Origin of the sequence: Streptomyces canus (assembly GCF_041435015.1) — a bacterium.
GTDB lineage: Bacteria > Actinomycetota > Actinomycetes > Streptomycetales > Streptomycetaceae > Streptomyces > Streptomyces canus_G.
On the sequence record NZ_CP107989.1, the window covers coordinates 10330568 to 10388238 of the forward strand.

Consider the following 57671-nt stretch of genomic DNA (forward strand, 5'->3'; position numbering starts at 1 on the left):
GCACGCCCGCGGCGAACACGGCCAGGCCACCCATGGTGAAGATCTTCCGAGCCGCCAACAAGGTCGTACGGCCGCTCCTCGCCTCCCGCTTCCACAAACCGCTGAGCGGACGCCTGATGCTGCTCACGTACAAGGGGCACAGGACGGGTCGCCAATTCACGGTCCCCATCGGCTACTTCGACTGGGATCCCGGCACGGTGCTCGCCATGTCCTCCCAGCTCAGCTGGATCCCCAGCATGCGCCAAGGGTCCGCCGTCCGCCTGCGCATCCGGGGCCAGGACCACGCCGCCGTCCCGACGGTCGTCGAGGACCCTGAGGAAGTCGCCGCCCTGCTGGGTGAGTTCGGCCGGCGCAAAGGACCCAAGGCCGCCAAGGGGCTGATGCTCGGCCTCCCGGGCGACCGGCAGCCCACCGACGACGAGCTGCGCACGGCCGCCGCGAAGACCCGCTTGGTCTGCTTCCGGATGGAGCCCGAGCGGCCGGGCCGGTAGCACTTGTGAAGCGCCGGTTGCACATCGCCCGGCCCGGCCCGGGGAAACGGCGGGAGACGCGCCCGCGCATCGCGAATGCCGGCATGCGTGTGTTTCTTGCCAACGGCTTCGAGGCAACGATGCTGGACATGATCGCGGCGGCCGCCGACGTGTCGCGGCACACCTTCTTCTCCTCTTTCGACTCCAAGGACGCCGTTCTCGAGTCCTGGGAAGGCGGCCTGGCGGACGCCCTCCGCACCGCCATTGCCGAACCCGCCGCCGCTCGATTCGGGGGTTGATACATCGGAACGAAAAACCGGCGCTAAGCCTCCCGCGTACCTGAGAGCGCTTTGACCTGGACTTCTTCGAGGGCGGAGCCTTCAGCAGTCGTGTTGATCATTGACTGTGTGGAGGTCCGGGGTGCCGGTCAAGTTTCTGACGGATGCACAAGCCGCCGTGTACGCGGCGTACGACGGGGCGCCGTCCCGTACTGAGTTGGAGCGGTTCTTCTTCCTGGACGACGCGGACCGGGAGCTGATCGAGAGCAAGCGGCGGTCCCACAATCGGCTGGGCTTCGCGGCCCAGCTCACGACCGCGCGCTATCTCGGGGTGTTCCTGGACGACCCGACCGACGTTCCGCCGGAGGTCGTCGACTACCTCGCCGAGCAGCTCGGCATCGCGGACGCGTCGGCACTGAAGGCGTACGGGGAACGGGAGAACACCCGGCTGACCCACGTCCGTGAGCTGCGGAAGGTCCTGGAGTACACGGAGTTCGCCGAGGCGGAAGCCGAGTTGCGGGTGTGGGTGGATGCGCGGGCCTGGACGACCGGGGAGGGCCCGAAGGCGTTGTTCGACGCGTCGGTGGGGTGGCTGCGTGAGCGGCGGGTGCTGCTGCCCGGTGTGACAACGCTGGCCCGGCTGGTCGCGTCGGTGCGGGAGGCGGCGAACCAGCGGCTGTGGGACAGCCTCTACGGGCTGCTGAACACCGGTCAGCGGGCGGTGCTCGACTCGCTGCTGACTGTGCCGCTCGGTGCGCGGGTGTCGGAGCTGGACCGGCTGCGGCGCGGTCCGGTTCGGATCTCGGGGCCGCAGATGAAGTGGGCGCTTGAGCGGGCGGCGGAGATCGACGCGTTCGGGATGGGCGAGCTGGACGTGTCGGGGATACCGCCGCGGCGGTAGGCGGAGCTGTCGCGGTACGACGTGGAGGGCAAGGCGTCCCTGCTGCGGCGCCACGGCGACTCCCGGCGCCTGGCCACCCTGCTGGCCACCGCGGTCTACCTGACGTCCCGGGCGGTCGATGACGCGCTGGATCTGCTGGAGGTGCTGCTCGCGCGGGCGGAGCGGGAGACTGCGAAGCAGAAGCTGAAGACGCTGCCGAGGATGGAGCGGGCCGGGATCAGGCTGGCGACCGCGTTCCGGGTCGTGTTCGACACCACGAGCGAGCAGGTCGACACCGAGTCCGGGGAGATCAGTCCGCCGGAGGTGGCGACGCTGACGGCGATGTGGGAGCGGATCGAGGAGGTGGTGCCGCGCGAGGAGCTGGCCGCCGCGATCGCCGCGCTGTTCGAGCTGGCGCCGCCGATCGACTCGGACGCGGGCGAGGCATGGCGGACGATGCTGGTCACCCGGTTCCCCACCGTACGGCCGTTCCTGGCTCTCCTCGTCCAGGTCGTCGACTTCGGCGCCACCCCGGAGGGCCTGCCGGTCCTCAAGGCGCTGCAGTCGTTGCCAGACCTGATGGGGCGCAAGAAGGTGAGCCCAGATGAGATCGACACGTCGCTGCTGACCGGCTCGTGGCGGCGGCTGGTCCTGTCCGCGCCGCACATGGAGCCGGGGACGGTCGACTGGAAGGCGTACGTGTTCTGCGTGCTGGAGTCCTTCCACCGGCTGCTGCGTCGGCGGGAGGTGTTCGCGAAGAACTCCTCGAAGTGGGGCGACCCGCGGGCGAAGCTGCTGGACGGCGAGGCATGAGAGCAGGTCCGCCCGACCGTGCTGGCCTCCCTGAACCTGCCCGGCGAGGCGGGTGAGTACCTGGCGGCGCGGGCCGCGCTGCTGGACGGCACATACCGGGAGGTCGCCGGGCGGATGCCGGCGAACTCCCAGATCGTGTTCGACGACGGCGGCCGCCTGCACTTCGCCGCCCTGGAACCGGAGCCCGAACCTGCCTCTCTCCTGGACTTGCGGAAGACGGTGGAGGCAATGATGCCCCGCGTCGACCTGCCGGAGGTCCTGCTGGAGGTGTTCTCGTGGACCGGCGCCGACCAGGCTTTCACCTCGATCACCGGCGGCGAGGCCCGGCTCAAGGACCTGCACGTGACGGTCGCCGCGCTGCTGGTCGCGCATGGCTGCAACGTCGGCTACACGCCGGTCATCGGCGGGATCGACGAGCTGAAGTACGGCAGGCTGTCGCACGTCGACCAGACGTATCTGCGGCTGGCCACCTACCGGGCCGCGAACGCCACCCTCATCACACACCAGGCGTCCATCGGCCTCGCGCAGGTATGGGGCGGCGGGCTGGTCGCCTCCGCGGACGGCATGCGGTTCGTCGTCCCCGTCCCCTCGGTCTACGCCCGGCCGAACCCCAAGTACTTCGGGCGCCGGGGCGGCGCCACCTGGCTCAACATGATCAACGGCCAGGCGGCGGGGCTCGGCGGGAAGGTGGTGGCCGGCACCCCGCGCGACTCCCTGTACGTGCTCGATGTCCTCTACGACCGCGACGGCGGCAAGCGCCCGGAGACGATCGTCACAGACACCGCCTCGTACAGCGACATCGTCTTCGGACTCCTCACCTTGGCCGGGTTCGCGTACGCGCCGCAGCTCGCTGACCTGCCGGACCAGAAGATGTGGCGCATCGACCGCACCGCCGACTACGGCGCCTTCCAGGAAGTGGCCCGCGGCCGGGTCGACCTCGCCCGGATCGAGCGGCAGTGAGGAGGACATTCTGCGGATCATCGGCTCCCTCCACACCGGCGCGGTGCGCGCGTATGACGTGATCCGGATGCTGTCGAGGGACGGGCGGCCGGCCCCGCTGGGGGACGCGATCGCGCACTACGGGCGGATCGCCAAGTCCCTGCACATCCTGCGGCTGGCCGACGAGCCCGGCTACCGCCGCCAGATCAAGGCGCAGGCCAACCTCCAGGAGGGCCGCCACGCACTCGCCCGGAAGATCTTCCACGGCCGCTCGGGGCAGCTCTACCAGCGCTACCAGGACGGCATGGAGGACCAGCTCGGCGCGCTCGGCCTGGTCCTCAACGCCGTCTTCCTCTTCAACACGAGGTACATGGACGCCGCGGTGAACCAGCTGCGGGCGGACGGGTTCGACGTCCGCGACGAGGATGTCGCCCGCCTCTCGCCGTTCGTGCGACAGCACATCAACATGCTGGGCCGGTACTCGTTCAAGCTGCCCGAGCTGCCCGGCGGTATGCGCCCGCTGCGCGACAAGGACGCTGCCGACGACGAGTGATGTCGTACGGCGGCGCGTCGTGGTCGCCACCATCTTGACCTAGGCGTCCGTGCCGGCCAGAGCCCCGGAGCTGGTTCCGCGAGTCGTCACACCGGCCGGGGCCGTTACGGCTTCGCGGACCCGCTCGGCGGCCCGTCGGCGGGCCCGGTACGCCTTCTGTCGGCAGGCGGGGCGGTCGTAGAGGGCGTCCCGGCGATGGCCGCGACGGCGGCGTACCCCCGCGGTCGGTCAGTGGGCGGTGAGCCCGGTGAGCAGGAGGGCGAGCCATCGGGCGCGGGCGGTGGGTGGCTGGTCGGCGGGGAGGGTGGAGAGCATCAGGTACAGGTCGTCGAGGGTGAAGTCGGCGCGCAGACCGCCCTGGGCTTGTGCGGTGCGGATGAGTGGACCGAGAGCCTGGGTGACGCGGGTCTCCACCTCCTGCTTGGCGGGGTGGGCTGCGTGGTCGGCGCCGAGCGCGTACGCGGCTGCTTTGACGGCGCGGTTGTGGGCGACGGTGTCCATCACGCGGCTGAGGAAGCCGGTGAGCTCCGCCATGGCGGGTGAACCCTGGCTCTCGCGTTGCAGGCACTCTTCGGCGTCGTCGGCGAGTGTTTCGAACGAGGTGGCGACCACGGCTGTGACCAGGTCGCTCTTGTTCGGGAAGTGCTTGTACAGGGTTCCGACCGCGACGCCCGCAGCAGCGGCTATCTGCTCCATCGACACCTCGGGCCCGTGCTCGGTGATCTGCTCATGCGCCGCGGTCATGATCCGGGCGCGGTTGCGGGCCGCGTCGGCACGCAGCGGTCGGGGTGAGGTCATGGAGCCCTCCGGGACCATTTGACAAAAGATGAATGATGCTTCACTTGCGGCATGGCGATCACGACACGTGCCCTCGGGCACACCGACACGGACGTGACCATCCTCGGCTACGGCGCTATGGAACTGGGCGGGCTGCGCAGAGGGCCAGAGCTGACCGACGAGGACGTCGGCCGGCTGCTCAACGCGGTCCTCGACGGCGGCATCAACCTGATCGACACCTCGCCCGACTACGGCCGCAGCGAAGAGCTCATCGGCACGCACCTCGCCCACCGCAGGGACGAGTTCTTTCTCGCCTCCAAGTGCGGCTGCCCGATCGAGCCGCCCGTCGACACGCCGCCGCCCTACCCGCACGACTACAGCCAGGCGAACGTCCGCGCCGACGTCGAGCAGTCGCTGCGCCGGCTCCGGACCGATCGCCTCGACCTGGTCCAGGTGCACATGTCACCGAGCCGGGCCACGCTCGAAGAGAACCGCACCGTCGAGATGCTCAAGGAACTACAGGCCGAGGGCAAGGTCCGCTTCATCGGCATGTCGGGCATCCTGCCCAACCTGCCCGACCACCTCGCGATGAACGTCTTCGACGCTTTCCAGATCCCTTACTCGGCCGTGCAACGCGATCACGAGAACCTCATTACCGAGGCGGCGGACAAGGGCACCGGCACACTCATCCGCGGCGGGGCCGCACGCGGCGCGGCGTCGCAGGAGAAGAACTGGACCGTCGGTCCGCTCGCCCAGCAGCCGGGTGTCGGCCAGCGCAACTGGGAGACGTCGGGCATCGAGGACCTCATCGACCAGGCAGGCATCGACAAGCAGGAGTTCATCCTCCGCTTCACGCTCAGCCACCCCGGCCTGTCTACCACGATCGTCGGCACCGCGAACCCGGCCCACCTGGCGGGCAACATCGCCATCGCGGAAAAGGGCCCGCTACCGTCCGACCTCTACGAGGAAGCCAAGAAGCGCCTCCCGATGGGGTAATCCTTGCCGGTGTGAGCGAGTGGGTGCTGCACGTGGACATGGACCAGTTCCTCGCCGCCGTCGAGCAACTGCATCACCCGGAGCTACGCGGGAAGCCAGTCGTGGTCGGTGGGGACGGCGACCCGACCAAGCGCGGCGTGGTGTCGACCACAGGACCCGCTTGGTCAGCTGCTGCAGCAGCCCGCCCTGCCCGGTCAGCTGCAGCCCCTCCGACCGAGCCCGCTCCACCAGCATCGCGACCAGTTGCTCGTCAGACACGGGCGCAGGCTGCCCCAACGGGGCACTCTCGACAGGTTCCTCGGTCTTCAACTCCACGGCGGTGTCAGTCACTTGACGTCTCGCCCATGATCGTCGTATCCGCCGTTAGATTTACACTCCCGTTGTTCTGGGCCGGGCAAGCTCTCTCCACTTGGGAGTGACCTTGTCCGGATGCGGATGCAGCCGCCGGTGTACCTGCACTGTGACCGCCGGCCCCGGCACGGAAGTCGAGGGCAACGGCAGCACGTCCAACCCCTATGTCGTCAGTGCCAAGCCGCCCGTCACCGGCTGCGGTCTGACCGGTGACGGCACCGCAGCAGCTCCCCTCGCCGCGCACGTCGGCACTTGGCCGTACGCGTGCGATCTCGACACGGTCGCCGGAAGCGTGTACTGCGATCCGGCAACAGACGAGCTGCGCGCCGACCCTCCGTACTGGGCGGACTTCCAGGGAAACCAGGCGACCACGCTTCTGAGCACCCCGCTTCGGGTGCCGGCTGCGGAGCAGGCGGTGATTGACACGGTCTCCGTCGATATCACGAACCCCGATCTCTGCCGCAGGGCGATCGGGCTGCTGTTCCGTGAAGTCGACCTGGACTTCGTGCTGCCGCCGAACTCGGGCGCCATGGCCGGTATCGACGGCGACGACATGAACTATTTCGGCAACCAGGGCAACGGGACGATCTTCAACACGCACTCCCAGGACAACAAGCTCAGCGTCTTCACGCTCAACCCTGGGGAGACGCGCACGATCACGATGAACGTCGAGGCCGGTCGCGGCAGCGGCGGCGCGACGATCACCAAAATTCAGAAGTCGATTCGCGCCTGGGTCTGGTCGAACCAGTTCAACTGACAGGAGCCGCAGTCATGGCAGACCAGACCTTTTACTACGAGTACCCGGACGGCTCGATCGCCGAGCGGGTCACGACGGCAGCCGACCCGGAGCATCCGGAAGGCGTGACGCTGCTGACGGCGGCCGAGTACGCCACGAAGAAGGCGGCGATCGAGGCGGCTCACGCGCAGCAGCAAGCCGACGTCGAGGCGGCGCAGACAGATCAGAAGAAGAACGCGTACGACGCGCTGATCACGGCCAACTTCGCCCCCGCTGTAGCGCAGACCCTGTCGGGCTACACGCCGCCGACAGGTGGTGACGCCTGATGTCCTGGTGCCCGTTCGCGAAGAAACTGGAGCTCCAGCCCGAGAGCGACGATCAGCCGGCCATACGGCCGACGCAATTCATCGTGCACACCATCGTCGCACCCTGGACGCCTGAGCGCACATACGAGTACTGGCGGGGTTACTCGGCGCGGCTTCGCTCCAGGTACACGGATGCGGCGCGCAGGAGCGCAGGGTCGTCCCGGAACTTCCCGAGGCCGTGGTTGCATGCGGTGCACAACAAGCCGCGGACGCATCCACCGCAGGACGTAGCGGGGCCCGGGCAACAGGTGTGGTCATGATCAATGGACAGGGTGAGCCCGTTGTCGTCCAGCAGACCGCAGATGGCGCATACGCCGTTCTGACGGGCCAGTGGGTGCCCTACCCGTGCCTTCCGGCAGATCAACCTGGTCGACGACCAGGACGGCCAAGTGTCTATACGCCCAGCGCCGTGCAGCGTTCAGTATTGCTCGGTCTCCACGAAATGCGCGTCCGTGTCGCTGTTCGGGCCGAAGGCGTCGGCGGCGGCGGTCGGGTCGAATGCGGGCGGGCTGTCCTTGAGACCGAGGCCCATGCCGGCGAGCTTTTCCTTGACTTCGTCGATGGACTTCGCACCGAAGTTGCGGATGTCCATCAGGTCGGCCTCGGAGCGCGCCATGAGCTCGCCCACGGAGTGGATGCCCTCACGCTTGAGGCAGTTGTACGACCGAACGGTGAGCTCGAGCTCCTCGATCGGCAGGGCGAGATCAGCGGCAAGGGCGGCGTCCGTGGGGGACGGGCCCATGTCGATGCCCTCGGCGTCGATGTTGAGCTCGCGGGCGAGACCGAACAGCTCGACCAGGGTCTTACCGGCCGACGCCATGGCGTCACGCGGACGCATGGCCTGCTTGGTCTCGACGTCGACGATCAGCTTGTCGAAGTCGGTGCGCTGCTCGACACGGGTCGCCTCGACCTTGTACGTGACCTTGAGCACGGGGCTGTAGATGGAGTCGACCGGGATACGGCCGATCTCCTGGCCCACCTGCTTGTTCTGCACGGCGGAGACGTAACCGCGGCCACGCTCGACCGTGAGCTCCATCTCCAGCTTGCCCTTGCCCTTGCCGTTGAGCGTGGCGAGGACGAGGTCGGGGTTGTGCACCTCGACACCGGCCGGGGGCGCGATGTCGGCGGCGGTGACCAGACCCGGGCCCTGCTTGCGCAGGTACATCACGACCGGCTCGTCCTGCTCGCTGCTGACGACCAGCTGCTTGATGTTGAGGATCAGGTCGGTGACGTCCTCCTTGACGCCCGGCACGGTGGTGAACTCGTGCAGGACGCCGTCGATGCGGATGCCGGTGACAGCAGCGCCGGGGATCGACGACAGGAGGGTGCGGCGGAGGGAGTTGCCGAGGGTGTAGCCGAAGCCCGGCTCCAGCGGCTCGATCACGAACCGGGAGCGGAAATCCTCGACGACCTCTTCGGTCAGGGACGGACGCTGAGCAATCAGCACGTGGTGTTGCCTCCAGTGGTTTGGCGCCCGCCATGGGGCGCCGTGGACACCATGAAGGGTACGGGGGACAGGGACGATACGGCTTCGCAGAGGCCGAACGGCCCTTCTGCCCAACCCGGAGAGGAGGTTTCGGGCCAACCGTTCCTGTTTGGCCCGCGCCCAGCTCTCGGGCGCGGAGGACGGCAAGCGGCAGGGTGTCGCGCTCTACCAGCTCGGCCCAGGCGGCTGGTTCCAGGCCGGTGAGGCTAGGGTGAGCGAGCCAGGCGGGGGTCTTGTCGCCAGCCGGGAAGCGCCCGAACTTCGGTGGCTTCTTGGCTTCTTGGCTTCTTGGCGGCTTGTGGGGCGAGTCCGGCGGGGCGGAGCGTGTAGTTCCAGGTGCCGTGCCACTCGTGGCGGGCTGAGCGGCAGACGCTCCATGACGCCGTCGGAGGCGACGACGTCGGTGGGGTAAGCGCCGGGGTCGAGCTCGGCGTGGACGGCCGGCCCGGTGCGAGTTCGGGGCGCACCGATAGTGCTGACCACGACTTCATGGCAGGTCAGGGGCCTGGCGCACCAGTTGATGCTGATCTGGGAGAACAGTCGGTGCTCTATTTTATTCCACTTTGAAGTACTCAGCGGGAAGTGACAAACGGTCATCTCCAGACCGCTCTCGTGGGCGAAAGCGGCGAGCTCGCTCTTCCAGGCGCGGACCCGGTAGCCGTTGGATCCGCCGGCGTCCGCGGTAATCAACAGGCGGGCGGCACGTGGGTAGCGGTGCCTTCCCTCCCCGTCCCACCAGCGGCGCAGGGTGGCCACGGCGAAGGACCTCGACGGCGAGCAGGCTGCCCGGCTGCTGGCGGCGCTCCTGACGCTTCGTGACCGGATCCTTGACCCACTTGTAGAACCACGACTCGCTCACCCCCAGCACTCGGCAGGCCACGCGGTGCGGGAGGCCAACTCCGTGAGCCTCGAAATTTCGTGACGGTCCGCCGAGGGAGTCGGTGGACCGTTTTCGTGCCATGGGCTGGGGCTGCGCAGGCTGAAGACCCGAGTGTCGCCTCGGGATGGCGCCGGATTCCACTGCTTTGGGTGTTGAGGTGCTGTCGAAGGGGCGGGGCATCCATTGGTCAGACTGGGTCCGGGGAGTTGGTTGAGCCGGTCGAGGGCGGCGGTGATGTGGTTGCTCCAGGGCCGGTGCCGGGCCAGGCGGAGGATACGCCGATGGCCGGTGGTCACGCGTTGCCCGGCCGTGGTGAACGGGCGGAGCCGCAGGCGGCGGGGCGAGTCTGGTCTTGCTGGTCAGTGCGAGCATCGGCATCCAGGCCGGCGGGTCCAGCGCGATCTGCACGATCTCCAGCCAGATCCGGTTCTGGGTCGTGCGGTGCAGGGGGAGATTCCGCAGGCCGGTGGCCCGGGCGGCGCGGATGCGGTCTTCGGCACGGGTGCGCTGGCGGTCTGGCCACGGCGGATGCCTCGGCCAGGGCCTGTCAGGCCTGCGGGGTCTTTGCATCTCGGGTGAAAGGCTCCGCGACCACCCGGCCCCGGGATATCCCTTGTGACGAGCGCGTGCTGGAGTTGTTGTGGCACAAGCGGCGCTGGTGGTGCCGCGAACCGGCATGCCTTCGGCCCCCACCCCCTTGTCAGGGGCATGGCCCTCTTCTACAGTCCCCGGATACGGAGATTGTGGGAGCGCTCCCATGGGTGAGGTGTTCCAGCGCTCACTCCCCTCCCTCCGAGAGGACTCCCATACGAACGTCACGGCGCCCCGTCACGAAGAAGGCGGATCCCCCCATGCAGCTTCTTTCGACCCTCCGCTCGCCCGCCCGAAAGCGCACCGCCACGTTGCTGGCAGCGCTCTGCTGCGCCGCGTTGCCCGTCGTGGCCGCGGCGGCCCAGCCGCCCGTGGCGAGTACCGCCGCCACTGAGGTCCTGGGCAACGCGACCCACTTCGCCGCGCTCGGCAGCCCCTACGGCGGCTGCGGTCTGCCGCAGCGCGAACTGGACAGCCAGGACTTCGTGGCGCTCAACGTGTTCAACACACCCGGCGACTACGCGAGCACCTACCCCCGCCCGGTGCCGGACTCGAACGCCTCGGTCAAAGGCGTCTTCGACAACGGCCGCAACTGCGGCCGCTGGGTCAAGGTCACCATCGGGGACTACTGCACCGGCTCCAATGACGGCGCCCCGGGCCAGCCCTTCTGCCGCAACGGCTCCTGGGTGGCCGACAAGTACAACGGGGCCACCCTGAACATGCTCGTCGCGGACAGCTGCGCCGATTCCAACGCCTGGTGCCGGGACGACCCCAACCACCTCGACCTGGCAACCGACTCCCTCAACCGCTTCCGGATCGGCGGCACCCCAGCGGGGACGATGTACCCGGACCACTGGAACAACCGTCACGTCTCCTGGAGCTTCGTCCCGGCCCCGGACTACAGCGGTGACATCCGTATCGGCTTCCTCAGGGGAGCCCAGCGGTACTGGCCCGCCATCGCCGTCTCCCATCTGCCGGACGGCATCCACGGCGTCCAGTACCTGGCGAACGGCACCTGGACCGATGCCACGATGAACAGCGACATGGGGCAGTCCTACGTCATCGGCGCGACGGCCTCCGGTCAGAGCAGCTTCACGATACGGATCCGCGACGCGGCCGACGCCTGGCTGGGCGGCAGCCGAACGTACTCCTTCTCGCTGCCGTCAGGCTGCGCGGGAGGCTGCCCGCAGGACTACACCGCCGTCCCCTACACCACCGACAGCTCTGGAGGGACGCCATCTCCCACTCCCGCGCCGAGCCCCTCGGGCGACACCGCCTGCACGGCCCAGTGGAAGCTGACCGGCTCATGGCAGGGCGGATACCAGGCCGACGTCACGGTCACCAACACCGGGTCCCGGCCGGTCACCGGCTGGTCGGTGCACCACACCCTGCCGGGCGGTGTGACCGTGGCGAACCGCTGGAACGCGGTGGTGGATCCGTCCCTCCCCGCCACCACGGTTCACAACGCCACGTACAACGGCTCGCTGGCACCGGGCGCGTCGACGACCTGGGGGATGACGCTCAGCGGCGACGACCGAGACCTCGGCACACTCTCCTGCACCGCGTCCTGACTCCCGGAGATTGATCATGGCCATGACTTCATTGGGCGTGCGCCGCCACCGCCACCGCCTGCCGCTCTGGGCATTGGTGCTGACCGTGGTGGCGGTGACCCTTCCCGCCATCGCGACATCGCGCGCACAGGGCGCGGCGACGGGCTGCACGGTCACGTACACCACCAACGAATGGTCCGGCGGCTTCACCGCCCAGATCCGCGTCACGAATCTCGGCGCCGCCCTGAACGGCTGGCGGCTGGAGTGGACCTACGGCGGCGACCAGCAGGTCACGTCCGCCTGGAACGCGCAGGTCACCCAGTCGGGCAGCGGGGTGACCGCCGTGAACGTCGCGCACAATGCCGTGCTCACCGCCGGGGGGTCCGTGGACTTCGGGCTCCAGGGCACCTGGCGCACCGTCGACCCGGCTCCCACCGCCTTTGCCCTCAACGGCACGCCGTGCGGCGGAACCGCGAGTCCCACCCCGACGGCGACCGCCTCACCGACAGCGACCGCGACAGCCACGGCGTCGGCCGAATGCGCCGGGGCTACGATCTGCTCCGACTTCGAGGACCAGACCGGCACCGTGCCCTCGGGCCCCTGGCAGACCACGGCACCCGACTGCCAGGGCACGGGGAAGGTCAGCGTCGACACGTCCGTCGCCTACAGCGGCACCAGGTCGCTGCGCGTCGACGGCGGCGTCGGCTACTGCAACCACGTCTTCGCGGCCTCCACCCGCGATCTGTCCTCCGTCGGGCCTGTGGTGTACGCACGCATGCGGGTCCGGCACACCACCGCCCTGCCCACCAGCCACGTCACCTTCGTATCCATGCCGGACGCCTCACAGGGCGGCAGGGCACTGCGCGTCGGCGGGCAGAACGGCGCGCTGCAGTGGAACCGCGAGAGTGACGATGCGACCCTGCCGGAACAGAGCCCGGCGGGGGTCGCGCTCAGCACGCCGCTGCCGACCGGCCGGTGGCTGTGCCTGCGGTTCCAGATCGACACCACCGCCCAGTCCATGCGCACATGGGTCGACGACCAGGAGGTCGCCGGACTGCACGTGGACGGGGTGCCGACCCAGGACGTCGACGGGCAGTGGCTCGCCCGTAGGACCCCGCCTCGCCCCACGGGCCTGCGCCTGGGGTGGGAGAGCTACGGCACCGGGGACGACACTCTCTGGTTCGACGACGTGGCCCTGGGCTCCTCACCGATCGGCTGCTGACTCCGCGTGGGATCCGTCGGGAGGACGGGACTTGAACGCGCGACAGTTGTTGATTTCTTGATCCGTACGGCGCGCAGCGCCCGCCTGGTGGACCGGTCAGGTGCAGCCCTCGGCCTGGGCCCGGCTCACCAGCCTGTCGATCAGCTGGGTATAGAGCCCATCGATCCCTTACAGCAACGAGGAGATCAGGTGAAACGTCGTCACGCCTTAATGGCCACCGGCGCCGCCGGTGCACTGATCATGACTGGCCTTGCAGCCGCCACCCTGCCCGCATCGGCAGCCGCCACCGGCTGCTCGGTCGCGTACAAGGTGCAGAGCGAATGGCCGGGAGGGTTCACAGCGAACCTGGCCATCACCAATCTCGGCTCCCCCGTGCGAACGTGGACCGCGACGTTCGACTTCCCGAACTCCGACCAGAAGGTCACCAACGGCTGGAGTGCCACCTGGACACAGTCCGGAACCCACGTGTCCGCCGCCAGCCTCGACTGGAACGGGGCGCTGGATACGGGCGGGTCGGCTTCCATCGGGTTCACCGGTGCGTGGAAGGGCGCCAATCCGGAACCCGCATCGGTTGCGCTCAACGGCGTGACCTGTACCGGCTCGGTGACATCCCCGACCCCCAGCCCCACCACCACTCCGACCAGCGGTCCCAGTGGTCCGGCCCCGGAACTGAAGGTTTCCGGCAACAAGATCGTCACCGCCAGCGGCAAGCCGTACCGGCTGCTGGGCGTGGACCGCTCCAGCGGTGAATACGCTTGTGTGCAGGGCAAGGGGCTGTGGGACGGCGGCCCGGTCGACCAGGCTTCCGTCGACGCGATGAAGACCTGGAACATCCACGCCGTACGCCTGCCGTTGAACGAGGAATGCTGGCTCGGCATCAACGGCTCGCCCAATGGCACCACTTACCAGCAGGGCGTCAGAGACTACGTCAACCTGCTGGTGGCCAATGGCATCACCCCGATCCTCGACCTGCACTGGACGCGGGGCGCCTACACCAACGGGCCGGACTGGCACTGCAAGGACGCCACCGCGACCTGCCAGAAACCGATGCCGGACGCGCAGTACGCCACCCAGTTCTGGACCGGTGTCGCCAACGCCTTCAAGGGCAACGATGCCGTCGTCTTCGATCTGTTCAACGAGCCGTACCCGGAGATCGCCGCCGACTGGGACAAGACCGTCGGCTGGCAGTGCTGGCGAGACGGCGGTACCTGCACGGGCCTTCCCTATGAGACGGCCGGCATGCAGGACCTGGTCGACGCGGTCCGTGCCACCGGCGCGACCAACGTCCTCATGCTGGGTGGCCTGGAGTGGGCCAACGACATGCGCGAGTGGCTGACGCACATGCCGGCCGACCCGTTGAAGAACATCGCCGCGTCATGGCATTCGTACAGCTTCAACGCCTGTGCGACCGAATCCTGCTGGGACACTCAGGTCGCGCCGCTCGCACAACAAGTACCGGTCGTCATCAGCGAGTTCGGCCAGGACAACTGCGGCTTCGACTACATGCAGCGGCTGGTGGACTGGGCTGACGCGCACAGTATGGGTTATCTCGCGTGGACGTGGAACCCATGGGGCTGCAGCACTGGCGCCGTGCTCATCAAGGACTGGGCGGGCACCCCGGAACCTGGCATCGGCGAGGGTCTGAAGTCCCACCTGATCAGCCAGGACCCCTACATGACCCCGTAACCGCACACCCGGCGGCTGCCCAGTCGCGTACGACGCCGCCCCGGCCGGATGCCCCAACGGCACAACTCGGCCCGGGCGGCTTTCGACCACCACGAGTGTGAGTGTGGCGAGATGCTCGAACCGCAGCCCACAGGGGAGTCGTCGGCTCCCGGACTCCAGGGGTGAAACCGGTCGGCGGTTCTTCGCGGTGCACGAAATCCCGGTGGCGGCACGGCACCGACTGCAGCAACACGTGCGGGATACCTACGACGTCGCCCTGGACGTGTTCGACGGGCAGGCTGTGGCCGGCATGCTCACCCAGGGCGACCGGGTCTGGATCGCCCAGCGGTTTCTGGATCTGCCCTCGTCGATGATCCCGGACGAGCCGGCCGAGACACATCCGGACTAGTAGGGCTTGGTCAGGTTGGTATCGGGGTGGGTATGTTGCGGCGGCAGGTGGGGCAGGCGCCGGTCCAGGTGGCAAGGAGTGTCTGCAGTTCCCGGACCACTTGATAGAGGCTCAGGCTCGCGCCGTGTCTTTTGGGTCTCGTGCCAGTCGTTGCAGGGTGCAGAAGGCGTGGGCGGCGGAGACGAGGGTGACGTGGTGGTGCCAGCCACCCCAGGTGCGGCCCTCGAAATGGGCCAGGCCCAGGCTTGTTTCATCTCGCGGTAGTCGTGTTCGATGCGCCAGCGCAGTTTGGCGAGCCGGACCAGGGTGGCCAGTGGCATGCCGGAGGGCAGGCTGGAGAGCCAGAACTGCACGGGTTCGGGTTGGGTGGCCGGCCACTCGGCCAGCAGCCAGCGTTCAGGCAGTTCAGGACCGTCGGTGGCCTGACGGACGCCGTGTCCGGCCGGGCGGATGCGCAGAGCCACGAACCGCGAGTACATACGTCTGAAGCCGCTGATCCCTTTGGCTGGGCGGGAGCCCTGGCGCCAGGACACCGGCCTCGCGGCCGTCCTACCGGCCGCGATGACCAGCTCTTTCACGGTCTGTGCAGGCTCGGAGTACTGCATCTTCGGTGGCCGGCCGGTGCCCGCATAGGCGGGCCGGACGAGCTGGACCCCGGCCGGATGGGCGGTGTGACGGCCGGAGATACCGACCGCGTAGGGCAGATCGCGCTCTTCCAGACCGCGGCGGAAGGCGGCGGCATCGCCGTATCCGGCGTCCGCGACGACCAGGGGAATGTCGATGCCCCACGACCGCGTCTCGTCGATCATGTCCAGGGCCAGCTGCCACTTCTCCACATGCCCCACATGAGCGCGGATCCCGCAGCGGGTGCGGCGGGCGACCTCGCCCGGGTCCGCTTCGGGGGAGGCGGGATCCCAGGAAGCGGGCAGGAACAGCCGCCAGTTCACCGCGGCCGAGGCATGATCCCGGGCCAGGTGCAGCGACACCCCCACGTGGCACTTGGTGACCTTGCCAGCGGTGCCGGTGTACTGCCGCGACACACACGCCGACGCGTCCCCGTCCTTCAGAAGGCCGGTGTCATCGACGATCAGCGCCTCCGGGCCGATCGCCTCGTGCATCCTCCAGGCCAGCCGGGCCCGCACATGCGCCGGATCCCACGGACTGGAAGTGATGAAATGCGCCAGCGCCTGACGGTTACCGTCCTCACCCAGCCGGGCCGCCATCGGCTCCACCGATTTACGCCGGCCGCCCAGCAGCAGCCCGCGCACATACGCCTGCCCCCACCGCCGCTGATCCGTACGGAAGAACCCGTCGAACAACTCCGCCGCGAACGCCTCCAGGTCCTCCCGGAGCGAGGCCATTTCCTCAGGTGTCACACCACCCCAACGACGCTCATGGACCAGCGGACACGCCACCCACGAATGAAGATGACCAAGCCCTACTAGGGCGCGTATCGAGTAGTGATCAATGGGTGGTCCGGGTGAGGTCTTTGATCCAGATCATCGAGGCGCGCAGGTGAAGACCGGCGAGGTAGCTGTCCGGGGTCTTGTCGTACCGAGTGGCGATGCCTCGCCGTGCCTTGAGCTTGTTGATCAGACGCTCGACAGTGTTGCGCTCCTTGTACAGGTTGGCGTCGAGGCTGGCGGGCCGACCACCACGGGAGCCCTTCTTCTTCCGGTTGGCGGCCTGGTCCTTCTTCTCCGGGATAACGGTCTTAATGTGGCGTTTGCGCAGGTGGTCCCGGTTACCGCGGGACGAGTAGGCCTTATCCCCGGCGACAGCGCCCGGCCGGGTGTGGGGGGCGGCCGACGGGCCCGCGGACCCGTATCTTCTTGAGCGCGGGGATGAACTGCGGGCTGTCCGCGGCCTGACCTGCGGTCAGGACGAACACCAGGGGGCGGCATTTCCGGTCGGCGACGAGGTGGACCTTGCTGGTCTGCCCGCCCCTGGAGCGTCCGAGGAGCGCGGCCTTCAGGCGGAGTTTCTGCCGCCGTCGGACGCGTCGCCGCTCTTCCCGCTCGGGTCCGATCCCGGCCTCCTGCCTATTTTGTCCTTCGGAGTAGCCCCCTTTTGTCTGGCCTTCTCCTCCTCGGCGGCATTCTCCAGTGCGGTGATGACGTCCTGGCCCAGATGCATCCCGGCAGCGTCGTGGTGAGCGCGCACAGTGGTGGAGTCGACGCTGACCAGGGACAGGTCCACCCCACCCCGCTTCGCGGCCTCTGTGATCAGTCCGTCCAGCAGGGCTTCGAAGACGCTTGCGTCACGCCACTGCCGGAAGCGGTTGTGGACGGTCGACCAGGCGCCGAGCTCGGTCGGCATCTCCCGCCACTGCCCGCCCGTCTTGAACCGCCAGATCACGCCCTCGAACTGCTGTCGCAGCCGCTCGGGGTACGGGCCGTACCCGCCGATCGGCAGATACGGCTCGATGAACTCCCATTCGCTGTCGGTCAGTTGCACTCGCGTCACGTAAGAAGATCTAGCATCCCCGTGTGAGCCACTGCCCACGGCGAACGCGCCGCCGGGGTCTTGAACGGCCCTCGGAGCGAGGTGGGGTGCCGGCCGCCAGGAAGAGGAACGGCGAGCCAGGGCCTGGGGTTCGGACCGTGGTCCGCATGAGACCGCCTGCGGGCTTCAGCCTGCCGACGTGCGTGCCGTGCCCCTGGTGCGGATGTGCTGACTGAGAAAGAGAGCGGCGCGGTCCAGTGCCTCGTCGGCTTCGTCCAGGACGCCGGCGAACGCCTGGAAGACATGTGGAACGTCAGCGGTGATGTCCAGGATGACGTCCACTCCGGCTTCTCTCGCGCGCGTGGCCATGCGTGTGGAGTCGTCCAGGAGTATTTCGTTGGTGCCCGCCTGCAGAAGCAATGGGGGGAAGCCGGTCAGGTCGGCGAGGGTGGCGGGGCTGAGCATGGGCTGATGCGGATCCTGTCCCGCAAGGTACATGGTCCCGGTGTTTTCCAGGCCCTCACGCGTGAAGAACGGGTCGATGCCCGCCTTGGTGTCCATGCTCTCGCCTGTCCGCGTCATGTCGAGTCCGGGGGAGAACGCCACGATTGCGGCGGGCATGGGCAGGCCCGCGTCGCGGGCGGCGAGGCAGGTGGTGACGGTGAGGCCGCCACCGGCGGAGTCCCCGGCGAACGCGATCGCCGAAGGGTCTTCGCCGCTGTCGAGAAGTGCGCGGTAGGCGCTCAGTCCGTCCTCGATCACGGCCGGGAACGGATGCTCAGGGGCAAGCCGGTAATCCAGGGAGAACGCCCTGAACCCTGTTTTGGTCACCAGGTTCCCCGTCAGTGACATCGCCGTCTCCGGTGAACCGACCACGTAAGAGCCGCCGTGAAAGTAGAGGATCGTCCCGGCCTTCGGAGTGTCGGTCGGCTCGACGAGCAGCGCGGGCCGATCACCGAGCGTTGCAGTCCGGGTGCGGATCCCAGCCGGGACGATCATTCCCCCCATCATCGCCCTGAACCCGGCGCGGAGCTCCTCGGCCGACCGAGGGTCCTCCGGCCGAGGCTGTCGGACCATCGCGTCGATTTCCGCGCGCTGCTGCCTGCTCATTGTCGCCTCCATCACAAGTGCATGCCAATGAATTATATGCCCAGGCATCTAAGCTAGAATATATGCCATGGCATCTAAGTCAAGGCGTGCCCCGATCGACCTCCCGGGCTTCTTCGCCGATCTCGTCCGCTGCGAGACACGCCTCTACAATGCGCTGAACGACCGCCTTCGCGAGCGGCACGGGATCGTCACCTCGCAGTTCGAGTTCCTGCGCTTCCTGCGCGACCACCCCGGGTCCCGGGTCGCGGACCTCGCCACCGAATTCGCCATCGGGATCGGCGCGACCAGCAAGGGCATCGACCGCCTGGAGAAGCAGGCCTGGGTCATACGGCGGACCAATCCATCGGATCGCCGCTCATCACTGCTGGACCTGACCGCCGGAGGCCTGCAACTCGTCGAGGCGGCGGAGGCGACCTTCACCAAAACACTGGCCGAGCTGACCGCAGACGTCCTGGGCGGTCCCTCAGGACCGGCCGCCGCACAGATCTTCTCGGAGTTGCGCTCTGCACTCGAACGTGACCAGATCGGTCTGCCCACAGGCTGACCGGCATGTGCATCCAGTGCGACTGCCCGTTGGCCCCGTGATCAGCGTTTGTTGCGAGGGTGAATCCCGCGGATTGATCACGACTCGATACGCGCCCTAGTTGCTCTGACCGCATGCGCCGGGTCGTTCAGGCCGCGGCGGCGAGCGGGCGTCCGCCCCAACGGATGCCTCTCTCGCTTCGGATGCGGGCGCGTTCCTTGCGTTCGGCGGCCAGGACGTCGCGGTGGCGGGCGTTGGCGTTGCGCCAGCGCAGGTAGGCGTGCAGGGCTCGGGTCTGCACGGTGTGGTTGGTGAGCGCGGTCCTCAGTCCGGCAGTGTCACCGGCTGTCCTGTCCGCAGTGATTCATAGGCCGCCAGCACCACCCGCAGGGACCGCAGTCCGGCCTCCCCGTCCGGGGTGGGCCGGCGGCCGGTGCGGGCCGCGTCGAGGAAGGCATCGAGCATCGCCGCGTCGAGGTCGTCGCCGCCGGGCTCCCAGCGGGCGCGGGCGGTGGTGGTGTCGAAGCCGTCCAGCAGCCGGGGAAAGGCGTCGAGTTCGACGATCGCCCGTTCGCCCACACAGGTCAGCGTCAGGCCGCCCCAGGTGGGGTGGTCCTTGGGGTGGCTCCAGCTGCAGTCGATGGCGGCGACGGTGCCGCCGGGGTAGCGGATGGTGACCAGGCCGGCGGTCTCGACGTCGAGGCCGAGGTCGGCGTCCAGGACGGTGTTGGCCTGGGCGTAGACCTCCGCGGCCTGTTCGCCGTCGAGGAGTACGTCCAGCAGGTCGGCGATGTGTACCGTGTGGTCCATCACCGCGCCGCCGCCGGCGAGTTCGCGACTGCCGAACCACGGGCTCGAACGTGCCGGATTCGAGCCGTTGTTGGCACCGTGGACGCTGACCGGGCGGCCGAGGGAGCCGTCGCTGACGGCGCGGTGCAGCGCGGCGAAGGCGGAGCCGAACCGGACCGGGTAGGCGGTCATCAGGCCGACCCCGGCACGGGCGCAGGCGTCGATGACGGCCCGGGCGTCGGCCGCGGTGGTGGCCAGCGGCTTCTCGCACAGCACATGGGCGCCGGCCGCCGCGGCCCGCTCGACGAGCCTGCGGTGGCGGGCGTTCTCGCTCGTGACGATGGCCGCGTCGAGCGGCTGCGCGAAGACCTCGTCCCAGGATTCGGCGTACGGCACTGCGAGCCGCTCGGCCAGGGCCCGGCCGCGGTCGGGGTCGCCGGGCGGGGCGTCGGGGTCGGCGGCGACGAGTTCGACGTCGTCGCGGTCGCGCAGCAGGGTGAGGTAGGTGGCGGCGTGCACGTGGGCGAAGGACAGGACGGCGACTCTCACGCGGGGCTCCCTTCGAGGGTCACGGCCTGCCCGGTGCGCGCGGACGCGACGGCGGCTTCGGCGATGCGGACGGCCGCCACGCCATCTGTGGCGCTCACCCGGGGCTCGGGGCCGTGCCCGGCGAAGGCGGCGGCGAACTCGGCTATCTGGGTGGTGTACGGGGACTCGCCGAAGTCGCCCGACGGGATTCCCGCCGCTCCGGCGGCGCCGCGGTCGCTGCCGGTGACCCGCAGGCCGGGGGAGTCCAGCGAGTCGTGGCTGAGGGTGCCGCCGGTGCCGGAGACGTGGAAGGTCGTGCGGAAGGGAGTGTTCGGCGGTGCCCACACGCCCACCACCTGCGTGATCACACCGCTCTCGTGGGTGAGTACGGCGGTGCCGGAGGCCACGGCACCGTCCGGGGCGGGAGCGGTGAGGTGGCCGCGCTGGTGGGCGTGGACGCGGATGACCTCGCCGAACAGCCAGCGGGCGATGTCGAAGTCGTGGATCATCTGGTCGACGAGGATCCCCCCGGAGCGCGCCGGGTCGGCGAACCAGGGGCTCCAGGTGGGGTAGCGGCCGGTGCGGGTGAACCGGGCCACCGCGACACGGCCCAGCGCCCCGTCGGCGACCAGATCGCGCAGCCGGGCGTAGGCGGGGAAGAAGCGCACCACGTGCCCGGGGTACAGGCGCAGGCGCGCGGCCCGGGCGGTGCCGGCGACCAGCGCGGCGTCGGCGGTGGTGAGCGCCAGGGGCTTCTCGCACAGGACGTGCGCGCCGGCGGCGAGCGCGGCGAGCGCGATTTCGGGGTGGGTGTCGGTGGGGGTGCACACGTCCACCACGGTCGCTCCGGCGATCGCCTCCTCCCGCGTGCCGGCGAGGGTGGCGCCGAACTCACGGGCCAGGGCGGGGGCCCGGTCGTCGGGTGCGTAGATGCGGACATGGGCACGCAGTGCGGTCCAGGCGGGCAGATGGGTACGGGCGATGCCGCCCGCGCCGATCAGCGCCACGTCGAGTTCTGCCATCTGCCGGGGGCCTCCTAGCCCTTGAGCGCGCCGCTGAGCACGCCGTTGATGAAGTGCCGCTGGAAGAACAGGTAGACGGCGAGGACCGGGGCGATGACGATGAGCGTCGCCGCGGCGAGCGATGGCACGTCGACGCCGTACTGTCCGGTGAAGAAGCCGAGTCCGGCCGGAGCGGTGCGCCTGCGCGGGTCCTGGATGAGAATCAGCGGCAGTAGGAACTGGTTCCAGCTCCACACGAAGTACAGGACGCCGAGCGTGGTGACGGCCGGTCGGGAGCTGGGCATCAGGACCCGCCACAGCGTGGTCCAGGACGAGGCGCCGTCCAGCCGGGCGGCCTCGATGAGGCTGCGCGGCATGGTCGCGAAGTGCGCCCGCATCCAGAACACGCCGAACGGCATGAAGGCGGCGATCTCCGCCAGCGCCAGGCCCGGCACGGTGTTGGTCAGCCCCAGCGCCCGCAGGTCGTAGTAGAGCGGGATGACGGTGACCTCGGTCGGGATCGACAGCCCCAGCAGCAGGTATGTGTACAGCTTTCCGCCGCCGGGGACGTCCATGGTGGCCAGCGCGTACCCGGCGAGGGTGGCGCACAGGACCGCGGCCGGGACGACCGCGAGGGCGATGACCGCGCTGGAGCGCAGCAGCGGTCCGAACCCGGCCCGTGACCAGGCGTGCGCGAAGTTCTCCAGATGGATGCCGTGCCGGGGCAGGGCCAGCCCGGTCAGGGGTGTCCCGGCGGGCTGTACCGAGGCCAGCAGAAGTGACAGGAACGGGACGAGGACGGCGGCGCAGAACAGAGTGAGCACGACAGGCGCGGCCAGGCCCCGTACGGTGCGGACGGGTGTGAGGGGCGTCACGGGGCCTCCCGGGCAAGACGGTTGATGACCAGCACGGCGATGGAGATGACCGCCGTCAGGACCACCGCGAGCGCGCTGGCCAGCCCCACCTGGCCGCCGCCGAAGGCGAGACGGTAGATGAGGATGCCGGGCACCACGGTGCTGTTGCCCGGCCCGCCGCCGGTGGTGATGTAGATCAGGTCGAAGCTGGACAGTGCCGCGATCACGGTGATGGACAGGGCGACGGCGATCTCGGGCCGCAGCAGCGGCACGGTGATGGACCAGAACTCCCGTACCGGGCCTGCGCCGTCCATCCGCGCGGCCTCGTAGATCTCCTGGTCGATGCGTTGTGTGCCGGACAGGAACAGCACCATGCACAGCCCGGCCACCACCCAGGTGCCGATCAGTCCCACGGCGGGCAGCGACCAGGTGAAGCTGCCCAGCCACGAGTCGGCGAAGCGGCCGAGGCCGACCGCACGGAGCAGCTGGTTGAGGGTGCCGTCCTCGGCGTACACCCAGCGCCAGATGATGGCGACCGCGACCAGCGGGACGACCTGCGGCAGGAACAGCAGCGTGCGGACGGCGGCGGTGCCGCGGCGGCCGGAGCGGCGGGCGGCGATGGCCGCCGAGACCAGGCCGATGAAGATGGGCAGCGCGGAGAAGAACAGGACGAGGGCGCCCGCGTGCCAGGCCGCCGCGCGCAGTTGCGGATCGCTGAAGACCTTGCGGTAGTTGGCGAACCCGGTGAAGGACGGCAGGGTCACACCGTCCCAGTCGAACAGGGACAGGTAGGCGGTGTGCAGGGCGGGCAGCACGGCGAACAGCGTGTACGGCAGCAGGGCCGGCAGCACGTACAGCAGGGCCGTCGCGCGGCGGCGCCTGCGCCGGCGGGCCCCGGCGTGCCGCCCGGTCCGGTTGCGGGCGGGGCCGGGCGGCACGGGCGGGGGATGGTGGGTGGTGAGGGCCATCAGGCGTGGTACTGGTCGAAGTTGGACTGCAGGTTGGCGAGGAACTTCTCGACGCCGACCTTGCCGCCTGCCAGTAGTTGCAGCTGGGTGGTGAGCGTGTCCGGCATGGTGGGCGTGGAGGCGTTCTGGATGAACGGTTCCAGGCCGGAGTCCTTGGCGATCGCCTGCCAGCCGCTGCCGACGTCGCCGATCAGCCCGCTCTGCTGTGGCATGGAGGAGGCGTCGGGGGCCATGAAGCCGGACTCGGCGATGATGGGCGCCGCCTCGGCGCTTGCGCAGAACTCAAGGAAGGCGGCGGCCGCGGCGGCGTTCTTCGTGTTGCCGGAGACGCAGTAGTACACGCCGGCGCCGGTGGTGTGCAGGGTGCCGCCCTTGTCGGCGGGCGGCGCGTTGAACAGACCCGCGTTGTCGCCGAGGCCCTTGGCGACCGCGGCCGCCGCCCAGTTGCCGCTGATGCGGAAGACGCCGGTGCCCTTGGCGAAGGCGGCGGTGGCGTCGTTGTCGCTGACGCCGTTGACCTTCGGCGTCATGTAGCCCTTGTCCATCCAGCGTTTGAGGGTGGCGGCCGCGGCGACGGCCTCCGCGCCAGTGATCTTGGCGCCCTTGTGGCCGAACGCCCAGGCCTGCCGGTCGGCCGGCTTCATGTAGACGGACAGCAGCACGTTGAAGGGGTGGTTGAGGCCGCCGTCGAGGTTGCCCGCGACGAGCGCGGTCTCACCGGCCGCCTTGGCCTTGGCGAACATCGCCTCCAACTCGGCGATGGAAGCGGGGGGAACGGTGATGCCGAGCTTCTTCACCTTGGCCTTGTTGTAGTAGACGCCCTCGAAGGACAGCCCGCCGGGCACGCCGTACAGGGCGCCGGTGCCGGTGGTGCGGCCATCGGCGGTGAAGGTGATCTGGTCGAGGCCGGGAAACCTGTCCGGCCAGCCGTACGCCGTGCTGTACGCGCCTACGTCGAGCAGGAGCCGGCCCTTGACCAGGTTGTTCATGCCGGACACGAACTGGGCGATGTCGGGGGCGGTGTCCGCCGACATCGTCGTGTTGATGCTCTTGAGGTAGTCGTCCCAGCCGGTGTACTGGCGCTTGAAGGTGATGTTGGGGTGCTTGGCGTGAAAGGCTGCCAGCAGGGCGGGCGTCATGGTGGTGTCGTCCGCGTCGGCGACCACCAGGGTGATCTTCTTGTCGGTCGGGATGGCGGTCGCCGCGGGGCCGGAAGCGCTGGGGCTCGCGGCCGACTTGGCCCCTGGGGTGAGGGAACTGCCGCATGCGGCGAGCAGAGTTGTTCCGGCGGCGGCGAGGAAGAGGCGTCTGGGCAGGTATGCCGGAGGACGGGGGCGGCTGTGGCTCATGGCGGTGTCTCCTGGAACGGCGGAGAGGGATGCGGGGCGCCGGGTGGGGCCGGTCCGGGGCTTGGGCCGTGGGAAGGCGGGCGCTGCGCAGGATCCAGCGCCGCACAGGGCTTTTAATAAAGCAGCTGCGTTTTATAATCAGCATGACGCCGGTCGGCGTCAAGACTTCACGAGGAGGTGGCAGTGGCGTTCCCGCATACGCAGGCCCTCTGGCCGCTGAGCGGAGCCGCGCAGCCGACGGCACCGAGCACACCGGCGGTGGTCGCCGTGGCGGACCTGCGTGCGACGAACGCGGCGGCCGTGCTCGCCGTCGTACGCTCGGCCGACCCGCACCCACGACTGTCCGAACTCGCCCAGGCCACCAGCCTGTCGCGCCCCACGGTGGAGGCCATCGTCGAGGAACTGGCCGACTGCGGGTTGATCGAGGCCGCGCCCGCGTTGTCCGCGCGCGGCCAGCGCTCGCCGGGCCGCCCGGCCCGCCGTTTCCGCTTCCGCGCGCACGCCGGCTTTGTCGTCGGCGTCGACGTCCGTCCCCGCTCGGTCACCGCCTGCCTCGCCGACCTCGACGGCGAACCGGTCTTCGTGCGGCGCCGGACGGTGCGCGCCGATCTCGCGGGTGCGGCCCGCGCCCGCACCGTCACCTCGCTGATCCAGGAAGCCATGGCCGAGGCCGCAATCGACCCCGCCCGGGTCTGGGCGGCCACCGTCGGCACCCCCGGCCTGGTCGACCGGGCCAACGCCCGCGTACGCAAGGCCGACAACCTGCGTACCTGGGCCGACACCGACATCGCCGGCATCCTGCGCGACCTTCTGCACTGCCCGGTGGCCGTGGAGAACGACGCCAACCTCGCCGCACTCGGCGAGCAGTGGCGGGGGGGCGATCGGGCCCGTGTCGCGCCGCGAGGCGGTTTCGAACGCGAACGGACGGCCGACGGCCGACGGACCCGCGAGTGGTCGCCCGAGCCCCCTCCGGGTGGGGGGCGATCTGAACGGCCCGCGGAACCGTCCGGTGATCGCCCCGCAGCACCGGCCGGCCTACGCGCGACGGCATCGGTCGGTGAGCGGTCGCAGGACCGGCCTTCCGAACCGTCCGGTCAGGGAAGCGGCGCAGCGGGCGGCAGGATGGTCGACGAGATGGTGTTCGTGCTGCTCGGCGAGCGCCTCGGCGCTGGTGTCATCACCGGCGGCCGTTTGCTGCGGGGGCATCACGGGGCGGCCGGGGAGATCGGATTCATCCGCTTTCCGGGTCCGTCCGGTACCCGCGGCTCCTCTGCCCCGCTCGGCTCCGCTGGTTCGCCGGATGACCCCGGACTGGAACCCCTGCCCGCGGCCGTCGTCGCGGCTGCCGCGGCCGGTGAGGCGGACGCGGTCGCCGCCGTCGAGTCGTACGGCCGACGGCTCGCCCAAGGCATCGCTCCCGTACTGCTCGCCCTCGATCCGGCCCTGATCGTCATCGGAACCGGCCAGTTCCCGAACCCCGAGACCGCTCCGGCCGCCGACCTCCTGCTCGCCGCCGCCCGTCGGCACGCGCGGACACTGCTGGTCGACCCGCCGCACTGGCGGCTGTCCGCCCTCGGCGACGACGGCGTGCTGACCGGCGCGGTCCGCTTCGCCCTGTCGTCCGTCGAGGTCGTCCTGCGCACCCGTCCGACGAGCCTCGCCGCCCGGGCGCGGGAGTGATCTCCAGACAGCGCACTGCCGGGAGCGTGAGCGTCCCGGGCATCCCCGGTGGGTGGTATCCGTCTGTGCGTGGCAGTACTCGGTCCGCCGCCCGAGGACAACCCCGACGGCAACGTCCTCTTCCGCGACCAGGAGGCCCGCGCCGACGCGGAGGAGGAGCTGCGCCCCCGCGCCGGGCCGCACACAGCCCGCACCCGAACACCACCGGCCCCCACTCCAGCACCCCCGTACACCACCGCATCCACCCCCGCCCATCCCTATCCCTGTCGGCCAGGGCCTGCGGCCCGGCCGCCCACGCTGGCAGCGCCCGCGCCAGATGCTGCGCCGGCACACGGCACCACCGGGCCAACTGCTCCTGCGCCACCGCGTCGAGCAGCACTTCAGCGCTCGCACGTCCCCGCTCTTCGCACCCCATCCGGTTCGCCGACCGCCACCCACCCGTCAGATCTTCGGCTCCCAGCCCGTATGCGGCCGCCACCCGATGCACAAACGACCACGTCGTCTCACCCACCACGGGCACCACCCGCAGGACCGCCTCCACCCAACCGCCTCCCCCTCGCCACCCGACCGGACGGTGTCCCGCAGCACACGGGGCACCGGCCGCCCGATACCGGTGCACGGCGAACGAGCGTCGCGGGTGCCCGGTACCGGCCGCAGCGGTGGTGGAGCCGCCGGCCTTCTGGATGCCGGGCATGAGGGCCGTCTGGCCTCCCAGACCTCTCACACCACGCCGCTTGCCCCGCCCAGTCCAGACACAGCCAGGGCAGGCCGCAACCGTGAACACTCCACCACCGTTTACGGCATCGGTACGCGCTTACTGATCTTTTCGTAAGTTCGGTGGGTGTGGTGGCTGTGTGGGTGGGAGGCTGTGTGGGTGGCTTATCAACCTTCCCCTTCGGTTGCCGGCTCCTCCCTTCCTCCTTTGTCACGGCCTCAGTTGGCGGAGGCACGTCGTGTTCGGGCAGTCGAGTTGTTCGAGGACAGCGTTTCGAATGCGGACATCGCGAGGGCGGTAGGGGTGTGTGCCGAGAGCGTGCGGCGTTGGCGGCGGGTGTGGGAGCAAGGCGGTGCTTCGGCCCTGCGGCGACGGGCGGCTACCGGACGCCCACCCAAGCTGGACGACGCCCAAGTCGAGATGGTCCGGGCCGCGTTGGAGCAAGGCGCCCAGGCTCATGGTTTCGAGGCCGACCTGTGGACCCTGGAACGAGTCGGCGCGGTCGTCACCCGGGCAACGGGGGTGGTGTTGTCGAGGGCATCGGTGTGGCGGCTGCTGACCGGCCGGCTCGGATGGAGCCTGCAACGGCCCGAGCGGAGGGCTGTCGAGCGGGACGATTCGGAGATCGCCCGCTGGATCGCGCACGAGTGGCCGCGCATCAAAAAGGGGCCGTGAACACACGTGCCTGGATCGTCTTCCTCGACGAATCAGGCGTCTTCCTGCTCCCTCAGATCCGCCGCACCTACTCGCCCCGTGGGCGGACTCCGCTCCTGCGGCACCGCCTGAACTGGAAGCGCGCGTCGATGGCGGGGGCCTTGGGCTACCACTCCACCGACCCCGATCGCGGGGCCGGCCTGTGCTTCCACCTCAAGCCCGGCAGCTACGACACCGCCGGACTCATCGAGGTCCTGGAGCAGATGAAGGTGTTCTACCGCGGCGAGCGAGTGGTCCTGGTCTGGGACGGCCTGTCCGCCCACTGGAGCCGGGCGATGCGGGCCTGGGTCGCCGAACAGGACTGGCTCACCCTGGAACGATTACCCGCCTACGCTCCCGAACTGAACCCGGTGGAACTCCTGTGGTCCTCGCTCAAGAAACGTGAACTCGCCAACCTCGCCGGCGACCACCTCGCCGATGTCGCCGACGCCACCGAGCAAGGCATCCACCGCATCAACGCCAACCCCCGACTGCCATGGTCATTCCTCGCCCATACCGGCCTGACCATCCGCCCACCACACCCACCGAACTTACGAAAAGATCAGTAGTACGCGAAGGGTGCGCTTCACGCTAGGGGTGGGGGGCAGGAGGTGTTCCATGTCCGAGTTGTTCGATCGGATCGATGCGCTGGTCGCGTCCCGATCTGTGCTGCCGCCGCCGGCGGAACGCCGGCGGCGGCGTCAGGCGCACGGTCTGACGCTGGACGAAGTGGCTTCAGCTCTGGAGGTTCGGCGGGCAACTGTGAGCGGCTGGGAGGCCGGTAAGACCGAGCCCCGCCCGCCGGAGCGCGACGCCTACGCCCGGCTGCTGGACCAGCTCGGGGAGCTCTACCCGGCGCCCTCAGCGGCGGAGGAGACGGACGACCCGGCGGTGCCTGAGACGTTCACCAGCGAGCCCGCCCCCGCTCGGGGAGTGCGGACCGTCGCAGCGCCGGTCTCCGAGGCTTCGGCCATGACTGCCACTGAGTAGTGTGCATCATGAAGCCGCAGGTCACGGAGCTGGTGTGCGTGGGGCTCGGGATGCTCGTGCTGGTCGCGGGCGGGTGACTTCAGTGAAGATCATCGGTCACCGGGAGATTTCTCGGTATGTCAGGACCAGCAGGGCCCTCACCAGGCAATCGCCTACTTCGGGTCGGTGCGGACCTTGCCGAGAACGCGTGTGTGCGCTGATGTTGAACCGGGTTCGTTGGATCTTCACGAACCAGTGACCTGCGGCGGCGGAGCTGGGCGCTCAAGTTCCAGGAAATGTCCCAGAGTTGACGGTGGTACGTTCATGGACATGCCGATGGGATACGTGGCGACGACCGCGCTCTTCGCCTGGTGCACTTTCTTCGCCGTTGTCGCGCCACGCCGGCCCCGGCCACTGGCGACCCTGAGTTTCTGGTTCGGCCTGGGCCTCAACGAGGTGCCGTTCGTGGGCATCTACGTCCTGGTGGTCTCCACAACACTGGCCGCCGCAGAGGGTGATCTGGATTCGGCGGGAGCCAAAGTGACGGTCGCGGTGGCCGCCGTCGCCACCGTCGGCCTTGCTGTCTCCGCCTGGCGGGGCCTGCGCACAGATCAGGTGGTCGGGCGGGCTCTTGAGCAGGGCCTCGGGACCGGCTGGCGGGATCGTGTGCACGTACCGCTGCGCCGCCACCGGCCCTGGACCCGCATCCTGCTGCTGCCGGCCCTGATGCGGCGGCGTGACGTGCAGCGGATCCCCAACATCCGCTACGGGGACGCCGGGCGCCGGAACCTCCTCGACATCTACCGCAGCCGCGACGCGCCGCAGAACGCGCCGGTCCTCATCTACTTCCACGGTGGCGGCTACACCAGCGGAGCGAAGAACCGTGAGGCGCGGCCCCTGCTGTACCGGCTCGCCAGCCAGGGGTGGGTATGCATCAGCGCCAACTACCGGCTGCGGCCCCAGACCACTTTCCCCGGCCATCAGATCGACGCCAAGAAGGTCATCGCCTGGGTCCGCGAGCACGCCCCCGAGTACGGCGCCGCTCCGTCGGGGCTGTTCGTGGCGGGTAGCTCCGCCGGCTCCAACCTGGCGGCCCTGTGCGCGCTCACGCCGAACGACCCGGTGTTCCAGCCCGGATTCGAGTCGGCCGACACCTCGGTCACCGCGGCGATCTGCCTCTACGGCTACTACGGCCACTACTTCGGCGATCCGCCGGACGAGCCGCCGCCCCCGCTCCAGCCACAGGGATACATCCACCCCGGTGCGCCGCCGTTCCTCATCGCCCACGGCACCAAGGACGCGCTGGCGACCGTCGAGGGCGCCCGGAACTTCGTCGACCAGCTGCGCCGCACCTCTGACAGCACCGTCGTCTACGCCGAACTGCCCGGCGGGCAGCACGCGTTCGACGTTTTCCACTCCCCGCGCTTCGAGGCAGTCGTGGACGGCGTCGAAGCCTTCACCGCCTGGGTCCTGGCCGCTCCGCAGCGCACTCCCGACCCAACCCCCTAGATCGTCTGACATGTCAGGCCGGGGTCGTTGTCGGGTTCGGCTGCGGTGACCGTGCTGACGCTACGATCCGTCACCAGACTGGTACGTCGGGAGACCGTAGGGGCGTGGGGATGCGGGAGCTGGAGCGGATAACGGCTCGCCGAGGTGAACTGGACACACTCGCCGGGGAGTTGGCCAAGCAGCTGCAGGAGGTCCAGGCCGAACGGAAGGCATTGATCGTCGCCGAGCGGGTTTTGAACCGGCTGGCCGAGCAGGACCGGGCCGCGGAACAGGACGCCGCTGCCGTCGCCCCGACTCCAGCCCGGGTGGCTGGCCGGGCAGTCCTGTTGATTCCGTACCGCAGTGAGGATGGGGGCGAGACCGCGCTGCCCGACGACGACCGCACGATCCTGGCGATCGTGCGGGACGCAGACGGCCCGGTGCAGGTCAGGGTGGTCGGTGAGCGGCTGGGCCTGGACACCTTGGCGCGCGGCAAGCCGGAGCCGCTGCGAGCGAAGATGACCAGGCTCGCCGACCGGGGCTGGCTGCACAAACGGGGCGACGGGCGATTCACCGCACGGTTGTGATCGCACGGGGCTGGGCGTAACTGACGAGTCCCCGGCGGCAGTTGAGTTTGGTGTGAAGAAAGCCAACAGCACCGTCGAAGGCCCTGACGGACTTGTCTACACCGCCCGCCTGCCGCCGTCGAGCGCCACCCTGAATTGGCTCGCCGACCTGATCCGTGGCCATCTGAAGAAGATCGGCTCCAGGTGGCGGGCCCTGCCCGCGGGGAAGATCGCGGGCATCGTGCTGGCGGTACTGCGCTGTGACCAGCGGCCGGGCGACCTGGCCGGCGGCAACGGGATACACCGCACCACTGTCGCCCGGTGGGTGTGGGAAGTCGTCGGCCTGCTGGCCGCCCGCGCTCCACGCCTGGAGAGGGCCCTGAAGAAGATCGCCCGAACGGGCGGTGGGGTGGTCCTGCTGGACGGCACGCTGATCCGCACCCGACGCCGCACCGGGACACAGAACCGGAAGAACTACTCCGGCAAGAGCAAATGCCATGCCCTGCTCGTGATCGCACTCACCGACGACAGAGGCCGACTGCTCTGGGCCTCCGCGGCCCGGCCCGGGCGGACCTCGGAGATCACCGCTTGCCGACACGACCAGCTCACCGCCAAGCTGCGGGCAGCCGGCCTCGGCGCCATCGCCGACCTGGGATTCATCGGACCCGACGACAGCGATCCCGACGCCGACACCTGTCGTGGTGTCGTCCGCGTGGGGTACGCCTCGCGGCCGGCGGTCCTGCTGCTCTCTGCCTGAGAGCGTCCCTGGGGAGCCTTGGCTCTGGCCCAGGGTGGCGGGTTCAGGGTAGCGGTGTTCGGCGCGTCGGTTGCCCTGGCTGTCTGGCGGATTGTCATCAAGTACTACCTCCTGGGCGCCTATTCGAGCCCAGGTCCAGCTGTTCTTGTGCACAGCGCGAAGAGAGGCACACAGCGCTGCACGGGTGCGCATCTGCATCGTTCTCCAGCTGCTTTCAGCAGAGTTCAGTATTTTCCGGTGATCTGCAGAAGCTGCTCTCTAACCTGGGTGGACGGTCGGAAGAGCTGCCGCCGGATGCGAACACTGGGGGAGATGTGCGCTCAGCCGAGGGCGACTTTGGACGGGAACTGAAGCGCGCTGCTGCAGAACTGCGCACGCTCAGGGCACAGCACGGTGATCCGACGCTCGCACAGATCGCCGCTCGGGCCCGGGGCGGCCGGCGCCTGTCCGAGTCCGGGATCAGCGCGGCGCTACGAGGCCAAAGTCTGCCCATGCGCGACTATTACCTCGCCCTGGTCCGCGTCCTGCTGGCCTACGACACCAACAAGGTGGCGTCCCTTCAGCATCCGGAATTATTCGTGTGGCGGGACCGCTGGCAGAGGCTGTCTCTGCTGCGCCACGCCCAGAAAAGCAATGCCCCGGCCCTCCTGCCGATCGAGCATCATGCCGCTCTGTCTGAGCAGGTCGTCCTGGCCGTCTACGACGGGGCCAGCACGTACAGCTGCCGCCGACTGCCGTCGGCCTGGGCAACGGCGTTCTCCCCGGACGGCCGTCTCCTGGCCACCGGACACGGGGCCAAGACCGTGCAGCTATGGGACACCGTCGAACAGTGCAGGGCAGGACCAGCCCTGTTCGGACACACTGACCAGGTGATGAGCGTGGCCTTCTCTCCCGACGGCCGACTCTTGGCAACGGGCAGCCGGGACGGAACCGCCCGGCTGTGGGACGTGGATAGCCGGACCCTCATCACGGAACCCCTCGATAGCGCCGGCTTCGTCGAGCACCTTCTCTTCGCCCCTGATGGCCAGTCCCTCTACATCCAGGGGCGCACGATTCGGCGGTGGGACATCATCGACCCCCGCCAACCACAAAAGGGGCAGAGGCACTTCGCCAACAACCTCACCAGTGCACCAGTCCTTTCCACCGACGGCCTGCTGATCACCGGCCACGCTAGAGGCGTTGCCCAGCTCTGGGAGGCACAAGAGCAGACAAGGATCGACGCACCCCTGCGTGGACACGAATCGGACGTCACCGCCCTGGCTCTCGCACCGAGCGGCGACGTGCTCGCCACCGGCAGCGACGACGTCCAGCTCTGGGACGTCCGGACACGCCAGATGATCCACGAGCCTCTCAAAAGCTCAGGGGACATGGTCACGGAGATGGCGTTCTCCCCGGACGGACGCATCTCGTAGCCGTCAGCGGTGACCGGGTCTCCAGCGAACCGGAAGAACCGGACTTCAGCTTCAACATCTGGGAAACGACCAGCTGGACTGAGCTGCCCAGTCCGCACATCGGCCACACCGGCCACGTCACGGCATCCGCGTTCTCACCGGACAGCAGACTCTTCGCCACGGGCGGCCTTGACGGCCATCTGCGTCTCCGCACCCTGCCTACAGCAATGCCGGGTCAGCGGCGGGTGACCTGATACTCGCCGGTGCGTTCTAGATCGTCCAGATGATCCAGCATATGCAACACGGCCCCTACGCCGTTGATCACCGCTGAGTCCCCACGGGAGAGCAGGCAGGACTTCAGGCCGTGTGATGCAGCCAGCGCTGCAGGGTGGTGTTGATGCTGGCGGGCAGTGCGCTGAGCTGGTCGATGGCGTCGCGGTCCTCGGGCCAGGGCGGGATGCCGGCGACGGTCAGTGCGGCGTGCAGGGCTAGTGCCGTGACCGCGTAGGTTCGCCGGGGTGGGTGACAACGACCAGTGCAAATTCCCCACGGCCAGTTGTGGTTTCACGGACGGGTGGTGGAACGCAGATTGTGCTCCAGAGGTAGGCGACAACCGCGCGCCCGTGCCGAGCGGTACGTACTGCGCAATGCGGAGGCGTCAGTCTTGCGATCTCAGGGGGTGTTGTCGGAACATCGCCAGCCCCTTCGCCTGCGGTCGCCTAGGGTCGGCGGGCATGTCACAGCAGAGCCGCAGCATCGTCCAGAACGCTTGGAAGGCGTTCGCCAGCCACGACGCTGACCGCATCTCCGCGGTCTTCACCGAGGACGCCGAGTGGCTCGCGCCGCCAGGCAACGCTACTGCCATGTGGCTGGATGCCCCCAGCCACATGGTCGGCAGGAAGGCGATCGTGCGCTTCCTCGCTGAGGATTTCCCCCGCTTGTTCGTGCGCGACGTCACAGTCACCTTCCACGAGTTCCACGCCGACGGCGAGCGGGTGGTCGTGGAGGAGACCATGACGGCGACTCTGGCCAACGGCAACCACTACGCCAACGACTACTGCTTCGTTTTCGAGCTCCGGGACGAGCTGATCCACCGGGTGCGCGAATACATGGACACAGCCCGCGGGCACCGTAGGGTCTTCGGAGAGGTTCCGTCGTAGTCATCCTCTGCCTGGTCGCGGTGCGGTCAGGCCCAGCCGAACAGCAGATCCAAATCGGTGACCTTTTCCGGACTAAGGAGTGGGTCGCGGACTGACCTGATTGCCGCCATTCGACGTCTGCGGTGGCCGTGGCTTGCCCTGGATGGATGGGGCCTCGGGCAGTCAGAGGGGCTATTCGATTGCGGACCGAGCCGATGGCTTGGCACGGTTCAGGGCATCATGCGCGTCTGAATCTTGATCTGAGGAGGCACCCTCGTGTCTGTCGTTCCGGAACGTCGTTTGGCTCTCCTTGGAGGCGGCTTCTCCACCGACGACGATGGGCTGCTGGATGACTGGGTGCTCGATCAGGTGCCCGTTCCTCGCCCCAGGGTGTGCTTCATTCCGACAGCCAGTGGCGACGCCCCCGCCTACATCGAGCAGTTCTTCGGGGCGTACCAGTCACGTTCCTGCGAGCCCAGCGTCTTGCATCTCTTTCGGCGGGAGTTCGATGACGACGCCCTGCGCACGTTCCTGCTCTCTCAAGACGTCGTGTATGTAGGTGGGGGTAACACCGCGAACATGCTGGCGGTCTGGCGCGCGCACGGCGTGGACCGGCTACTTCGCGAGGCCTTCGACCGGGGGACCTTGCTGTGCGGCATCAGCGCTGGTGCCAACTGCTGGGCCGAGGGCTCGCACACCGACTCTTTCGGGCCGCTGACTCACCTCTCGGACGGGCTGGGCCTGTTGTCCGGCTCGGTCTGCCCGCACTACGACAGTGAGCCCGGCCGGCGATTGTCCTATCAGGCAGCCGTGGCAGACCGCGCGCTTCCGGCCGGCTGGGCAGTCGAGGACGGTGTCGGCGCCCTCTTCACGGGCGGTCTGCTGACGGACTCCGTGACGCGTACGCCTCAGGCCTGTTTGTATCGGGTAGAGCCCGGCAAGGATGGCGGAGTCGACGAGCAGGCCATGCAGTGTCGCCTGCTCGTCGCAGCACAACAGCCCACTTCAACCGCGTGAAGTGGTGAGAGAGCGGCCCCGCCTGGTGCGGGGCCGACGGCCGCGTGGGTGCGGAAGCAATCAGCCTTGAGGCTCGTGTTCTGGTAGTCCCGGCGCAGGTGACGGTGCGTGGTCGGTGAGGACGGGCATGCCGAGGTCGACCAGCTGTGGCCGACCGTCGGCCCGAGTCCGGCTGAGGCTGTTGAGGTTGGCGGTAGCGGCGTCGAGGCTGACCTGGAGTCCTTCGACTTCTCCGAGCCAGCCGTTGCCGCGGGCTTCGCGGATGCGGTCGCGGAGGTTCTGGATGATCTCGATGATGCGGCCACGCTGGCGGGGGTCGATCTGGAGGACCGGGCAGCGGATGCAGGCGTGTTCGTGCTTGCAGGGGGTTCCGTAGGGCCGTCCGCAGGTGCCGAGGGACACCTTGCGGAGCTCGAAGTGCTGTTGGAAGTCCTGCCACTCCGCCGCAGTCGGCTCGCGGTATTCCTCCTGGGGACGTTCGGCCCGGCGCCGGTCGAGGAAGCCCCGGTAGGTGCGCACCAGGTCGTCCTGGAAGACGGCAAGGTATGCCTGGGTGGCGGTCAGTGTTTTGTGACCAAGGATGACTCTCCTGCGCAATTCGCTGCGGGGATAAGGCCGGGTCGGCGATGATCGTTGGCGGGGTCGCCTTCCTGTCGTGCGGTCCTGGAGGCGGTACGGATGTCGATGCGGCCGGTGGGGTTGCCGGAGATCCCGGAACAGACGGTGGTGGTGGCCCGGGCGGCGTTCCCGAAGGGGAGCCTGGCGATACGAGTGCGGGATCGCCTCGCGGAGGTCTTCGTCGATGAGCCGTTCACGGAGGCGTTCGGTGTGCGCGGGGCGCCGGGACTGTCGCCGGGGGTGTTGTCGCTGGTGATGGTGTTGCAGTTCGCGGAGGGCCTGACGGATCGGCAGGCCGCGGCGATGGCGGTGCGGGCGATCGACTGGAAGTACGCGCTCGGTGCGGAGCTGACGGACACCGGATTCGATGCCAGCGTGCTGTGCCGGTTCCGGGCCCGGCTCGCGGACAACGGTATGGAGCGGCTGGTCTTCGACCGGCTCCTTGAGCACTGCAAGGACGCCGGCCTGGTGGCGGCCGGAGGCAAGCAGCGCACCGATTCCACCCATGTGATCAGTGCGGTGCGGGACTTGAACCGTCTGGAGCTGGCCGGGGAGAGTGTGCGGGCGGCCCTGGAGGCCCTCGCGGTCGCGGCACCGGCCTGGCTGGCCGGACACATCAACGTCACTGAGTTCGCCGAGCGGTACGGGCCGCGGGTCGACGGCTGGCGCATGCCGCCCTCGCAGACGAAACGTGACCGTCTCGCCCAGGTCTTCGGGCAGGATGCCATCGCCTTGTGCCGGGCGGCCTGGGCCGATGACGCTCCGACCTGGATTCGCGAGATCGAGGCCGTGGGCTTGTTGCGGCAGGTCCTCGTGCAGACCTACATCGTCCGGACCGATGCCCGGGGACGGCAGGTGATCAAGAAGCGGGACGCCGACGACGGCGTCCCGCCCGGCCAACTCCGCCTGGCCTCCCCCTACGACTCCGACGCACGCTGGGCGGCCAAGGGCGACGACCTGTTCTGGATGGGCTACAAGATCCATCTCACGGAGACCTGCACCACCCTCCCCGACGCCGACGCCGACGCCGACGCCGACGTGGGCACAGGGGTGATGCCGAATCTGATCACCGACGTGCACACCACCGACGCGACCGTGCCGGATGTGAAGGCGACCGCCCCGATCCAGCGCAAGCTCCCCGAGCACGGAGTGCAGCCCGGCGAGCACTACCTCGACTCCGGCTACCCGTCGGCCGACCTGATCACCAAGGCCCTGAAACAGGGCATCCGCATGGTCACCCCGGTCCTCCGGGACCACTCTGACCAGGCCAAGGCCGCCGAAGGCTTCGACAAGAACGCCTTCACCATCAACTGGAAGACCCGCCAGGTCCGCTGCCCCGCCGGCAGGACCAGCTCCCACTGGAACCCGGTCAAACAGCACGGCAAAGACGCGATCGTCATCACCTTCAGCGTCCTGACCTGCCGGGACTGCCCTCTCCAGAAGCAGTGCACCACCTCGAAGACCGGGCGCCGCATGCTCACCCTGCGTCCCGAGGAACTCCACGAGAACCTCGCCCGGGCCCGCGCCGAGCAGAAGACCGACACCTGGAAGAACAAGTACGCCCTGCGTGCCCGGAGTCGAGGGCACCATCAACCAGGCCCTCGACATCACCGGCATCCGCCGGGCCCGCTACCGCGGCCTGCCGAAAGTCCGCCTCCAACACGCCTTCTCCGCCACCGCACTCAACGTGATCAGGCTCGACGCCCACTGGACCACAGGCCCCTCAACCGCCCCCGCACCAGCAGACTCGAACGACTCAGCTACAGACTCTCCGCCTGAACGAATTGCGCAGCAGAGTCGGTGTGGGCTGCAAAACAGACGGGCCTCACGGCCACCGTCGGCATCGAACCCGAAGTGGTGAGAAACGACCTGCTGGCGCAGGACATCGTAGGTGTCGAGCCCGATATAGCCCGGCGCCGACCCAAAGACCACGCCCTGCTGACCTGGCGGCAACTTGCGGAGCTCGGGGACCCACAGCTCGACGACGAACCGCCCACCCGGCGCAAGGTGGCGTGCGGCATTTCGGAAACAGGCAACCTGCTCAGCCTGCGTGAGCAGGACCGAGATGCCGTTGTAGACGAGGTAGACGAGCTGGAACTCGCCCGGGACTCGCGCAGTGGCCATGTCGCCGACGACGACCGAGATGGCCGTGTCGTCTGCTTTGGTGCGGAGCTGATCGAGCATCGGCTTCGACAGCTCGATGCCACTGACCGAGACTCCGCGTTCCGCGAGTGGCACTGCCACCCGCCCGGTCCCGATAGCGAACTCCAGCGCCCGCCCGCCCCCGGTGAGCTCCACCAGGCGGTCAACCGTTGGCTCCAGCACCTCCGATGCGAACATGCCGGTCCCAGGGGTGTCATAGCTCTGAGCGGCCTGGTCATCCCAAATCTCACTTTGAAGCATAAGCAGCGATGATTGACCACCGTCCGAGGAACGGCAACGCACTTTCTCCATTGCTGAGATGAGGGTGCGCCACCGCGGGCTCCTACGTGGCTCAACGGTGGCACCCCGAGAAGCGCCGACGATGCTCCGGCCAGGAGCATGACGTGACGTGCCTCTTTCCCACACTGGTGGGTACCTCGGGGCGGACTCAAGCAGTCACATTGCTCACGACTCGATACGCGCCCTAGCGCTCTCTGGCTGAGCACCAACGGTCGACCAGCCTCGCCTGCGTCCAGCCGACGACTTGAGGCAGCGACAACCGCCTGTGTGCGGGGACCTCGAAGTCGCCAACCTCAAATTCCTCTCAGTAGATCACCGGAATCCTCGCTACCGCCATGAGCACGACATATGGTCAGCTAGTCCGGCTGCCGAACACGACAGCCCCCACCGGATTGGCCCTTGTGTATATATCTGCACGCCGCACCGCCCTCATCTCCTCGACCGCACTTCTGCTATGTGCGGCCCTGACCGCTCCCGCTCTCGCGGCTGATCAGACTCCGACCCCTTCAGCATCCGCATCTGCCCCGACTGACGACTCGGTCATCAACACCACGCCTCCAGAGGAGCCCGAGGAAAACGTCACCGACGTTCCCGACGAGGCGGTTGATGAGCCGCAGGACGAGCCCCCCTACACGGGCAAGCCACCGCAGACGGGAGATTCTCCCGACGCTGTAGATTGCACTCCTGCACACGGCGTCTACAAAGCCACCTCGAAGGGAAAGCAGTACCACAAGGGAGTCGGGCCTACGAACTCGAACTACAACGGTACTTCTAGAACAGCCAGGTCGACTTTCACGTCGGAGGTTACGGGTGAGGTGGGCGTCTCTCTCACTGGTGAGCTGGAGACCTCGGTCACCGTGCTGCTCGCGACGATCAAGGACAAGTACAGCGTCACCGTGTCGGCGAAACTCACGGCCAAGCTCGGGAACTCAATCTCCGTGGATACACCGTCACACAAGACCACGAACGCCAAGTACGGCGTCTATCGGCTCAAGGTCACGGGGGAGAGTTACCAGCTCCACCAAAACTGCACGACCTCGCCCAAGCACAAGGTCGTGAGCTATACCCCCTTCCGCGTTGGCTGGTACCTATGGGAAAGCTGAGAGAACTCGCGGCAATAGGGGGATTGGTGGTGGCAATGTCCTTGGCAGGCTGTACCAGTAACCAGGACAGCGCCGGGTCCCATTCTCGAACGTCTCCGCCTCCTTCCGCATCCCTGCCGACGAAGTCCTCGACTTCTGGCCGCTCCGAGCACATTCCGGGGGAAACCGTAACCAAGGCCCCGGTCCTCCCGGACGGAGAGGTCCTAGCGCAGACAGCGAACGCCCACGGCAATCAAGAACTGGAAATCCCCGGCGGGATCAAGGCCGGGCCCCTGGCAATCCTCGTGAATTGTCAGGGGGAGGGAACACTCACCGTGTCCGTGAAGCCAGTCGGGCTGAGCTTTCCTCTCGAGTGCGTGAATGGTGAGGTCAGCAGCACCTTCAACCAACTCAATCTGAAGAAGTCTCGCACGTACGGCACGGTGGACGTCACAGCTCCATCCCACGTTCGCTGGGCACTCTCCGTAGGTCAATGAGCCTTTCCCGGTAAGCGCCCGTCGCTCGCTGTGATCGCGATGCGTGCGCTGCACAAGTCCGGGCAGGCTTGAAGCCCCTGGTAGGAACGATCTTGCGACAGATTGTTCTGACCAAGGGGCCTCACGTGTTGGCCCGACGTTCTCCTACTGATCTTTTCGTAAGTTCGGTGGGTGTGGTGGCTGTGTGGGTGGGAGGCTGTGTGGGTGGCTTATCAACCTTCCCCTTCGGTTGCCGGCTCCTCCCTTCCTCCTTTGTCACGGCCTCAGTTGGCGGAGGCACGTCGTGTTCGGGCAGTCGAGTTGTTCGAGGACAGCGTTTCGAATGCGGACATCGCGAGGGCGGTAGGGGTGTGTGCCGAGAGCGTGCGGCGTTGGCGGCGGGTGTGGGAGCAAGGCGGTGCTTCGGCCCTGCGGCGACGGGCGGCTACCGGACGCCCACCCAAGCTGGACGACGCCCAAGTCGAGATGGTCCGGGCCGCGTTGGAGCAAGGCGCCCAGGCTCATGGTTTCGAGGCCGACCTGTGGACCCTGGAACGAGTCGGCGCGGTCGTCACCCGGGCAACGGGGGTGGTGTTGTCGAGGGCATCGGTGTGGCGGCTGCTGACCGGCCGGCTCGGATGGAGCCTGCAACGGCCCGAGCGGAGGGCTGTCGAGCGGGACGATTCGGAGATCGCCCGCTGGATCGCGCACGAGTGGCCGCGCATCAAAAAGGGGCCGTGAACACACGTGCCTGGATCGTCTTCCTCGACGAATCAGGCGTCTTCCTGCTCCCTCAGATCCGCCGCACCTACTCGCCCCGTGGGCGGACTCCGCTCCTGCGGCACCGCCTGAACTGGAAGCGCGCGTCGATGGCGGGGGCCTTGGGCTACCACTCCACCGACCCCGATCGCGGGGCCGGCCTGTGCTTCCACCTCAAGCCCGGCAGCTACGACACCGCCGGACTCATCGAGGTCCTGGAGCAGATGAAGGTGTTCTACCGCGGCGAGCGAGTGGTCCTGGTCTGGGACGGCCTGTCCGCCCACTGGAGCCGGGCGATGCGGGCCTGGGTCGCCGAACAGGACTGGCTCACCCTGGAACGATTACCCGCCTACGCTCCCGAACTGAACCCGGTGGAACTCCTGTGGTCCTCGCTCAAGAAACGTGAACTCGCCAACCTCGCCGGCGACCACCTCGCCGATGTCGCCGACGCCACCGAGCAAGGCATCCACCGCATCAACGCCAACCCCCGACTGCCATGGTCATTCCTCGCCCATACCGGCCTGACCATCCGCCCACCACACCCACCGAACTTACGAAAAGATCAGTAGAGGTTGTCCCGTAACCGGTGGGGTGGTTGGTGCGTTGGCTGGGCATGGGTGGGGTGATTTCAGCTGATGATCCGAAGTGGATCGAGCCGTTCTCCGGGTTGAGCGAGGTGCAGTTCGCCAGGCTGGTGGCGTTGGTGCGGCGTCGCGGGGGTGACGTTCAGCGGGGCCGTCCCTGGCGGTTGCCGCTGGAGGACCGGGTGTTGCTGGTGGCGACGTACTGGCGCACGAACCTGACGTTGCGGCAGGTGGCACCGTTGTTCGGGGTCTCGAAGTCCGCGGCCGACCGTATCCTCGATCACCTGGCACCGCTGTTGGCCATCGCGCCGGCCCGACGTCCGCGCAGGGACACTGTCTATATCGTCGACGGCACCTTGGTGCCTACCCGGGACCGCAGCGTCGCCGCGTCCAGCAAGAACTATCGGTACTCGACGAATCTGCAGGTCGTCATCGACGCCAACAGCCGCCTGGTGGTGGCGATCGGCTTGCCGCTGCCCGGCAGTCGCAACGACTGCCGGGCGTTCACCGAGTCCGGTGTGGACCGGGTCTGCCGCGGTGCCCCGACCATCGCCGACGGTGGCTACCAGGGCACTGGCCTTCTCATCCCGCACCGCAGGCGACGAGGCCAAAGACACCTCAGCCCGCAACAGGAAGCAGAGAACGCCGTCCACCGCCGGGCACGGGCACGAGTCGAACACGCCCTATCCCGGCTGAAGAACTGGAAGATCCTTCGGGACTGCCGCCTCAAGGGCAACGGCGTTCACCAGGCCATGCTCGGCATCGCCCGGCTCCACACCTGGCCCTCACCGGATAGCTCACGCCCCATACGGGACAACCTCTAGGTCTTCAAGTGCCGGACCTGTACCCACCGCTCCGTCGGACACCGGTTGGACCGCTGATCGGCAGAAATAGGGACCGCGGATGTCCATATCGCCGGGGCACCCGCTCAGCGGCGCGAGCCGCGGGTTGCGCCGTCGATGATATCGCGCAGCGATTCCCTGACAGCCGCGTGTAGTGAAGACGAGGGATCGCGGGTGCCGCGGACGAACCGAAAGGGGCGCTCGGAATGTCCAATTATCAACAATTGCGTACGTTCCTCGGATTCGTCGCGGAGCCGCTGATATACAAACCCGAGGCCTTTCACGGCGGCCGGGAATTCCTCTGGATCGGCGTCTTCCATGGTGACGTGGCCGTCACTCACCTCTTCGATCGCTGCGCGAAGTCTTTCCAGCCAGCCGGGCCGGGCACCCTCTGCGGTGACGGCCCAGGCCATTGCGCTGTCGATGTCATAGTCCGAAAAGCCGGACAGAGTGGGTTCGGTGAAGTCGGCCAGGTCGCGGACGGCTTGTTTGTAGATGTCCTCGTGGACGGTCGGGGCCATGGCGCCTTCCTTCGGGAGCGCGCCCGGGGGGTGGCTGTCGCGACAGCCACCCCCCGGGCGCCGTTTGGTCAGACGAACAGGGGCACGACGTACTGGGCGAGATCGATCGCCGTGGGGAGGGTGTCATCGACGAAGTCACCGACATCGTCGATGAAGTCGTTGAGCCAGCCCTTGGGGAGATTTGCTGCCTTGTCCGCGCTCCCGTCGCCGGTCACCATGTCGATGACCACTGGTGTCAGGTGCACGAGGGCAGTGACGACGGAGTCCCAGAACTGCGGGTCCTCGAAGACTTTGCGGGGGACCTTCCGCGAGATCCGCGTCAGGGCATCCTCCGCGAAGTCCTTGCTCGGCGTCTCCGCGAGCGCGTCCAGGTAGGGCTGGGGGAAGCAGTTGGTCATCTGCCACGACGTGTCGAAGACGTCGTCCCACCACGTCACGTCGGTGTAGGACCCGTCGAGGCTCGGGAGGGAGAATGACTTCGGCTTCACCCCGGCGGCCTTACTGGCGGCGGCGAAGGCGGGTGTCAGCATCGTTGCGTACGCGACGACGTCGCGCTTGGCGTCCGAACTTGCTCCGCCTGCCTTGTAGCCCTTCTGCCCCTTGCCGCTCGGCCCGCCGTTGTGTGAGGCGCCCGTCGCCGCGTCGATGATGGGCTGAAGGGCCTTCTTGATGTCGCGTTCGGTTCGCGTAGTGGTTGCGGTCATGGTTCGGTATTCCTTTCCTGAGGGCTGCTCCGCGAGGAAGGCCTCCGAGAGCAGGGGTTGCAGGGCTGGGGGAGCGAAGCAGCCGGGGGTCTGCTCCATCTCCAGGTCGTCTAGCCTCGATCTTTCTTGACGGTCCGCGAGGGAGTCGGTGGACCGTTTCGCTTTCGGTGGCTGATTGCGGGCAGGCCGTGGGCCCGAGTGTCGCGTCGGGTGGGCGCCGGGTTCCACTGCTCCGGGTGGGGTGGTGCTACTCGCAGGGGTAGGGAAGCTGCTGGTCAGCCGGGGTTCGGCAGGAGTGTGAGCCGTGCGAGGGCGTCTGTGATCTCGTTGGTCCAGGGCCAGTGGGCCGCGAGGCGGAGGATGCGGCGCCGGCCGGTGGTGACGAGCTGGGCGGCTGCGGAGAACAGGCGGAAGCGGAGGCGGCGGGGTTCCCAGAGACGGGTCTGGCCGGTCAGGGCGAGCATGGGCATCCAGGCCAGCAGGTCGAGTGCGATCTGGACGATCTCCAGCCACACCTTGTTCTGCGCGGTGTCGTGCAGGGGCAGATTGCGCAGGCCCGTCGCGCGGGCAGCTCGGATACGGTCCTCGGCCCGGGCCCGCAGCCGGTGACGGAGCTCGAGTTCGGCGATGGGACGGCCGGCGGTGTTGGTAGCAAAGCAGGTGATCCGCATGCCGTCCGCATCGGTGATCCTCAACTGGGCCCCGGGATGCGGCCGTTCCTTGCGGACGATCAGCCGCATGCCCTTCGGCCAGCCCTCAAGCAGGTCGCCGGTGAGCTCGGCGACCCAGGCCCCGTCGCGGACCTCGCCGCCGGTCTCGACGGCCGGCGTCCATGCCGATGCCGGGATCTTCAGGACGTGCTGGTGAATGGCTTCGGTGATCACCATGCCGACCGAGTAGGACAGCCAGCGCCCGCGCTGGGCGATCCAGGCGACGAACTCGTGGGTGCCGCCCGCGGAATCGCAGCGGATCAAGGTCTGTCGCCCCCGCCGGTACTTCGTGGGCAGCTGAGCGAGGGCGAGGCGGGCGGCCTCGATGTGGTCGGCGGCCGTGTTCGAGCCCGCGTTGCCCGCCCTGAGAAGGGACGCGACAGGTTCACCGGTGCCACCGGAGCCGTGATCGACGAAACCCATCAGCGGGTGGTGACCGTAGGTCTTCTTCCAGGTCGGGGCGGCGTCCTGCTTGTCCGAGTGGGCGATGACCAGCACTCCGTCCAGATCCACGGTCACCTGCCCACCAGCGTCCGGAGCCCCGTCGCGGGCCAACTTCCAGACCCGGCAACGGACTTCGGACCGGGCTGTGCGGATTGCGGTCAGTGCCTTCTCGCCCGAGGCGGCAAGGGTGTCGATCAGGCGGGAGACTGTCGGGTCGGAGGCGACCGGCCCGAACACGGCTGGCTCGGCCCGAAGCATGCCCACATCTGCCAGGCAGTCCCCGCCCAGCGCGACCGCCAGCGCCACATCCAGCAGGACCTTGCCCGGATCATGCACCGCCCGCGACTTGCGCCACGGCGCCAACGCCGCCGATATCGCCCTGTCCAGGCCAGTCTTGCGGATCGTCTCCACCAGCAGCACACCGCCGGCCTGGGAGACCACCCCGCGACCACCACCTTCGGTACGGACACACGGGTAGGACCCGATACGCTTCTTCACCTGGAGAGTGCTTCTTTCACGCGACGACCTGGACCCTAGACAAGTCCCATCGTTGCAGGTCAGGAGCACTCTCCGCGTTTCTGATCACCTACCGGACGCCCTGCCACGTGAAAGCGCGAGGCTAGGCTCCCGGCGGCACGCTCGATCAGGTCGCTGACCGTGGCGGACGAGTCCATCCCCTGAGTGAGTGCGTAGGTGAACGCCGAGAGTCCATCGGTGTCGTCGCTGCCTGCCGCTGCCGTCTGGCGGGCTGTGCAGGCCGTCAACAAGATTGCGTTGACTTCGACCTCGGGCTGGGCCTTGAAGCCTTTCGAGCCGGGTGTCGAACCGGAGAGCAGCTTGGTCATGGTGCGGGTAGCCGACCGGCCGAAGAGCTTTAGCGAGGGAGCCTCGGCTCCGGCGATCGACTTGGCCTGTGCCGCGACCATTGCGGTTGGGGGTATGAAGACCTTTGCCCGGGTGGTCCTGAAGCGCTGCTGCGGGTCGAAGTAGTCCTTGTTCATGCCTCCCGAGTGGCAGGCATCGATGACTACGGTGAAGGCCCCCGGGGCTGCCTGCCCGCTGCGTTCGACCAGTTCCGTGTCCGCGAGGTACTGGCCGCGGTCGTGGCAAACCAGGACTTCGACGAAGGTCCCCGGCCGGTCTTCGGGCTGGTACCGGTACCCGTGAGAGGACTGGAAGAAGACGCAGCGGTCGTCGGCGCTGGTGTCTGACAGGAGCCAGTCGAGGCCGTCGCGGACGTTCGCCAGCGTCGCGTCCTCGTCGTGCAGCATGCGGACCTCAGCGTCGATGTCCAGAAAGGACGTTTTCTCCAGTAGATCCCGAAATGCGTACGTGTCGTTGACGCAGCTATTCAGCTGGTTTCCGGGAACCTCGTATTCGTCGATGCCGACCAACAATGCGCGGTTTGCCATTGGATTCTCCTTTCCGGCCCAAAGAATCGATTCTTCTCACGGGAGCAAAGCCGTGTCGGCTGCACATCGCGTCAACCAGTTGAAGAGGGATGGTCGGATGGGCCTCTTCCATGGTTTCTTCACCCGGCCAGTTCGGGCAAACCGAAGGAAATTGGGACTGCTGACTTAAGGGGGAATCTCCTTCGATGCCACGGCCGGGGCAAGTGAAAACCGCCGTCGAGGACAATGTGTCCGACCGGATCGCGGTCCGACTGCTCGTACACACCTTCCCGCCGGACCTCGTGGACGACGTGGTGGCAGAGTGCGGACGAGCCGAACTGCGCAGCCGTCGCCTTCCCGCCCGTACGGTCGTGTACTTCGTCCTGGCCATATGTCTCTTCTGTCATCGCAGTTACGGGCAGGTGATGCAGTTGCTGACCGAGTCGATGACCTGGGCCGACCGTGGCAGTGGTGCGACTCTGCCACCGTCCCCGACGACGGCCGCGATGTCCCGGGCCAGGGCACGACTTGGCCCCGAGCCCCTTGCCGCGCTATTCACGGAGACCGCCCTGCGAGGCAGTGCCGCGCGCCCGGGATGCGACCGCTACGGCAGTTGGCGGGTCCTCAAGGCGGACGCCGCTACGGTGGGTGTGCCCGATACCCCCGACAACCGGGCGCGGTATGACATCGCGACGCCGTTCGCCGGGCCTGCGGTGTCCCCGTGTGCGGCACTTCCGCGGGCCAGGGTCGCCGTACTCGCAGAGTCTGGCAGCGGCACCATCACGAGGGCTGCCGTGGGCTCCCCGGCCACGACCGCCGGCCCCGCGCTGGCCCGGGAGCTGTTCACCGGGGTGTCTCCCGGGGACCTGGTCATCGCTGATTGTGGCGCTGCCGACCTAGATCTCATGCACGTGGTAAGCGCCGCGGGAGCGGATCTGTTGTGGCGGGTCAAGGCCGGAGCGCCATTGTTCGGGGGAGGCCCCTCCCTGACAGCTCCTACCTCAGCGGCGTTGATGACTCTCTCGGCCCTGGTCGCACTCAGGTGCGGGTGATCGCGGAGGGCCCGCAATGGCTGGTGACGACCTTGCTGGACTACGAGGCCCACCCCGCCCGGCATCTGAAGGCCCTGGCCCACCAGTACCGGGACTTCCGGATCTCGTTCGAGGCGGTCGGCACGCTGTGGCACAAAGGCCCACTGGTGCTGCGCTCCCGCTGGCCGGCCGGGGTCGAGCAGGAGCTATGGGGGCACTTGCTCGTCTATCACACCCTGCGCTCGTTGATGTGACCCGCTTAAGTTACTGGTACGACGTTCCACGGGTTTAACAGCCCCGCAGAAAACTGTGGAACGGCGCCGTGGTGCGTCATCAGTCCTCTGTCTGGCTTTGTTCCGAGTATCGACAGCACTTGTTCACCGTCTCGGCACACCCGAATGGGCCTGAGGTGATGTTCATGAGAACGGGAGGCACCGGAGAGTCCGGCCCCGTTGAGCCACCGCGTTCAGCTTCGAACCGACTCCTCAACGGTGACACCGGCCGGACCCGAGACGGGTACGAGCGAGGCGCGCAGCGCCCCGGTGTCCGCGTCGCGGCCCACCACGATCAGGGGGTCGGCCGTCTCGGCGAACGCTACGGCGACCTTGCGGCCCTTGACGCGCACGGTTCCGTCGGGCGCGGTGCTGATGGTGGTGGTGAAGTCCTCGGGGCCACGCCCGTATCCCTCGTAGAGGGCGACGGCGCTGCGGGCCTTGGGGTCCTCGCTCAGGCGGGCAAGGCCGGCGGTCTGCTCCGGCGAACCGTGACGGGACAGCAGCAGCGCGGGAGCGCCACCCCACAAGGCCGCCATCGTGAGACCGGGATCGCCGTACGCCAGGTTCTCGATGGCGATCATCTGCGTCACTGTGTCCGGAATCCCCCCGCCGCCGAGTTCCTCCGACAGCGGCATGGTCAGACCGGTGTCCACCAGGGTCCGCCACACGTCGTCCGGTACGGCTCGTTCCTCCTCCGCCTTCCGCGCTGCGGGGGCCAGAACGTCGAGTCCGATGGCGCGGGTGAGTTCGGCGACGGCGAGATGCTCTTCAGTGGGCTGTAGATCCATGATCGACTCTCTGCTTTCGGTTGGAGGGGCTATTTGGCCTCTGCGGTCGCGGAGGCCGACCGCTGCCGCTGTCCGGCGAAGAAGTCCGGAAGCGGGGCCTGCGGTTCTTCGGGGAGTGCCTCCCCCGTGACCAGCTCGTGCCAGCGGCGCCACCACGTGCGCATCTGGTATTCGCCGTTCATCCCCTTGTGAGGCGTGTGCATCCCACGGGAGATGTCGGACCAGGGCAGTTCCCGCTGGGCCGCGTAGGACCGCTGGCACGTCTCCAGCGCCTCCACGTCGTCGGGCGAGGCGAGTCCGCCCGGGCCCCAGAAGGTGAGGAAGTTGTCCAGGCGCTGCCTGTGCAGTTCCTCGCCCTCCTCCGGTGGCACCAGCTGCCAGGCACTGACTTCCATGTAGTCGGGCGTGACGGGCTCGATCCTGCGGATCAGCACGCCCATGACCAGGTCGATGACTACCAGGTTGGGGAAGATCACCAGGTTGCGGGTGCCGCCCATGCGATCCACCCACGCGTCGCCGTGCGTCTGACGGAGCCGCTCGAAGTGTTCGGCCTTCTCGTGTTTGGCCTCCTCGGACAGCGGCCGTCCCAGCGCGGCGCCGCTCGCGGGAGTGCCGGCCATGACGGCGTGGCCACCGCCCAGGTTGACGGCTATGGAGTTCGAGGCGAAGGAGATGTCGGCCTTGCCGTGGGCGGCGGTGATCATCTCCAGATAGCGTTGATGGGTGGAGACGAGGTGGTAGCCGTCGTAACTGTTCTCCGTCAGGAGCTTCCAGTTGGCCTTCACCGAGTACTCGTGCGTGCCCGGCAGGACCCTCATGCCGACCTCGGACTGGTCGGACACCAGGTCCAGGTACTCCTTGGCGCCCGCCAGGTAGGTGGGGAGATCGACGATGTCCGGATCGAAGCTGACGAAGACGAAACCGCGGTAGGAGCCGACCTTCGCGGGAGCCGCCAGCCCCGGTCGCTCGAAGCCGGCCCCGTAGCCTGCGTCGTCGGGGATCGAGACGACCTCGCCCGAGTTGTTGAAGCTCCAGCCGTGGTAGAAGCAGGTCATGAAGCGAGCGTTGCCCTTCGGCTCACGGCACAGCATCGCACCGCGGTGGGGGCAGGAGTTGACCCAGACCCTCACCTTCCCCTTGGCGTCCCGGGCCAGGATCAGCGGCCGCCCGGCCACGGTTCGGGTGACGTAGTCGTTGGGCTTGGCGAGTTCGGTCTCGTGACCGATGTAGAGCCAGCTGTGGTCGAAGATGCGCTCGCGCTCCACGGCGAACACAGCCGGATCCGTCATGACCTTCCGGTTCACCCTGAAGCGGGGGATTTCCTGGTCGACCTCGATGTATTCAGACACCTGTAGTCCGTCCTTTCCTGTCCCAATGGCACCGTGCCGTGGAGCTGCATGTGGCGCTCCCCCCGGTTCCGGCGGCTGGAACCGGGGCGTCGAATTCACAGAAGTGAAAGGAATTACGCGCGGGCCGCGCTTGCGACACGTCTTTGCCATTCCGCGGCCAATGGCGTGGGCCGCGGCACCACGCGCCGATCGAGCCACTCGATGGTTCGCTGCCACGCGTCGAAAGAGGCCACGTGCGCCAGGGTCTCGCGGGCGTCGCGATAGAAATCTCGGGCGACGCCCGGATAGGTGACCACTTCCGTGTGGGCCGGCGAGCCGCCCAGGTACGAGCCCAGCCTGGCCAGGGCGTCCGCAGGGGCACCGGGGTCCTGCTGACCGAACAGTCCGAGCCACGGCGTCCGGACGTGCCGGGCCACTTGGATCAGCGGCGGCAGGGCGTCGGACCATGCGTCCGCCACTCCGGACGGGGCGATGCTCACCGCCGCGCCGAGTGCGAACTCGGCGGTGGCCAAGAGTGCCGTCCGGCCCCCGAAGCCGTAGCCGACGAGGCCCACCTGCGCCGGCGACCAGCCGCGTTCACCCAACCGCCCCACCAGCACGGCGACGTCGCTCACCAGATCCCGGTCGGTCGTGCCGGTCGGGTCGCCACCGGTGGGCGACAGGTCGACGGCGACGGACTCGTATCCGTGCTCGGCCAGTCCGTTCATGAACCCGGCGGCGTCCCGTTCCAGGGCGCCGGCGTCGCAGAGCACGATCGCCGCGCCTCTCGGGACACCGCCGAGCTCGATCCGGGCCACCGGCAGCGACCTACCTGATCCATGCCTGAACGAGTCCTCCGCAACACTCGGCTCGATCCGCGGAAATGCGATGTCCATGCGCATGTACCTCCATGGCGGCCACGTTCTATGGCTCACGCAACTTGCTCTTGAGTACTTTTCCCGAGGCGTTCCTCGGGAGCTGCGCCACGAAATCCACCACGGTCGGGCTCTTGTAGCCCGCGAGGTATTCCTTGGCGTACGAAATGACCTCGCCCTCTGTCAGCGAGGGCTGTGCGGGCGCCCGTACGACGACGGCCCGCACCGTCTCGCCCCACCGGCGGGAGGGGGCCCCGATCACCGCGACCTCGGCGATCCCCGGGTGAGTCGAGAGGACGTGCTCCACCTCGGTCGGGTACACGTTCTCGCCGCCCGTGATGATGACGTCCTTGAGCCGGTCGCACAGATGGAGATAGCCACCGCGCAGGAACCCGGCGTCGCCGGTGCGCAGGAATGCGTCCGGGGCGAGAACGTGTGCCGTCTCCTCCGGGGCCTCCCAGTACGCGGACATCGCCGTCGGTGTCTTCGCCCAGACCTCGCCCACCACGCCTTCGGCGACGTCCTTCTCCGTCAGGGGATCGACGACCCGTACCGTCACTTCGGGAAGTGGGAGCCCGGCCGAGCCCAGTCTGCCGTCGGTGTCGGCCAGATCGTGGTCCTCGGGAGGCAGCACCGTGATGCCGATGGTCTCCGTCGAGCCGTAGAACTGGAGGAACTTGCAGCGGAAGCGGCGCAGGCAGGTCCGCAGCAGGTCGGGGTCCATGGGAGAGCCGGCATAGGCGATGGTGTCGAGGGCGGAGAGGTCGTAGCGGTCGACGTCCTCGTCCTGGAGGGCCTGCAGAACCGCGGGCACGACCATGGTCGTGGTCACCCGGTGGCGTTCCACGACTTCCAGCACCGAGCGGGGTTTGGCATCGGCGGACAGCACGCAGTGGGCCCCGACGGCCAGTGCCGCGATCGCTGTGTTCAGCCCTGCGGCGTGGAAGAGGGGAAGCGCCGCCAGCAGAACGGATTTTTGGGTGACGCCCATGACGCCGGCGGCGCTGAACGTCGCGCGCACGGCCCGGCCGTCGAACAGCGCGGCCTTGGGCACTCCGGTCGTGCCGGAGGTGTACATCATGAACGCGGGATCGGAGTCCGTGGTCACGGCAGGCGGCTCCTGCGGGTCCCGGCAGAGAAGCCATTTCTCGTAGTCGTCGGTCTCGTCCCCGATGACCACGACGGTTTCCACCGTCGTAAGCTCGTCCCGGACAGGGGTGAGCTTGCCGACGAGATCCTCCGAGACGAACAGCACTCTGGGGCGCGCGTTGTTGACCACGCAGAGCAACTCCGACGGGGCGAGCCGCCAGTTCGCGGCGACGCTCACCCAACCCGCCATCGACGCACCGAACAGGACCTCGAAGAACTCGGGCCTGTTGCGGCCCAGGTAGAGCACCCGCTCCCTCGCACCCGGCGCGGAACCGGCGAGCCCCTGTGCGACACGGCAACTGCGTTCGTACACCTCGCGCCAGTTCCGGGTCACACCGTCGTAGGTGAGACAGGCAGCTTCGGGTGTGCGTGTCGCCCACGTGCGGCAGATCGCCGCAAGTGCGGCCGTATCTTCGGGAATGTGCGTCATTTGTACGCGATTCCGTACGGGCTGTCGCCCACCAGACGCTTGTCGGCGAGCTCCCGTATCTCCGCCTCGGTGCACCCGAGTTCGGTCAGCACGGCCTCGTTGTCCTGGCCGAACAGCGGGGCGGGGCCCACGGCCGGCGGACGGGGGGCGTGGGAGAAGCGCATGGCCGGTGCGAGGTGTCGCACCGTACCGGCGACCGCATGGTGCACCGGGAACGGCCGCTGCCGATGAACGAGTTGAGGGTGGTCGGCGAGATCCAGACCGACGGCCATGACGGCCGCGGGCACCCCCGCGGAACGAAGGGCCGCCACGATCTTTTCGGCGGGCTCCCCGGCACACGCGTGGGCAAGGCCGTCGTCGAGCTGCGCACGCCGTTCGCGGCGTCCTTCGGCCGTCGCGAACTCCGCGTCGGCGGCCCAGTCGTCGCGGCCCAGGACACGGCACAGGGCCGTCCACTGCGCGTCGGTCGTGACGGAGATCGCGATCCAGTCGTCGTCGGCGCACGGGTACATCCCCTGCGGGATCGCGAGCGGGGATCTGTTACCGGCACGTGTGCGCGGCTCTCCAGTGGCCGACGCTTCGATCACCGGGCGGGCGGTCAGCTGTATGGCGACATCGCCCAGCGCCAGCTCCGCGCACACGGCCTCGCCGGTACGGCGGCGCCGCCGGATCGCCGTCAGCAGTACCAACGACGCCAGGTGCGCGGAGAACGGGTCGGTGACCGTGCCGGTGACAACCGGTTCGCCGTCCTCGTACCCGGTCATCTGGGTGACCCCTGCGGCCGCTTCGGCGGTGTAGGTGAACCCCGGGCGGTTATGCCAGCTGCCCGTGAGCCCCCATGCGGGCATGCGGACGACGATGAGGTCCGGGTTGACCTCGCGCATGCCGTCGAAGTCCAGTCCCCGGTCGTCAAGCACGCGAGGCGTGTAGTTCTCCAGCACCACGTGCGCGGTGGCGATCAACCGCTTTGCCAGGTCCAGGCCCTTGGCGTCGGAGAGGTCCAGTGTGACCTCCCGCTTGCCGATGTTGGGGCCGAGGAAGGGGCCCGCGCGCTCCCACGAGCGGTTCACGGTCATGGGATTGCCCGAGAAGCGCATGGCGTCGGGGCGGTTCACCGCCTCCACCTTGATCACCTCGGCGCCCAGGGAGGCGAGATGGGCCGTGGCCAGGGGCCCCGCCTGGAAGGTGCCGAACTCCACGACGCGCAGGCCCTTCAGAGGCTGCGCGGGGTCCGCCTCGGCAGTGGCCGCAGCGGGAGTCCGCACGCTCGGGCGCGAGATCCGGAACGGCGGTGCAGGCTGTAGGAAGCCGGCTTCCGGATGCCGTACGAAGGAGTTCCGCTCGGCGTACGGCGCCAGCTCGGCGACCGTGTCGGGCGAGGTCAGCGGGACCACGGGCACACGGTGGAGCACACCGAGCTCGGTCAGTTCCTCGACCGTGTGGCGCTCGGTGAACCGCCGGACCAACGGGGTGATCTCGGTGCCGTTGTACAGCCGGTCCGAGACCATGTCGAACCGGGAGTCGTCCAGTTCGGGCACCCTTGCCATCTCCTTGAACGCCTTCCACTGCGCGTCCGTGACGGCGACGACGCACACCCAGCCGTCCTTCGCGCGTTCGACACCGGGAACGGGGTTCTGCGGGATCGGGTAGCGCGTGTGGGGAGAGAGCTGGGAGAACAGCCAGGGGAACTGGAGCAGTCCGACCAGCGCCTCGAAACGCGAGACGTCGACGTCGATCGCCGAGGCCGCCCCGGCCTCGGTGCTCAACAGCGCTGACACGGCACCCACGGCCGCGCACGCTCCGGCCGTGAGCTCGCCAAACTCCACGCCGCTGGCGACCGGCGGACGGTCCCCTCTGGGGTGGAGCACGGTGAGGCCGGCCTCGGCCTGGAGTGTGAACTCGGTCGCCGGCAACTTGGCGAACGGGCCGTCGAGCCCGTAGTCGGAAACGGTGACCACGACCAGCCGCGGATTCTCCCTGCGCAGGGCTTCCGCCAGCGCCCGGAATCCCGGCAGGTCGTCGTCGCAGATCACGACGGCCGGGCCGGTCGCGAGTTCCGGCACCAGCCGGGCGACGGCGGTCCGGGCGTCTGCGAGTTCATCGGAGTCGCACCGCACCACGCGCTTGCCCTGGTGCAGATGACTCACGTAGGCCTCGTATCCGGCGTCCTGCGCCGTCGGCCGTTCGCCGGCACGCGGCTCAAGGCGTACCACGCGGGCGCCGACATCGGCTAGCAACCTGCCGCAGTACATGGTCGAGACCCGGCTCCCGGCCTCGACCACGGTGACATCGTGAAGCATCTTTCACCCTCCCGTCAGCGGTGTCCTGCACCTTCGCGCGGCCCGCGGCCACCGGACAGCGGTGGTTCCGTCGGCTGGAACAGCCCGGCGGCCTCGTGGGCCGTACTACTCACGCGGCTTCCAGCAGGCCCAGGCCGAGGTCACTGACCTGCGCCCCGGAGGCGACCGCCTTGCGGCAGGCCATGAAGGTGCGCGGATCGTCGACGACCAGGGCGCCGACGGCCCGCCCCGCCTCATCGGCGTAGACGGCGGTCATCCCGCTGTCTTCGATGCCGCCTCGCAGCGCGCTCAGCCGGCCCTCAGCGGGCCTGCCGACGATCTGGATGCGCCGACCGTACTGGTCGGACCAGACGTAGGGCACCTGGGCCCGTGGCGCCTGCTGCCCGAGGATGTCGGCCGCGACGATCTCCCCGTGCTCCCCGGCATTGGTCCAGTGCTCGATGCGCAGCGACTTGCCGCACATCGGGTGATACCGGTGAGCGATGTCACCTGCGGCGTAGACCGCGCCCACGCCCACGCCCGTGACACGCAGCCGGCTGTCGCAGGCCACCCCGTTGGCGAGATCGAGCCCGGAGGACTCCAGCCAGTCCGTGGCGGGACGTGCGCCGATGCCGACGACGACCAGGTCGGCAGGGAGGGTGCGGCCGTCGGCCAGGACGACACCGGTTACCCGGCCCCGTCCGTCGTCGGTGAAGCTGCTGAATCCGACGCCGGCCTCGACCGCGACGCCGTTCATGGCGTGAATGCCCGCCAGCATCCGACCTACCCGCTCACCGAACAGATGGGCCATGGGGATCGGCTGCGCTTCCACGACACAGACGTCCAGCCCGCGCGCCCGGGCCGCTGCAGCGAACTCGGCGCCGATGAAGCCAGCCCCGATGACCACCACCCTGGGCGAACGGTCGAGTTCGGCTCGCAGCGCCCACGCGTCGTCGGCCGTCCGAAGTGTGTGGACGCCCGAGAGGTCGCCGGTACCCGGCAGTGTGCGCGGGGTGACCCCCGTGGCGAGGACCAGCCGGTCGAACGGCAACCGCTCGCCCCCGTCGGTCGCCACGCGCCGCTCGGTGAGGTCGAGACCGACCGCCTTCACGCCGAGCATCAGCTCGATGCCGCGTTCGTCGGCCTCCTGTTTCGTCAGCAGGACGGGAGGCTCGCCCGCACGGTCGGGGGCCAGCACCTCCTTGGACAGGGCCGGCTTGTCGTACGGCTGGTGCCGCTCCTCGCCGACGAGGGTGATGCGCTCCTGGAAGCCCCCCTGCCGGAGAGCCTGCGCCGTACGCACGCCCGCCACCGAGGCGCCGATGATCAGAACAGTCATGCATGCACTGTCGGAATTACCGGCAGCGGCCACAATGTCGAGTGCCGGTCACTGGAACTCATCGCCATGAACGCCACCGATAACGGCAGTGCCCCGGAACCGGCCTTGATCGGGCCGATCCCGGGGCAGCTCCCGCCCATGCTCACCGAACTGGTTTGATTCCCGCGGCGTGTCTTCGCGCCAACACCTCGTACACACCTGGGTTGTTCAGTATCCACTGCTCGGCGGTCGTTCCGACGATGGACCGCTTGACCACCGCCGGAATACCCGCCACCAGGGCCTCCGCCGGGAAGTCCGAACCGGCCGGTACCAGCGAATGCGCGGCGACGAGCGACCGCGCCCCGACCCGCGCACCGTCGAGCACGGTGCTGCCGTTCCCGATCAGTGCCTCTTCCCCGATGACCGCGCCGTGCACGACGCACAGATGCCCCACGGTCGCGCCGGGACCGATCTCCGTGGGCAGATCGGGTGGTCCATGCAGCACGCTGCCGTCCTGCACATTGGCTCCTCGGCGCACTGTGATGCGGGAGTAGTCGCCCCGCAGGACCGCGTTGTACCAGACCGACGCGCCCGCCTCGATGACAACGTCGCCGATCAGTACGACGGTGGGCGCGACGAACGCGTCCGGGTGGACGGCGGGTGCGATCCCGTCGAGCTCGTACAGCGGCACTGTCACAGGCTCCCGCTGACGAAGCCGCGCACGGCGGCCACGAAACGGTCGTGCTGCTCGATCTGCGTCCAGTGGCCGCACTTCCCGATGCCGTACAGCCGCACGTTCGGGAGGTGGTCGAAGAACCACTTGCCGCCGTCGAAGACAACGAACCGGTCCTCACGCCCGTGGATGACGAGAACATCCTGCTCGATCTTGGCCGCGTCCTCGGGCGTCAGCGCCCACGGCCGGTCGAGGACGTCTACGAAGGTGGCCCGGTGGGAGCGTTCCACATCCGGCCGCACGGCGCGCGGGATCCGCTGCTCCGCGATCTTTCGCAGGTCCCCGCCGAACAGCTGCGGGTCGTAGACGAACTGTTCCAGCAGGTGCTGCATGGCCTCAGTCGTCGGATTGTCGTAGAACAGGGCCAGCGACGGGATCGCGGGACCGGGCGGAATCGGCGAACCGCCGGAACCCATGAGAACGATCTTCTCGACCCGCTCCGGCGCCTGCAGCGTCGCACCGAGCGACCATATGCCGCCCATGGAGTTGCCGACGAGGACCGCCTTCTCCAGTCCCAGCTCGTCCAGCAGCCCGATCAGGGTGTCGACTCGGAGCTGGGTGAAGGCCGCCATGCCCTGCGGCGGCGGCTCGGGGTGGCTGGAGTCGCCGAAGCCGATGACGTCCGGCGCGAGGCAGTAGTAGTCGTTCCCGAGATCCTTCAGCACCGCTTCCCAGTTCGAGAGGCCGGTCGCGCCCGGTCCGGAACCGTGCAGGAACAGGAGGGCCGGCTTGGACTTGTCACCGGAAGCGTTCAGCTGGAATTCGTACTCTCCGACCGCGACCTTGGTCGTGGTGATCGGTGCGTCGGCCATGCTCACTCCTCACTTGACATGTGCTGCAGACCGCCATGATTCACACGCCACCGTTGTGACGGCAGGAGGTTGTTCCACCCCCCGGAACCCCGTCACTCGCGCGTTGGCGTCCACGCGGCAGAAACAAAGCTGAATCCGATCCCCCTGGACATGTCGAGCACGTCTCGACCGAGCGCACCGGCGCCGCCCCGGCCACGCCACGGGCTCCGGGCGTCATCGTGCCGCCTCCGGGGTTCCAGCAGCCGAAACCGGCGCTCGGCAGCTCTGGCCGTCCGGCCTAGCGTCGCCGTCATGCGAGCAGCTGTCATTACAAGAGCCAGAGGGGCCCCTGCGCTGCAGGAGGTCGACGAACCCCGCCCGACCGAGCACGGCACGGTTGTGACCGTCACGGCCGCCGGGGTCAACCCGCATGACTTGGTGGTCGCGGCCGGAGTCAACCAACCTCCGCCGGTTCCCTATGTGTCAGGCTCCGAGGGCGTCGGCACCGTCGGTGACGGAACTCGCGTCGACTTCGGACGCACGCACCTGCCACATGGCTCGTTCGCTGAGCGGGCGGTCACCTCGGCGGACTCGGTGCAGGAGATCCCGGACGCGCTGGCGGACGGTGCCGCGCTCGCGATCGGCGTGGCCGGAATCTCCGCGCGGCTGTCCCTGACCCGGAAGGCCGGTCTCCGCCAGGGTGAGCAGGTTCTGGTCCTCGGGGCCACGGGCAGCGTCGGTCGGATTGCGATCCAGGCGGCCAAAGTCCTCGGTGCCGGACGGGTGGTGGCGGGCCGCAACCCCGCCGTGCTCGACGCCCTCAAGGAGCGGGGAGCGGACGAGGCCGTCCGGCTGGACGACGACTGTCCCGCCGCGCTCCGGAAGGCGAGCCAGGGCGGATTCGATCTGGTGGGTGGACATGCTCTACGGAGCGCCGATGGTCGCAGTGATGAAAGTGAGCAAAGTCCATGGCTGAATCACACAGCACGTCCGGTCCGTCGTTGAACGTCGCGGTGGTGGGTGCCACCGGCAGCGTCGGCCGCCCCCTGATCGCCGAGCTCATCGCACGGGGACACCGGGTCACCGCCGTGACAACCCATCCGGAGCTCGTCGCATCCCACCCGTCGGTACGGACCGTCGAGGCCGACGCCAACGACT

The 57671-nt window shown here is 68.4% G+C and carries 50 protein-coding genes and 12 pseudogenes (2 of these 62 running past the window's edge); 33 read left to right on the forward strand and 29 right to left on the reverse strand.

From position 1 onward, the window contains the following. The 3 genes and pseudogenes from OG841_RS47150 to OG841_RS47160 all read left to right on the forward strand — a co-directional run. A protein-coding gene (locus OG841_RS47150; RefSeq protein ID WP_365121431.1) for a hypothetical protein crosses the window boundary here: on the forward strand, positions 1-491 show its 3' portion. 13 nt of this gene lie to the left of the window's left edge; the window shows 491 of its 504 coding nt (coding positions 14-504); its start codon lies beyond the left edge, outside the window; it ends in the stop codon at positions 489-491. Positions 492-574: 83 nt separating this feature from the next. Further along, positions 575-769, forward strand: coding sequence for a helix-turn-helix domain-containing protein (locus OG841_RS47155; RefSeq protein WP_328635716.1), 195 nt, complete (start codon positions 575-577; stop codon positions 767-769). Positions 770-890: 121 nt separating this feature from the next. Then, positions 891-3933, forward strand: a pseudogene (locus OG841_RS47160) (Tn3 family transposase). Between the two features lie 228 nt (positions 3934-4161). Here the strand turns inward: OG841_RS47160 and OG841_RS47165 are convergent. Further along, positions 4162-4731, reverse strand: coding sequence for a TetR/AcrR family transcriptional regulator (locus OG841_RS47165; protein WP_328635715.1), 570 nt, complete (start codon positions 4729-4731; stop codon positions 4162-4164). Between the two features lie 51 nt (positions 4732-4782). On the opposite strand from OG841_RS47165, the gene OG841_RS47170 reads away from it, so the two are divergent. Together OG841_RS47170 and OG841_RS48700 are read left to right on the forward strand one after the other, a co-directional pair. Further along, positions 4783-5706, forward strand: a complete 924-nt coding sequence (locus tag OG841_RS47170; protein WP_328635714.1) for an aldo/keto reductase — start codon at positions 4783-4785, stop codon at positions 5704-5706. A gap of 38 nt (positions 5707-5744) precedes the next feature. Next, positions 5745-5807, forward strand: a pseudogene (locus OG841_RS48700) (hypothetical protein); the annotation flags it as partial. A 43-nt stretch (positions 5808-5850) separates the two neighbouring features. On the opposite strand, the pseudogene OG841_RS48705 reads toward OG841_RS48700, so the two are convergent. Continuing rightward, positions 5851-6021: pseudogene (locus tag OG841_RS48705) on the reverse strand (IS256 family transposase); the annotation flags it as partial. A 145-nt stretch (positions 6022-6166) separates the two neighbouring features. Here OG841_RS48705 and OG841_RS47180 point away from each other — a divergent pair. Further along, positions 6167-6814, forward strand: a complete 648-nt coding sequence (locus tag OG841_RS47180; protein WP_328635713.1) for a hypothetical protein — start codon at positions 6167-6169, stop codon at positions 6812-6814. A 14-nt stretch (positions 6815-6828) separates the two neighbouring features. After that, the gene (locus OG841_RS47185; RefSeq protein ID WP_365121424.1) at positions 6829-7119 is read left to right on the forward strand and encodes a hypothetical protein; all 291 of its coding nucleotides are present in this window, start codon (positions 6829-6831) and stop codon (positions 7117-7119) included. A 139-nt stretch (positions 7120-7258) separates the two neighbouring features. Here the strand turns inward: OG841_RS47185 and OG841_RS47190 are convergent, their stop codons facing one another. From OG841_RS47190 to OG841_RS47205, 4 genes and pseudogenes are all read right to left on the reverse strand, one after another. Further along, positions 7259-7522, reverse strand: a complete 264-nt coding sequence (locus tag OG841_RS47190) for an endonuclease domain-containing protein (RefSeq protein WP_365121421.1) — start codon at positions 7520-7522, stop codon at positions 7259-7261. A gap of 54 nt (positions 7523-7576) precedes the next feature. Then, a complete protein-coding gene (locus OG841_RS47195) occupies positions 7577-8605 on the reverse strand; it encodes a DNA-directed RNA polymerase subunit alpha (protein ID WP_371570472.1) in 1029 nt (342 codons plus the stop codon). A 199-nt stretch (positions 8606-8804) separates the two neighbouring features. Next, a pseudogene (locus tag OG841_RS47200) lies at positions 8805-9409 on the reverse strand (ISAzo13 family transposase); the annotation flags it as partial. 309 nt (positions 9410-9718) lie between these two features. Next, a pseudogene (locus OG841_RS47205) lies at positions 9719-10037 on the reverse strand (transposase); the annotation flags it as partial. A 338-nt stretch (positions 10038-10375) separates the two neighbouring features. Between OG841_RS47205 and OG841_RS47210 the strand changes: the two are divergent. The 4 genes from OG841_RS47210 (at position 10376) to OG841_RS47225 (ending at position 14961) form a co-directional block, all read left to right on the forward strand. Further along, positions 10376-11686, forward strand: coding sequence for a cellulose binding domain-containing protein (locus tag OG841_RS47210; protein ID WP_371570475.1), 1311 nt, complete (start codon positions 10376-10378; stop codon positions 11684-11686). Between the two features lie 22 nt (positions 11687-11708). After that, complete coding sequence (locus tag OG841_RS47215; RefSeq protein WP_371571038.1) at positions 11709-12887, forward strand: cellulose-binding domain-containing protein; 1179 nt, start codon at positions 11709-11711, stop codon at positions 12885-12887. A 210-nt stretch (positions 12888-13097) separates the two neighbouring features. Beyond that, complete coding sequence (locus OG841_RS47220) at positions 13098-14573, forward strand: cellulase family glycosylhydrolase (RefSeq protein WP_371571040.1); 1476 nt, start codon at positions 13098-13100, stop codon at positions 14571-14573. 232 nt (positions 14574-14805) lie between these two features. Then, positions 14806-14961 carry a hypothetical protein gene (locus tag OG841_RS47225; RefSeq protein WP_328635707.1) on the forward strand — a complete coding sequence of 52 codons (156 nt, stop codon included), beginning with the start codon at positions 14806-14808 and terminating at the stop codon, positions 14959-14961. A gap of 111 nt (positions 14962-15072) precedes the next feature. Here OG841_RS47225 and OG841_RS47230 read toward each other — a convergent pair. From OG841_RS47230 to OG841_RS47240, 3 genes and pseudogenes are all read right to left on the reverse strand, one after another. Continuing rightward, positions 15073-16322 (reverse strand): annotated as a pseudogene (locus OG841_RS47230) (IS701 family transposase). A gap of 103 nt (positions 16323-16425) precedes the next feature. After that, a pseudogene (locus OG841_RS47235) lies at positions 16426-17427 on the reverse strand (IS5 family transposase). Positions 17428-17592: 165 nt separating this feature from the next. Then, positions 17593-18564: an alpha/beta hydrolase gene (locus OG841_RS47240; protein WP_437114315.1), complete on the reverse strand. Its 972-nt coding sequence runs from the start codon at positions 18562-18564 to the stop codon at positions 17593-17595. Positions 18565-18583: 19 nt separating this feature from the next. Here OG841_RS47240 and OG841_RS47245 point away from each other — a divergent pair, with 19 nt between their 5' ends. Further along, entirely contained in the window at positions 18584-19060 is a 477-nt protein-coding gene (locus tag OG841_RS47245) for a MarR family winged helix-turn-helix transcriptional regulator (protein WP_328635704.1), read from the forward strand. Positions 19061-19187: 127 nt separating this feature from the next. Here OG841_RS47245 and OG841_RS47250 read toward each other — a convergent pair. The 6 genes and pseudogenes from OG841_RS47250 to OG841_RS47275 all read right to left on the reverse strand — a co-directional run. Beyond that, a pseudogene (locus OG841_RS47250) lies at positions 19188-19349 on the reverse strand (IS630 family transposase); the annotation flags it as partial. Positions 19350-19363: 14 nt separating this feature from the next. Next, complete coding sequence (locus OG841_RS47255) at positions 19364-20377, reverse strand: Gfo/Idh/MocA family protein (protein ID WP_328635703.1); 1014 nt, start codon at positions 20375-20377, stop codon at positions 19364-19366. Then, positions 20374-21378: a Gfo/Idh/MocA family protein gene (locus tag OG841_RS47260; protein WP_365123926.1), complete on the reverse strand. Its 1005-nt coding sequence runs from the start codon at positions 21376-21378 to the stop codon at positions 20374-20376. Before OG841_RS47260 ends, OG841_RS47255 begins: the two co-directional genes overlap by 4 nt. A 14-nt stretch (positions 21379-21392) precedes the next feature. Next, positions 21393-22232 (reverse strand): carbohydrate ABC transporter permease, encoded by an 840-nt coding sequence (locus OG841_RS47265; protein WP_328635701.1) that lies wholly within the window; start codon positions 22230-22232, stop codon positions 21393-21395. After that, complete coding sequence (locus tag OG841_RS47270; RefSeq protein ID WP_328635700.1) at positions 22229-23179, reverse strand: carbohydrate ABC transporter permease; 951 nt, start codon at positions 23177-23179, stop codon at positions 22229-22231. Before OG841_RS47270 ends, OG841_RS47265 begins: the two co-directional genes overlap by 4 nt. Next, positions 23179-24528 carry an ABC transporter substrate-binding protein gene (locus tag OG841_RS47275; RefSeq protein ID WP_328635699.1) on the reverse strand — a complete coding sequence of 450 codons (1350 nt, stop codon included), beginning with the start codon at positions 24526-24528 and terminating at the stop codon, positions 23179-23181. Before OG841_RS47275 ends, OG841_RS47270 begins: the two co-directional genes overlap by 1 nt. A gap of 183 nt (positions 24529-24711) precedes the next feature. Between OG841_RS47275 and OG841_RS47280 the strand changes: the two genes are divergently transcribed. The 11 genes and pseudogenes from OG841_RS47280 to OG841_RS47330 all read left to right on the forward strand — a co-directional run bounded on the left by OG841_RS47280 (position 24712) and on the right by OG841_RS47330 (position 34943). Beyond that, positions 24712-26208, forward strand: a complete 1497-nt coding sequence (locus tag OG841_RS47280) for an ROK family transcriptional regulator (protein ID WP_328635698.1) — start codon at positions 24712-24714, stop codon at positions 26206-26208. An 874-nt stretch (positions 26209-27082) separates the two neighbouring features. After that, complete coding sequence (locus tag OG841_RS47285) at positions 27083-27598, forward strand: winged helix-turn-helix domain-containing protein (RefSeq protein WP_371564454.1); 516 nt, start codon at positions 27083-27085, stop codon at positions 27596-27598. Further along, positions 27595-28185 carry a transposase gene (locus OG841_RS47290; RefSeq protein WP_328635688.1) on the forward strand — a complete coding sequence of 197 codons (591 nt, stop codon included), beginning with the start codon at positions 27595-27597 and terminating at the stop codon, positions 28183-28185. Before OG841_RS47285 ends, OG841_RS47290 begins: the two co-directional genes overlap by 4 nt. A gap of 49 nt (positions 28186-28234) precedes the next feature. Beyond that, positions 28235-28603 (forward strand): annotated as a pseudogene (locus OG841_RS47295) (helix-turn-helix domain-containing protein); the annotation flags it as partial. A gap of 312 nt (positions 28604-28915) precedes the next feature. Next, positions 28916-30094 (forward strand): alpha/beta hydrolase, encoded by a 1179-nt coding sequence (locus OG841_RS47300; protein ID WP_328635696.1) that lies wholly within the window; start codon positions 28916-28918, stop codon positions 30092-30094. Between the two features lie 110 nt (positions 30095-30204). Beyond that, positions 30205-30660, forward strand: coding sequence for a hypothetical protein (locus tag OG841_RS47305; protein ID WP_328635695.1), 456 nt, complete (start codon positions 30205-30207; stop codon positions 30658-30660). Between the two features lie 52 nt (positions 30661-30712). Next, the gene (locus OG841_RS47310; RefSeq protein ID WP_328635694.1) at positions 30713-31396 is read left to right on the forward strand and encodes a transposase family protein; all 684 of its coding nucleotides are present in this window, start codon (positions 30713-30715) and stop codon (positions 31394-31396) included. A 314-nt stretch (positions 31397-31710) separates the two neighbouring features. Beyond that, entirely contained in the window at positions 31711-32808 is a 1098-nt protein-coding gene (locus tag OG841_RS47315) for a hypothetical protein (RefSeq protein WP_328635693.1), read from the forward strand. A 98-nt stretch (positions 32809-32906) separates the two neighbouring features. After that, the gene (locus tag OG841_RS47320) at positions 32907-33041 is read left to right on the forward strand and encodes a WD40 repeat domain-containing protein (RefSeq protein ID WP_371571043.1); all 135 of its coding nucleotides are present in this window, start codon (positions 32907-32909) and stop codon (positions 33039-33041) included. Between the two features lie 480 nt (positions 33042-33521). Next, positions 33522-33947, forward strand: coding sequence for a nuclear transport factor 2 family protein (locus tag OG841_RS47325; RefSeq protein WP_328635692.1), 426 nt, complete (start codon positions 33522-33524; stop codon positions 33945-33947). A 255-nt stretch (positions 33948-34202) separates the two neighbouring features. Beyond that, on the forward strand, positions 34203-34943 hold the full coding sequence (locus OG841_RS47330; RefSeq protein WP_032766896.1) for a peptidase E: 741 nt from the start codon (positions 34203-34205) through the stop codon (positions 34941-34943). 60 nt (positions 34944-35003) lie between these two features. Here the strand turns inward: OG841_RS47330 and OG841_RS47335 are convergent, their stop codons facing one another. Further along, on the reverse strand, positions 35004-35462 hold the full coding sequence (locus OG841_RS47335; protein WP_328635691.1) for a hypothetical protein: 459 nt from the start codon (positions 35460-35462) through the stop codon (positions 35004-35006). A 165-nt stretch (positions 35463-35627) separates the two neighbouring features. Here OG841_RS47335 and OG841_RS47340 point away from each other — a divergent pair. Together OG841_RS47340 and OG841_RS47345 are read left to right on the forward strand one after the other, a co-directional pair. Next, positions 35628-37121: pseudogene (locus OG841_RS47340) on the forward strand (transposase); the annotation flags it as partial. A 7-nt stretch (positions 37122-37128) separates the two neighbouring features. Next, positions 37129-37200 (forward strand): annotated as a pseudogene (locus OG841_RS47345) (hypothetical protein); the annotation flags it as partial. Here the strand turns inward: OG841_RS47345 and OG841_RS47350 are convergent. Beyond that, positions 37191-37964, reverse strand: coding sequence for a class I SAM-dependent methyltransferase (locus tag OG841_RS47350; RefSeq protein WP_371571046.1), 774 nt, complete (start codon positions 37962-37964; stop codon positions 37191-37193). The pseudogene OG841_RS47345 and the gene OG841_RS47350 sit on opposite strands and share 10 nt — an antisense overlap. A gap of 374 nt (positions 37965-38338) precedes the next feature. On the opposite strand from OG841_RS47350, the gene OG841_RS47355 reads away from it, so the two are divergent. The 4 genes and pseudogenes from OG841_RS47355 (at position 38339) to OG841_RS47370 (ending at position 41700) form a co-directional block, all read left to right on the forward strand. Further along, positions 38339-39106 (forward strand): hypothetical protein, encoded by a 768-nt coding sequence (locus OG841_RS47355; RefSeq protein ID WP_328635690.1) that lies wholly within the window; start codon positions 38339-38341, stop codon positions 39104-39106. A gap of 680 nt (positions 39107-39786) precedes the next feature. Beyond that, positions 39787-40302, forward strand: a complete 516-nt coding sequence (locus OG841_RS47360; RefSeq protein WP_371564454.1) for a winged helix-turn-helix domain-containing protein — start codon at positions 39787-39789, stop codon at positions 40300-40302. Further along, positions 40299-40889 (forward strand): transposase, encoded by a 591-nt coding sequence (locus OG841_RS47365; RefSeq protein WP_328635688.1) that lies wholly within the window; start codon positions 40299-40301, stop codon positions 40887-40889. Before OG841_RS47360 ends, OG841_RS47365 begins: the two co-directional genes overlap by 4 nt. 44 nt (positions 40890-40933) lie before the next feature. Further along, positions 40934-41700, forward strand: a pseudogene (locus tag OG841_RS47370) (transposase). Between the two features lie 132 nt (positions 41701-41832). Here the strand turns inward: OG841_RS47370 and OG841_RS47375 are convergent. From OG841_RS47375 to OG841_RS47390, 4 genes are all read right to left on the reverse strand, one after another. Then, on the reverse strand, positions 41833-42267 hold the full coding sequence (locus OG841_RS47375; protein ID WP_328635686.1) for a hypothetical protein: 435 nt from the start codon (positions 42265-42267) through the stop codon (positions 41833-41835). A gap of 68 nt (positions 42268-42335) precedes the next feature. Further along, positions 42336-42971: a hypothetical protein gene (locus OG841_RS47380; RefSeq protein WP_328635685.1), complete on the reverse strand. Its 636-nt coding sequence runs from the start codon at positions 42969-42971 to the stop codon at positions 42336-42338. Positions 42972-43246: 275 nt separating this feature from the next. Beyond that, entirely contained in the window at positions 43247-44623 is a 1377-nt protein-coding gene (locus OG841_RS47385) for an IS1380 family transposase (protein ID WP_266697342.1), read from the reverse strand. 59 nt (positions 44624-44682) lie between these two features. After that, entirely contained in the window at positions 44683-45537 is an 855-nt protein-coding gene (locus OG841_RS47390; protein WP_328635684.1) for a caspase family protein, read from the reverse strand. A 203-nt stretch (positions 45538-45740) separates the two neighbouring features. Here OG841_RS47390 and OG841_RS47395 point away from each other — a divergent pair, with 203 nt between their 5' ends. Together OG841_RS47395 and OG841_RS47400 are read left to right on the forward strand one after the other, a co-directional pair. Beyond that, complete coding sequence (locus OG841_RS47395; RefSeq protein WP_328635683.1) at positions 45741-46568, forward strand: transposase domain-containing protein; 828 nt, start codon at positions 45741-45743, stop codon at positions 46566-46568. Next, the gene (locus OG841_RS47400) at positions 46565-46801 is read left to right on the forward strand and encodes a hypothetical protein (RefSeq protein WP_371570489.1); all 237 of its coding nucleotides are present in this window, start codon (positions 46565-46567) and stop codon (positions 46799-46801) included. The genes OG841_RS47395 and OG841_RS47400 overlap by 4 nt, the downstream gene beginning before the upstream one ends. A 212-nt stretch (positions 46802-47013) precedes the next feature. On the opposite strand, the gene OG841_RS47405 is transcribed toward OG841_RS47400, so the two are convergent. The 8 genes from OG841_RS47405 to OG841_RS47440 all read right to left on the reverse strand — a co-directional run bounded on the left by OG841_RS47405 (position 47014) and on the right by OG841_RS47440 (position 56534). Beyond that, entirely contained in the window at positions 47014-47610 is a 597-nt protein-coding gene (locus OG841_RS47405; protein ID WP_328635681.1) for an acyl-CoA dehydrogenase family protein, read from the reverse strand. Positions 47611-47639: 29 nt separating this feature from the next. Further along, positions 47640-48959: an aromatic ring-hydroxylating oxygenase subunit alpha gene (locus OG841_RS47410; protein WP_328635680.1), complete on the reverse strand. Its 1320-nt coding sequence runs from the start codon at positions 48957-48959 to the stop codon at positions 47640-47642. Between the two features lie 113 nt (positions 48960-49072). Beyond that, positions 49073-49834, reverse strand: coding sequence for a dienelactone hydrolase family protein (locus tag OG841_RS47415; protein ID WP_328635679.1), 762 nt, complete (start codon positions 49832-49834; stop codon positions 49073-49075). Positions 49835-49862: 28 nt separating this feature from the next. Further along, positions 49863-51392 carry an AMP-binding protein gene (locus OG841_RS47420; RefSeq protein ID WP_328635678.1) on the reverse strand — a complete coding sequence of 510 codons (1530 nt, stop codon included), beginning with the start codon at positions 51390-51392 and terminating at the stop codon, positions 49863-49865. Next, positions 51389-53692 carry a CaiB/BaiF CoA-transferase family protein gene (locus OG841_RS47425; RefSeq protein WP_328635677.1) on the reverse strand — a complete coding sequence of 768 codons (2304 nt, stop codon included), beginning with the start codon at positions 53690-53692 and terminating at the stop codon, positions 51389-51391. Before OG841_RS47425 ends, OG841_RS47420 begins: the two co-directional genes overlap by 4 nt. A gap of 109 nt (positions 53693-53801) precedes the next feature. Beyond that, positions 53802-55010: an NAD(P)/FAD-dependent oxidoreductase gene (locus OG841_RS47430; RefSeq protein ID WP_328635676.1), complete on the reverse strand. Its 1209-nt coding sequence runs from the start codon at positions 55008-55010 to the stop codon at positions 53802-53804. 142 nt (positions 55011-55152) lie between these two features. After that, positions 55153-55680, reverse strand: a complete 528-nt coding sequence (locus tag OG841_RS47435; protein ID WP_266802490.1) for a gamma carbonic anhydrase family protein — start codon at positions 55678-55680, stop codon at positions 55153-55155. Positions 55681-55682: 2 nt separating this feature from the next. Then, positions 55683-56534 carry an alpha/beta fold hydrolase gene (locus OG841_RS47440; RefSeq protein WP_328635675.1) on the reverse strand — a complete coding sequence of 284 codons (852 nt, stop codon included), beginning with the start codon at positions 56532-56534 and terminating at the stop codon, positions 55683-55685. 291 nt (positions 56535-56825) lie between these two features. Here OG841_RS47440 and OG841_RS47445 point away from each other — a divergent pair, with 291 nt between their 5' ends. Further along, positions 56826-57518, forward strand: a complete 693-nt coding sequence (locus tag OG841_RS47445; protein WP_328635674.1) for a zinc-binding alcohol dehydrogenase family protein — start codon at positions 56826-56828, stop codon at positions 57516-57518. Then, a protein-coding gene (locus tag OG841_RS47450) for an NAD(P)-dependent oxidoreductase (protein WP_328635673.1) crosses the window boundary here: on the forward strand, positions 57482-57671 show its 5' portion. Its footprint extends 461 nt past the window's final position; 190 of the gene's 651 nt are visible here — the first part of the coding sequence; its start codon is at positions 57482-57484; the stop codon falls past the right edge of the window. Before OG841_RS47445 ends, OG841_RS47450 begins: the two co-directional genes overlap by 37 nt.

What these genes read in the sequence shown, in the direction of transcription:
- OG841_RS47405 (WP_328635681.1), bottom strand. Translation starts at nt 47,610, where the DNA reads ATGGATCTACAGCCCACTGAAGAGCATCTCGCCGTCGCCGAACTCACC.
- OG841_RS47155 (WP_328635716.1), top strand. Translation starts at nt 575, where the DNA reads ATGCGTGTGTTTCTTGCCAACGGCTTCGAGGCAACGATGCTGGACATG.
- OG841_RS47185 (WP_365121424.1), top strand. Translation starts at nt 6,829, where the DNA reads ATGGCAGACCAGACCTTTTACTACGAGTACCCGGACGGCTCGATCGCC.
- OG841_RS47240 (WP_437114315.1), bottom strand. Translation starts at nt 18,564, where the DNA reads ATGCCTGGGCATATAATTCATTGGCATGCACTTGTGATGGAGGCGACA.
- OG841_RS47390 (WP_328635684.1), bottom strand. Translation starts at nt 45,537, where the DNA reads ATGGCAAACCGCGCATTGTTGGTCGGCATCGACGAATACGAGGTTCCC.
- OG841_RS47300 (WP_328635696.1), top strand. Translation starts at nt 28,916, where the DNA reads ATGCCGATGGGATACGTGGCGACGACCGCGCTCTTCGCCTGGTGCACT.
- OG841_RS47440 (WP_328635675.1), bottom strand. Translation starts at nt 56,534, where the DNA reads ATGGCCGACGCACCGATCACCACGACCAAGGTCGCGGTCGGAGAGTAC.
- OG841_RS47415 (WP_328635679.1), bottom strand. Translation starts at nt 49,834, where the DNA reads ATGGACATCGCATTTCCGCGGATCGAGCCGAGTGTTGCGGAGGACTCG.
- OG841_RS47445 (WP_328635674.1), top strand. Translation starts at nt 56,826, where the DNA reads ATGCGAGCAGCTGTCATTACAAGAGCCAGAGGGGCCCCTGCGCTGCAG.
- OG841_RS47215 (WP_371571038.1), top strand. Translation starts at nt 11,709, where the DNA reads ATGACTTCATTGGGCGTGCGCCGCCACCGCCACCGCCTGCCGCTCTGG.
- OG841_RS47305 (WP_328635695.1), top strand. Translation starts at nt 30,205, where the DNA reads ATGCGGGAGCTGGAGCGGATAACGGCTCGCCGAGGTGAACTGGACACA.
- OG841_RS47245 (WP_328635704.1), top strand. Translation starts at nt 18,584, where the DNA reads ATGGCATCTAAGTCAAGGCGTGCCCCGATCGACCTCCCGGGCTTCTTC.
- OG841_RS47355 (WP_328635690.1), top strand. Translation starts at nt 38,339, where the DNA reads ATGAGCACGACATATGGTCAGCTAGTCCGGCTGCCGAACACGACAGCC.
- OG841_RS47210 (WP_371570475.1), top strand. Translation starts at nt 10,376, where the DNA reads ATGCAGCTTCTTTCGACCCTCCGCTCGCCCGCCCGAAAGCGCACCGCC.
- OG841_RS47350 (WP_371571046.1), bottom strand. Translation starts at nt 37,964, where the DNA reads ATGCTTCAAAGTGAGATTTGGGATGACCAGGCCGCTCAGAGCTATGAC.
- OG841_RS47380 (WP_328635685.1), bottom strand. Translation starts at nt 42,971, where the DNA reads ATGACCGCAACCACTACGCGAACCGAACGCGACATCAAGAAGGCCCTT.
- OG841_RS47325 (WP_328635692.1), top strand. Translation starts at nt 33,522, where the DNA reads ATGTCACAGCAGAGCCGCAGCATCGTCCAGAACGCTTGGAAGGCGTTC.
- OG841_RS47220 (WP_371571040.1), top strand. Translation starts at nt 13,098, where the DNA reads ATGGCCACCGGCGCCGCCGGTGCACTGATCATGACTGGCCTTGCAGCC.
- OG841_RS47420 (WP_328635678.1), bottom strand. Translation starts at nt 51,392, where the DNA reads ATGACGCACATTCCCGAAGATACGGCCGCACTTGCGGCGATCTGCCGC.
- OG841_RS47270 (WP_328635700.1), bottom strand. Translation starts at nt 23,179, where the DNA reads ATGGCCCTCACCACCCACCATCCCCCGCCCGTGCCGCCCGGCCCCGCC.
- OG841_RS47165 (WP_328635715.1), bottom strand. Translation starts at nt 4,731, where the DNA reads ATGACCTCACCCCGACCGCTGCGTGCCGACGCGGCCCGCAACCGCGCC.
- OG841_RS47430 (WP_328635676.1), bottom strand. Translation starts at nt 55,010, where the DNA reads ATGACTGTTCTGATCATCGGCGCCTCGGTGGCGGGCGTGCGTACGGCG.
- OG841_RS47425 (WP_328635677.1), bottom strand. Translation starts at nt 53,692, where the DNA reads ATGCTTCACGATGTCACCGTGGTCGAGGCCGGGAGCCGGGTCTCGACC.
- OG841_RS47260 (WP_365123926.1), bottom strand. Translation starts at nt 21,378, where the DNA reads ATGGCAGAACTCGACGTGGCGCTGATCGGCGCGGGCGGCATCGCCCGT.
- OG841_RS47170 (WP_328635714.1), top strand. Translation starts at nt 4,783, where the DNA reads ATGGCGATCACGACACGTGCCCTCGGGCACACCGACACGGACGTGACC.
- OG841_RS47375 (WP_328635686.1), bottom strand. Translation starts at nt 42,267, where the DNA reads ATGGCCCCGACCGTCCACGAGGACATCTACAAACAAGCCGTCCGCGAC.
- OG841_RS47275 (WP_328635699.1), bottom strand. Translation starts at nt 24,528, where the DNA reads ATGAGCCACAGCCGCCCCCGTCCTCCGGCATACCTGCCCAGACGCCTC.